This is a genomic window from Bacillus sp. AY3-1 (assembly GCF_008368785.1).
GTDB classification, from domain to species: Bacteria; Bacillota; Bacilli; order Bacillales; family Bacillaceae_G; genus Bacillus_A; species Bacillus_A wiedmannii.
In genome coordinates this window covers 1-57,671 of sequence record NZ_QORZ01000030.1, presented here as the reverse complement: position 1 = coordinate 57,671, position 57,671 = coordinate 1, and the positions used below count along the sequence as shown (strand labels likewise).

Genomic DNA, 57,671 nt, shown 5'->3' with positions numbered 1-57,671 from the left:
ATTTGTATCGAATGTTTCTCATGAAATACAGTCACCATTAACATCTATAAAAGGTTTTGCTAGAGCACTACAAGATAACAATCTTTCCGAGGAAAAACGAAAGCATTATCTTACCATTATTGAAACGGAAACGACGAGATTATCTAAACTAAGTCAAAATTTACTGAAACTAACTCTTTTAGAGGCGGAAGAGTACACACCAGAAAGAGTGGCGTATCGATTAGATCAACAGTTAAAGCAAATTGCATTAAATAGTGAACCGCTATGGGCTGAAAAAGAAATTGAATTAGAACTGGATTTAGAAAAAGTAGATGTTATTGCTGACCAAGAAAGTATGAGTCAAGTGTGGATTAATTTAATTCATAATAGTATTAAATTTACGCCAAGTGGTGGCACAATTACAATCCAGTTAAAAGAATATGAGAAAGTAGTGGAAGTGCGTATTCGCGATTCGGGAATTGGTATATCCGAAGAACAGAAACAACATATTTTTGAACGTTTTTATAAAGCGGATTCTTCACGAAATCGTACTTATGGAGGAAGTGGCTTAGGTTTGGCCATCGTAAAAAAAGTACTCGACCTTCATCAAGGAGAAATAAAAGTCGAGAGTGAGGAAGGGAAGGGTACGGAATTTATTGTGTGTATTCCGAATTATGAAGAGAAATAGTGTTAGGAGGATATCTTCTAACACTATTTTTCTTTAAAAATACATTCCCCGTTACTGCAACTATATTGATAAGCTGTTCCTTGGTCATTCATACGGTATGAATAATCTGATTCTTTATCTTTCTTAAAGTCAACATATGCTTCTGCACCGTTTGTATCATCATCGATATCAATGAATTGAACATAGCGTATAGAATAATCTTTCTTTTCGCTTAAACCTCTTTCTTGCAAGTTAGTATGGATACCGTCTACTAACTCGTCAAACAATGACCAGTTTAAATTAAGATTTTTAAATGACTCAGTATGTCTTCCTAAAATGCCGTTGTCTTGTATTATTTTCTTATTATTATCGTATGTATAAGAGTATGTAAAATAAGGTTCGTCTTTATATACTACCTCTGCATAATAGCCGATATTATAAATGGGAGTATATTTTCCGGTTATGCTTTGTATTTCTTTTTGCTTATAGCCTTGTATAGTATAGAGATAGTCGCTAGTATCTTTTTCTATTACTTTATAATGTAGTGGATTACCAAATATAAAGTACATAGCCAAAAATATGATACATAGTCCAACTGCAGTTAGTGACAAGAACCATTTTTTCTTTTCATACACATACACTCTCCTATGCTGGATTTATTTTTATTTTACATGAATTATGGCAAAAACATGAGACTTATCAATAAAAACTTTCCATAGTTACCTATAAGTAACCTACGCACATGAAAGTGCATCATTGCCTTTTTACATAAACACAGATACAATTTTAATATAATACATAACTGAGATGATTAAGGAGTGTTATACTTGGCAGAATTATTACAAGGTAAAAATGCTTTAATTACAGGAGCAGGTAGAGGAATTGGTCGCGCTGTAGCAATCGCATTAGCGAAAGAGGGCGTAAATGTAGGTCTTTTAGCTCGTTCAGAAGAAAACTTAAAAGCTGTAGCGAAAGAAGTAGAAGCAGAAGGCGTAAAAGCTGTTATTACGACTGCTGATGTATCTTCATATGAAGAGGTAACGACTGCAATTGAAACGTTAAAAAATGGTTTAGGGTCTATCGATATTTTAATTAATAACGCTGGTATTTCTAAGTTCGGTAAGTTTTTAGAATTAGACGTTGCTGATTGGGAAAAAATCATTCAAGTAAACTTAATGGGTGTATACTATGCAACTCGTGCAGCTTTACCAAGTATGATTGAACAACAATCTGGTGATATTATTAACATTTCATCTACAGCAGGACAAAAAGGTGCACCTGTAACAAGTGCATACAGTGCTTCTAAATTTGGTGTTCTTGGCTTAACAGAATCGTTAGCGATGGAAGTTCGCAAACATAACATTCGTGTAACAGCTCTAACTCCAAGTACAGTAGCAACTGACATGGCTGTAGATTTAGGATTAACTGATGGAAATCCTGATAAAGTAATGCAAGCAGAAGATATTGCAGAGTTTATCGTAGCACAGCTGAAATTAAATAAACGTACATTTATTAAATCAGCAGGACTTTGGTCTACTAATCCGTAAGGGATAAATGTATAAACAAAAGAAGGGATATTTATTCTGTAATGGAGTGGATGTCCCTTCTTTATTTTTTGTATATAAGACAGAATCTTCGTTATAATCAAAAGTGAATAGTAGAAAAGCATTGAAAAATTGAAGGGATGGTATTTTCATGAGTATGATTGAGAAATGGACGGCTGTTGATCAATATGTGAGTGATGTATTAATACCGAAAGATTCTACATTAGAAGAAGTACTTCAAGCAAACGCTGCAGCTAATTTACCAGCACATGATGTATCGCCAACGCAAGGGAAGTTTTTGCAACTATTAGTACAAATTCAAGGAGCTCGAAACATTTTGGAAATTGGTACTCTAGGCGGATATAGCACGATATGGCTTGCAAGGGGATTGCCATCTGGAGGCAGAGTTGTTACATTGGAGGCAAGTGAAAAGCATTCTGAAATTGCACGTAGCAATATTGAGCGTGCCAATTTGAATGATAGAATTGAAGTGCGAACAGGATTAGCTTTAGATTCTTTACAGCAAATCGAAAATGAGAATTATGAACCATTTGATTTTATTTTTATAGACGCCGATAAACAAAATAATCCTACTTATTTTGAATGGGCACTGAAACTATCACGCCCTGGTACTATAATTATTGGTGATAACGTAGTACGTGAAGGAGAAGTTATTGACAATACGAGTAACGATCCTCGCGTACAAGGGATACGTCGCTTCTATGAATTAATAGCTGCAGAGCCACGTGTAAGTGCTACTGCGCTTCAAACTGTCGGAAGTAAAGGATACGATGGGTTTGTAATGGGAGTCGTAAAAGAATGACGAAAGGTGGTAAAAAAATGAAAAAGATGTTTCAAAAATTATAACATGTATCGTGTACAACGCAGCTACCTCGTGGACCTCCAACATACTTGGAAATATAAGTTTATATAAAAATTGGAGGTAAGGAATAGATGAGAACTGAAAAAGAAATGTTAGACTTAATTATAAATACAGCAAAAGAGGATGAAAGAATCCGAGCTGTCATCATGAATGGGTCACGTGTAAATCCAAATGTGAAAAGAGATTGTTTTCAAGACTATGATATTATGTATGTTGTAAATGATATACAATCTTTTACGTCTAATCATAATTGGATTCATAGATTTGGAGAAATAATGATTGTACAAATGCCAGAAGAAATGTCATTAATTCCAGCGGACGAAGACGGGAAATTTCCGTATTTAATGCAGTTTATGGATGGAAATCGAATTGATTTAACGCTCGTTCCATTTGATTTGATAAATAAGTTCGTTGGACAAGATAGTTTAAGTAAACTGCTTCTGGATAAAGATAATTGTATTGTTGAATTTCCACCAGCAAGCGATAAGAATTACTTAATAAAAAAGCCTACAGAAAAAGAGTTTTTAGATTGCTGTAATGAATTTTGGTGGTGTAGTACGAATGTGGCAAAAGGACTATGGAGAGAAGAACTTTCTTATGCGAAAGGGATGCTTGATGGTCCAGTACGAGATATGTTCATCGTAATGCTAGAATGGCATATTGGTATGAAAACAGACTTTACAGGTAATGTAGGAAAGTTTGGGAAGCATTTCGAGCAATATATTGAAAAAGATATGTGGGAGCAATTTAAAAGGACCTATTCGAATGCTGAATATGAAGACATTTGGGAGTCATTTTTTGTAATGGGAGATATGTTTAGGAAAGTTGCGAACGGATTTGCTAACGCTTATGGATATCAATACCCGCAAGGTGATGATGACAGAGTGACAAGCTATTTAAAACATGTGAAAGCTTTGACGAAAGATAGTACATCGATTTATTAATAATATAAAGCAATAAGACTGTCCTAATTATGGACAGTCTTATTTTTGTTCATGAATAATAATTTCTCTAACAAAGTGCAGATGAATCACATATGAAATTTTAGGGAGGTTTTTATCATGTATTATTTTTATTCGTCAGAAATGTTTGCCCCATATGAATGGGGACTAGAACGAGATGTTTCGTACGCCTATATGCCATATAACTCATTTTATTATGGAGACTATATGAGCTCATTGCTATACACATATATCCCTCAAAACTATACAGTACAAATGAAAGCATATGAGCGTGGATCGTGGACACCATTTTCGTGGGTCGAAAAATATGCGTACGCATTTTCAGGGCCGTACAATAAAGCGGAAGTAGCTCTTACATTTGATGATGGACCAGATTTAGAATTTACGCCGAAAATTTTAGATAAGTTAAAACAACATAATGTGAAGGCGACTTTCTTCTTGCTTGGTGAAAACGCAGAAAAGTATCCGAATGTAGTAAAACGTATTGCGAATGAAGGGCATGTAATTGGTAATCATACGTACAGCCATCCAAATTTAGCGAAAGTAAATGATGCTGAGTACCGTAATCAAATTATGAAAACGGAAGAAATATTAAATCGTTTAGCTGGTTATGCACCGAAATTTATTCGTCCGCCATACGGTGAAATAATTGAAAATCAATTGAAGTGGGCAACAGAGCAAAATTTTATGATTGTACAATGGAGTGTTGATACGGTTGATTGGAAAGGAGTAAGCGCTGATACGATTACAAATAATGTGTTAGGGAATTCATTTCCTGGCAGTGTTATACTTCAGCATTCGACTCCAGGTGGACATTTGCAAGGATCTGTAGAGGCGCTAGACAAAATTATTCCGCAGTTAAAAACGAAAGGGGCACGCTTTGTAACGCTGCCAAGTATGTTCCAAACATCGAAAGAGAGAAAATAAAATGGATTTTAAATCACTCGGATTGTGTCTGTTATCTACTGATTATTAGCCCACTCGTACGGGCGCCCGACTTCAAACTCACTCATTGCATTTGTAGAAATTTGAGGTGGGATTCTTATTGCTCGCAAATAGCAAAATAAAGAATAGGACTCCCAAGTACTTTAAAATGGGAGTCCTATTTTATTTATAAACTATTATTTTCTAGTAAGTCTTTTCCTTTTTCTATAACAAATTCATAGTATGCAAGATCATATGGATAAATATCTTCAAATGTTATCGTTATTGGTTTATTGTTTAAAACAGAAATAGCCGTAAAAGATGAAATCTCTCTTTTTAATAGTTGTAGAAAAGAAGTTGCATGTATTTTCATCACATCGTTTACTTCTTCACCTGGTGCAAATGGAAGTGTATTGATGACATTGTGAAAATACATATGACAAAATTCACGATCAGTAAGATTTGAAATTTCATAATCTATTTTAAAGATTCCTTTGTATGCTAAATCGGTAGTTTGAAAGAAAAGTCCTAGTTCTTCTTCAATTTCACGAAGACCGCCAATTTGTACATCTTCATCATGCATAATATGTCCAGCTGAAGTAATATCCCATATACCCGGCGCTTCTTTTTTATTTTTAGAGCGTAATTGAAAATATAAAAACATATCTTCATCATCTTTTTCTACAAACCAACAATGAAATGTTTCGTGCCAATCACCGTCGCGATGCACTTCATCACGTAATTTCTTCCCAAGTATATTTCTTTCAGTATCAAATATTGTTAACCACTCTGTCATTTGAATTCCCCTTTCTGCCAATTATATTATACAATATTTGTATTGAATTTTGAGAAAATAAAGAAAAGAGGTAGTTATAAGTGGGGAGAGAGAGTAAGGAAATAAAATCGATTATTTCAACAGAGGAAGAGTTACGAAAAATATTGGGGCGACCAAGTGAGCGAGCTTTGAAAAAAGTTATTTCATCATTAGACCATCATTGCATAGATTTTCTGTCTAAATCTCCTTTTCTAGTATTATCTACTGCAAATAAATTAGGAGAGTGTGATGCTTCGCCGAGAGGAGACGCACCTGGATTTGTATACGTATTAAATAATAATAAAATTATCATTCCAGAAAGACCAGGAAACCGTCGTATAGATTCCATTTTGAATATTATTTCAAATTCGCACGTAGGGTTACTCTTTTTGATTCCTGGTCTTGGGGAGACACTCCGAATAAACGGCCGAGCATTCATTACAAACGATGAAGAAATTTTGCAAGAAATGCAGGCAAATGGACGCAATCCGTTACTTGGAATTGTTGTTGAAATAGAGGAATGCTATATTCATTGCGCGAAAGCTTTTATTCGTTCAAAAATGTGGGATTCAGAGTCATGGCTAAATAAAAAAGAGTTACCTTCAGCAGCAAAAATGTTGCTGGAGCATGCGAAAGTGAATGGTTCAGAAGAAGATGTTGCACGTTCTTTAGAAGAAAGTTATACGAAAAGATTGTATTAAAAAAGCTTTATTAATATATTTTTTGAGGCGGATTTCTACTTGTTTTAGAATGGAGTATTTATATATAAACCGTTGATTTACAAACTGGGAAAATTGCAAAATAGGTAAATCAAGCGGTAGTTGTAAAATGTTATTGTGAAATATAATAAAAAGTAATCTTGATAATAGTTAGTAAAAATAGGCTTGCTTTTTAAAAACTTCATAACTATAATAAATTAACAAATAGACATGAACGAAAAAGTAACGATAAGGACATGAAATCATTTTTACGGTTTACAGAGAGGGAAGCCAAGGGTGTGAGCTTCCTAACACGAGAAATGATTTTACCACCTTTGAACTTCAATAGTGAACGAGTAATCTAGTAATTATTGACGGAATCAGCCGTTATCTGAACTTGAGCAATCTAGAAGGAAATAAGTCTGGATTGGAACAAGGGTGGAACCACGAAAACACATTCGTCCCTTTCCTAGGGATGAGTGTGTTTTTTTTACTTTGAAAGGAGGTGCAGTAAAATGAAACGATTTGTACGTACGGAAATAACCACCACCTGCATGATTAAAAAGCAGAGCAAGGTGATTGATAGAGATAAATAATAAAATTGTAGGAGGAGATTAGAAGATGAATAACGTTATTAATGTTGGGGTGTTAGGATTAGGTACGGTCGGAAGTGGTGTTGTCCATATTTTGAAAGAACATTATAAAAAAATTGCACTTGATACAGGGTATGAAGTGAAGGTAAAGACAGTCGTTGTACGTGACTTAGAAAAAGAACGTGATGTTTGCATTGATGGAATCGTAGTAACAAGTCATGTCGATGAAGTTCTAAATGATCCAAATATTGATATTGTAGTAGAGGTAATGGGCGGAATTGAAGAAGCAAAGCAACATATTGTTAAGGCTTTACGAAATAAAAAACATGTCGTAACAGCAAATAAAGATTTAATGGCTGTATACGGTGCGGAACTTCTCCACCTGGCGAACGAAAATGATTGTGATCTATGTTATGAAGCAAGTGTAGCGGGCGGTATTCCGGTGTTAAGGGGATTAACAGACGGATTAGCTTCAGATCAAATTGAAAAAATAATGGGAATTGTAAATGGCACAACAAATTATATGTTAACAAAGATGAGTCAAAAGGGATGGTCGTATGAAGAGGCTTTACAGGAAGCACAAAAATTAGGTTTCGCAGAATCGGATCCAACAGCGGATGTAGATGGGTTAGATGCGGCGAGAAAGGTAGCCATTCTTGCAAACTTAGGTTTTTCGATGAATGTTTCTTTAGATGATGTGCAAGTAAGAGGGATTCGAAAGGTCGAAAAAGAAGATTTACAAATGGCTGAAAAGTTAGGATTTACTATGAAATTAATTGGTAAAGCAGAGAAACAAGGGTCAGCCATTCATTTAAGTGTAGAACCGACACTTTTACCAAGCCATCATCCATTATCGAATGTAAATAATGAATTTAATGCAGTATATGTTCACGGTCAAGCGGTAGGAGAAGTAATGTTTTACGGCCCTGGAGCTGGGAAGTTACCGACTGGTTCTGCTGTAGTAAGTGATATTATTTCAATCGTTAAAAGTATGAATCAAGTTCCGAAAAATAAAAGTGCGTTAAAAGAACCAGAACCGTATGAATTACAAGGAGATGAAGAAGTCGTTTCGAAATATTTCTTACGTATTTCATTACGAGATGAACCTGGGATGTTACAAAAAATAACAGAATGTTTCGTTAATTATTCTGTAAGTTTAAAAGAAGTTATTCAATTACCTTTAAATCGTGAACTTGCAGAAGTCGTTGTTGTGACACATCAAACTTCAAAGTATCAATTTGAACGAGTACTAGGAGCGATAGAAAATGTCGCAAGTGAAATAAACAGTTATTACATTATTGAGGAGGAAAAACAATATGTATAAAGGATTATTAAAACAGTATGCTTCTTATTTACCGGTGAATGAAAATACACCTGATGTGAGCTTAATGGAAGGAAATACACCGCTTATTCCGTTATTAAATATATCAAAACAATTAGGAATTCAGTTATACGGTAAGTATGAAGGAGCGAATCCGACAGGTTCTTTTAAAGATCGTGGTATGGTAATGGCTGTTGCGAAGGCGAAAGAAGAAGGTTCGGAGGCAATTATTTGTGCATCAACAGGTAATACTTCGGCATCGGCCGCAGCATACGCGGCACGCCTTGGAATGAAATGTATAATCGTAATCCCTGAAGGAAAGATTGCACATGGAAAATTAGCGCAAGCAGTCGCTTATGGAGCTGAAATCATTTCAATAGAAGGAAATTTTGATGATGCACTTAAGGCTGTAAGAAATATTGCTGCGGAAGAGCCGATTACATTAGTAAATTCAGTGAATCCTTATCGAATTGAAGGGCAAAAGACAGCAGCATTTGAAATTTGTGACCAGTTGCAAAGTGCACCAGATGTTTTAGCGATTCCTGTTGGGAATGCCGGAAATATTACAGCGTACTGGAAAGGTTTCTGTGAATATGAGAAAGAAAAAGGCTATAAGAAGCCAAGAATTCACGGATTTGAAGCAGAAGGAGCAGCAGCAATTGTAAAAGGACATGTCATTGAAGAACCTGAAACAATTGCAACAGCGATTCGTATTGGTAACCCCGCAAGTTGGTCATATGCAGTAGAGGCTGCTGAACAGTCTCACGGTGAAATAGATATGGTATCAGATGAAGAAATTTTACATGCGTATAGATTATTAGCAAAAACGGAAGGGGTTTTCGCTGAGCCGGGATCAAATGCTTCATTAGCAGGTGTAATTAAACATGTTCAATCTGGAAAAATTAAAAAAGGAGAGACAGTTGTTGCAGTTTTAACTGGAAACGGCTTGAAAGATCCTGATATCGCAATTTCTTCTAATACATTAGACATTGCAAGTGTTTCAAATAATATAGAACAAATTAAAGAACATATTAAAGGGGTGATTATGTCGTGATACCATTAAGTATTCGTGTTCCTGCTAGTACAGCGAATGTTGGACCTGGATTTGATTCAGTAGGAATAGCTTTGTCATTATATTTAGATGTGGTGGTAAAAGAAAAAGCTGATAAATGGCAAGTAATTCATTCCTTTGAAGAGTCAATTCCGACAGACGATAAAAATTTAATCGTTAGCACGGCATGTAAAGTGAGTCCTTCTTTATTACCCCATATAATAGAAGTTACTAGTAATATCCCGCTTACAAGAGGACTAGGAAGTAGTGCATCAGCCATTGTAGCAGGGATAGAGCTTGCGAATCAACTTGGCCATTTGAACTTAACAACTGATCAAAAAGTTCAAATTGCTACAAATTTTGAAGGACATCCAGATAATGTTGCTGCTTCTATATTAGGAGGAACTGTAATCGGAGCACTTGATGGAAAGAATGTTTCGGTTGTAAGAATTGAAAGTAAGGAATTAGGTGTAATTTCTCTTATTCCAAATGAAGAGTTAAATACAGAGGAAAGCCGATCTGTATTACCAGATGTGTTTCCATTTCATGAAGCAGTTAAGGCTAGTGCAATCAGCAACGTATTAGTAGCTGCGTTTTGTCAAAAGAAGTGGGAAGTTGTAGGTGAAATGATGGAAAGAGATCATTTTCACGAGCCGTATCGTTTAGAACTCGTACCGCTATTACCATCAATTCGTAAATGTGCAAAAGAGTTTGGCGCATACGGCACAGCGCTTAGTGGTGCAGGTCCATCCATTTTTATATTGACGCCATATGATAAACGTCAAGAAATCGCTGAGCAATTAGCGAGAGTATTTACGTCTATGAAAGTGTGTGAGCTAGAAATCGATCATAGAGGAATTACTGTAAATAAAGAAGAACATATAGAACTATAAAAAAGCTAGCATTGCTAGCTTTTTTTGTTGTAAATATCTTTTCAGTTGGCATATAAAAGAAAAGTAATAATGTATAATTTAGTAAAGCGTGTATTCATTTGGAGGTGATCGTATGAAAAAAGAGTCACCAGAAGAAAACAGGGAACGTATAAGGCAAAGTGAATTGAAAAATAATCCTACCGGTTCTTTACATGATGGATTCAACAGAGCTGAATCAGGTAGTCCAGTGGATATGACGGGTGGTATGAATTGGAAAGGTACAGCGCTAGTAATTTTAGTGCTAGTTTTAGGGTATATTATATACACTTATTTTTTTAGTTAAAAAATAAGTGTTAAAGCTTCGAATTATTTGCTTTTATATTTAGTGGGGATGAAAAAACACGGTTATTGTACTACATATACTTTAAGCAGATTATAGTTGTTCATACACACTTATTTATAATACTCAAAATAGAGCTAGCGTTATGCTAGTTCTATTTTTTTTGCCACATTCCTGTAACAAAGCCCCTGTATATTCAGTGGTGGAGGTGCAGAAGATGAAAAAAATGATAGCAATATGTCTTCTTACAACGATGTCACTTTCGACTTTAGTCGGGTGTGATGTAAAAGGTAACAAGGCTGTACAAGAGTCTAAAGTAAAGAAAGCGACGTATAAAGAGTTTACTTACGATGTAAATCCAGAGACTTTCACGTTAACTGTAGAACATGATGGTGTAAAGGAACAGGCGTCACAGCCGTTACCGAAAATGAAGGTGTCGAATGTAAAAAAAGACAAGGATCGCACATCTTGGGAATATCCAGATCAAAAAGTAAAAGTGAATCTAGAAAAGAAAAAAGATCACTTAAATATTGAAGTCGAATCGACTGGTGCAGAAAGCTTTACGTGGCCGAAAGTACAAGCTGAAAATTATACACTTCCGTTATGGGAAGGAAAACAAATTCCGAGTAATGATGAAAATTGGAAGAAGTTTTTAAAGGATGATGCATATTCATTTGCTGAATCATTTTCTATGAAGTTTTTTGCGTTAAATGGTTCGAAATATTCAATTGTATTTATTGCGAACAATATGTTTAATAATGAATTGAAATTTCATTCGGATCCGAAAATAGGATTTGATTTTATACATGAATTCCCGAGTATAAATAAAAATAAAGCATATGGATTTCAATTATATGTGACAAATAATGATGCAGTCAGTATTGCTAAACTGTATAAGGATAATATTGCTCGAAAAGGTGAATTTAAAACATTACAAGAAAAGGCTAGAAAAAATAAAGAGATTGAAAAACTTTATGGTGCTGCTCATTTTTATTTTTGGAATCAAAATGGTTTGTCTGACAGTAACGTAAATTGGCCTAAAATAAGAGAGCAATTAAATAGTCCTGTATTTAGTCATATAAAAGGGCTTATTCAAAAGAATAGTTCGGAGCCTGGAGAACTGAGTGTGTTTGAGCAAGTAAGTAAACAAGATTTCATTGATAAGTACCAAAAAAATGTTATTTTGCGTTATGTAAATGAAGTATTATCAATGAAGGAATTGTATAAAGATGATATTTTTCAAAAGGTTGATCAGAACGCTAGTGAGTTATTAAACAAAGGGGTAGATCACTTATCGAAGATGGAGTTATATAACTTAAATAAGCATGTATTAAAGTCGGCGCTCGGTGATGCGATTGAAGAAGTAAGTGAATGGGGTAACGCAGATGGAACGGATATTATAAAGGAAATGAAAGAATCAGGAATAGACAAAGCGTGGATTGGGTTACCGAACTGGGAACAAGGGTATATGCAGCCTGATTTCGTGACAGAAGCTAAGAAAATAGGATATTTAGTTGGTCCGTATGATTCTTATCATTCTATTCACGAAAAAGCTGATAAAAATTGGAATACAGCTTCTTTTCAGGATCCATCGTTATATGAAGAGGCAACTGTGACGAAGAAAAATGGAGAAAAAGTGCAAGGATTTTTAGGTAGAGGGCGAAAGTTAAATCCAACTTTATCTCTTCCTAGTGTAAAAGAGCGAATGAACGATATATTAAAAAATGGACCTAAATATAATTCATGGTTTATTGATTGTGATGCAACAGGTGAAATTTATGATGACTATTCAGCCAAACATATAACGACACAAGAACAAGATTTAAAAGCAAGATTGCAACGAATGGATTATATTGCGCAAGAAAAAGGTATGGTAGTTGGCTCAGAAGGCGGAAATGACTTTGCAAGTAGCACGATTGCATTTGCTCACGGTATTGAAACACCGGTTATTAAATGGGACGATGAAGATATGAGGAAAAATAAAACAAGTCCGTATTATGTGGGCGGATATTGGTCACCGAATCAAAATGTTCCAGAAAAATATGCAAAACAAGTACCGTTAAAAGAAGAATATAAACAAGTGTATTTAAACCCTGTATATTCAGTACCATTATATAAATTAGTATACAATGATTCTGTAATTACAACGCACCACTGGGAATGGGGAAGTTTGAAAGTAAAAGATGAGGTAGGGAACCGTATGCTATACGAATTATTGTATAATGTTCCTCCGTTGTACCATTTAGATGAAGTAGAGTGGAATAAGCATAAACAAGAAATTACGCAGCACCTGAAAGTTTGGAATGACGTTCATGAACAGGCAGTAAAAGAAGAAATGACGAACTTTGCATATTTGTCAGAAGATAAATTAGTTCAATCTGCTTCATATGGAAAAGATATTAAAATTATTGTGAATTTCTCAAATGAAGAGATAGAAATAGATAAGGTGAAACTAAAAGCAAAATCCGCTTTCATTTATAATCATGGGAAGAAAACAACGTATACACCGCTTGAGGGATAATATGAAATGTATTGTTGCATTACTAATTTTTCTCTTTATTCTTGTTGATTTTTCAGGTGAAAATTGAAGAATTCGAAACGAATAAATTTATAAATCTGTAATTTCGGATGTTGAGAAGTGCTAAATATTTGAAGTTGGAAAATAGTGACTTGCCAAAAATAAGCACGAGAGTATAATGTGAAATGGAATACATTTTGGATTCATCATGTAACCTTACAAAAATGTAAGGTGTTTGAAAGGAAATTCAATATGAAGAATACTAGACATACATTATACTAGGGAAAGAGAAAGAGAGGCGAATGAAGATGAGCTCTGAATTAGAACAAAATACGAGAAGCAATAAAAAACGTTCTAAAAGAAGGTCAATAAAATGGTTCATTTTAATTCCATTTTTCCTACTTATTTTTGGAGGAGTAGGATATGGATCATTAATATATAATAAAGCAAAAGCTGTTGTAAGTGATGCGTATGCACAAATTGATAAATCATCAAAACGTGATAAAGAAGTTGAGCCTTTAAAGGATAACATCTCTATTTTAATTATGGGTGTAGATGGTAGTGAAATGCGAAAAAGTCAATATGGTGAAGCTGTTCGCACAGATGCACTTTTATTAGCAACAATTAATAAAGATGATAAATCAGTTAAATTAGTAAGTATTCCGCGTGATTCACGTGTATATATTCCATCTAGAAAGAAATTAGATAAAATTACACACGCACACGTATTTGGTGGTGTTGAAAGTACACGAGATACAGTGGAAAGATTTTTAAATGTTCCTGTTGATTATTATGTGAAGTTTAACTTTGAATCATTCGTACAAATTGTCGATTCACTTGGTGGTATTGATATTGATGTACCTGTTACTTTCACAGAGCAAGATAGTAAAGACCAAGCGGGTATGATTCATTTAGAAAAAGGCTTCCAACATTTAAATGGAGAACAAGCACTTGCACTTGCAAGAACGCGTAAAATTGATAGTGACGCAATGCGTGGACAAAGACAACAACTTGTAATAGAAGCAATTGCAAAAAAAGCGATGTCTGTGCAATCAATTAGCAAAATGGGCTCTTTACTTGATGCGGTTGATAAAAATATGAAAACGAACTTAACTTTCGATGATATGCTTGCGATTACAAAAAATATGGCAGGATCTAATTTAGAAATGGAAAAAATGCAAATAGAAGGTACGGATAAACGTATCGGAGGTATTTATTATTACATTCCAAATGAAAAAAATGTGAAAGATATTTCGAAAAAATTAAATGATCATCTAGGTGTAACACCGAAACCAGTTCGAAACGAATAATAAAAAAAGATTGGCTTTCGCCAATCTTTTTTTATCGGAATGGATTTGTAACTTTTCTGTAACGATTTTTTATTTTAGAAAAACTATACTCATATGTATGAGAATATTGGAGAAGCAAAAAGTAAAGAAAAATAATAAAAATCTGTAATAAGGAAAGATATCATATGCAGAAATGGATAGGCATTATGGGAATCATTTTTATGTTGACTGGATGTAAAATGTCTGAAGCTCCAACAAGTTTAATGGGTGCTCCTGCCAATGAGAAATGGATTAATGAACTAAAAGAGCAAATAGATAAAGATTTGCCTGTTAATTATCGATTGCTTACTCCAATGTCTAATAAAGATAAACAGATGATTTGGTCAATGGATTTTAAACAAGATAATAAGAAAGAAGCCATCTTATTTTATAAATTACCGAATGAAGATCATAGCGTATATTTAGCTGTCTATGAAGAAGTTGGGAATGTCTGGAAATTGAAGTCCACGCACAGATTTGATGGTGGAGATGTAGATATCGTTGAAGTCGGTGATTTTACAGGGAACGGGAAGCGAGAGTTATTAATCGGAATTTCTGTAAGTCGTGAATCGTTAGAACATGTTATGTATGTTTTTTCGGAAGAAAATGAAGATATGAAGGAAATATATAATCGAAGTTATACGAAGTTATTCATAGAGGATTTAAATAAAAATGGACTGAAAGATATAAGCCTTGTTACGTATGAAAAAGATGAGAAGTTGACAGTTGAGTTCATGGAACAATTTAAAACTTTATCTGAGGCATCATTCGATCCATTTATAAATAGTATTCAAAGAATACAAATGGGCCGTGTTTCTAAATCACTAAAGGCGGTTGTAATTGATGCAGGAGTTGGCGCTCATTCAGGGATAACGTATGTAGCAAAATTTGATAAGGGTCATTATGAGGTATTACCTATAGATGGGAAAGAAGATTTGTTCAATGAATATGTTGTAGAAAGTAAAGATGTTAATGAAGACGGCATTATTGAATTTGTTCGTACAGTGCGTCCACAAGGTTGGGAAGATAAATCACATGGTGATAGTCCGCTTTTCGAACGTTACATACAGTGGAGTGAATCTGGAATTAAACCAATTGAAGAAAGATATATCGATATAGAAAAAGGATATTATGTGAAAATTCCTGAAGAGTTAATTGGAAAAATTACGATACCAGATGAGCAAAAGGAATCAAATTCTCAAAAGTTTTTGGAGACAAGTACAAAAGAATTATGGCTTGAAGTCCATATATTTAAGCGGAAAGAATGGTTCAAAATAAAAGGATATGAAGCAGCAGTTAAAACAGCTTCTCACGTATATGCTGTACCGAAACAACCACATTTTGAAAAAGTGAAAGCATATGTAAAACCGCTAGCCGATTATCAACAAGAGTAGGGAGGTGGAAATTATGCCAACAATTTTAGTTTTAGAAGATGAAATGCCTATTCGTAGTTTTATCGTCTTGAATTTGAAACGTGCTGGATTTTATGTGTTAGAAGCTAGTACGGGAGAAGAGGCGTTACAGATTTTATGTGAACATACTGTTGATGTAGCATTACTTGATGTAATGTTACCAGGAATTGATGGTTTTCAAGTTTGTAAATCCATCCGGGAAGAAAATAAAAAAATAGGTATTATTATGTTAACCGCACGCGTACAAAATGAAGATAAAGTACAAGGATTAGGAATTGGTGCAGATGATTATATCGCAAAGCCGTTTAGTCCAGTGGAATTAACTGCACGTATACAATCGTTACTAAGGAGAATAGAAGTACATGATGAAAAAGCGAATATCATCATATCTGGCCCATTTTCGTTAAATGTAATAGAGGAAAGACTATATAAAAGTGGACAATTAGTCGATTTAACCCCTACAGAGTATATGATATTACAGTATTTGATGAATCAGGCTTCAAAGCCGGTTTCACGTGATGAAATTTTAAATATGATTTGGGGAACGAATTATGTAGGTGAGACGAAAGTAGTAGATGTAAATATGAGGCGGTTACGCCAAAAAATAGAATGTAATCCATCAGAACCTGAATTTATTCTTACTGTGTGGGGAAAAGGATATGTGTGGAAGGAAAGTATAAGATGAAAAGAAAAGTGACTTTATATTTTATGACGGTCATTATACTTATGCTTGTATTATTTGAAGTCGTATTTTCAGTCTCAATTTATCGATATTATTATAATGGTATTGTGCAATATGTAGAATCTCATGCGAAGACAAGTACGCGATTTTTCTCTGAATACAATTCACTATACTTTATTCGATTGCAAGAATACAGCGGGGATATAATTGAGAGCTTTCAGTTAGAAGGAACCGAATTACAATTAATTGATCGGCATGGTACGATTATACAATCGTCAAGTGGACAAAAGGTAGAAGGTAAAGTAGTTATTCCATATTCGTTACTAGAAGGAGAGATGTATCATCAAGTGACTGCTACGAAAGACAATGTGAAACAATTGGAAGTGATTAGTCCACTTATTCATCAAGGACAAACGATCGGTGCTTTGAAATATACAACTGTTTTAACGAATGTAAATGCAAAGATTATTGAAATTATTATGTTTACTATTTCAGTTGGAATTGTCATTTCTGGTATCGTATTCTTAATCAGTAGACGATTAGCGAATTCGTTTGTTAAACCTATCGAATCTATTATTCATGCTTCTTCACAAATTGCAGAAGGTACATTAAAGAAGAAAATTAAAGAGGATTATCCAGGTGAATTAGGTGAGTTGGCACATAGTTTAAATCATATGTCTAATAAAATAGAAAAAGCGGAACAGATGAAAAATGAATTCATTGCTTCTATTTCTCATGAAATACGAACGCCTTTAACTGGAATTAAAGGTTGGAGTGAGACGTTAAAAACGGTAGATTATTTAACAGAAGAAGAGATAAAGCAAGGTATGGGAATTATATCAGGTGAGACAGACCGATTGATTCATTTAGTAGAAGAATTGCTAGATTTTTCAAGATTACAATCAAATCATTTCAATTTATATAAACAAAAGGTGCAAATATACGATATACTAGAGGAGACGATTTGGCAATTAACTCCTAACGCTGAAGAGAAACAAATTCAATTTATTAATACGATAGAAAGAATTGAATTGATGGGAGATCGAAATAGGCTAAAGCAAATTTTCTTGAATATTGTTCAAAATGCTATTAAATATTCACATGATAAAGGTACAATACACATTGAAGCGACTAACAATGAAGGACAAGCAGTAATCAAGGTGAAAGACGAAGGGATTGGAATTGCTAAAGAGCATTTACCATATATAGAACAGTCATTTTACCAGATTAATAACCATGCTACAGGTGCTGGTCTCGGTTTAGCTATCGTTAAAAAAATGGTGGAGCTTCATGGAGGTACACTTAGTATTATAAGTAAAGAAGGAATAGGAACAACCATTTTAATAAAACTCCCATTATAATACATAAAAAGTCTGTTTATATAGTGTAATAAAATAAATAGATGTATAATTATATTGGGTGATTTATATATAAGATTAATAGGGAGAGGAATTCGATAGAATGGAAAAAGCTTTTAAAATTAAACGAGTAGTAGTCGTTTTAATAGCGATTGCAGCAGTAGCTATTGGGTATTTCATGTTTCAATCCATTACTTCACCAGCAAAGGCTATTGCAAAACAAGAAAATGTAGTACAGCTTGCAAGTGAACAACCGAAAGTAGAAATGAATAAAACGGCACCAAGTCGTTTTAATGGAAAAGAAAGAAAAGTTGCTTATCTTACATTTGATGATGGCCCAGGGAAATATACGGCTGAATTGTTAAATATGTTAAAACAGCATGATGCGAAGGCGACGTTCTTTTTAATTGGAGCGAATGTAAAAGAATTTCCGGATTTAGTGAAACGTGAAAATGCAGAGGGTCATTATGTAGGTATGCATAGTATGACACATAATTTTGCAAAGTTATATAAAAATGGCGAGTATGTAAATGAAATGAAAGAAGATCAAAGCTTAATCGCAAATATTATTGGAAAATCACCTAAATTAACACGTCCACCATACGGTTCGATGCCTGGATTAAATGAAGGTCTTCGAAATAAAGTGGTAGAGGGCGGTTTTAAAGTATGGGATTGGACAATTGATTCATTAGATTGGAAATATAACAAAATGCAAGTTGATGCAGCGGCAGCACAAATTGCTCAAAATGTAATAACAAATGCAACAAAACCACAGGAAGTCATTTTAATGCATGACATTCACCCACAATCAGTTGCTGCTGTGCCAGCAATTTTAAAAGGGTTAAAAGAAAAGGGTTATGAGTTTGAAGCTTATCATGAAGAGAGTCACTTCTCAGTGAATTTCTGGCATGATAACCGTATGTAATGGAGGAATGAACGTTGAAGTATGGAAAAGTAGCAGTAGTTGGAGCACTATCAGTAGGACTATTAACAGGTTGTTTCGGTGAAAAACCAGAAGAAAATCTATACACAGCTTTTGAAACAGCAGCGACACAAGAAAAATCATTAGTTGATGAAGCGAAGAAATTAGAGAAATTAGAGAATGAAGGTCAAGAGCTATATTCTCAAATTTTACAAGAAGGTAAAGATCATAATGACGCTGTTATGAAGAAAATAGAGCAAGCTACTGCAAATGTAGATGACCGTGAAAAAGTATTGAAAAATGAGAAAGAAATGCTAGAAAAAGCTCAGAAAGAAACAAAATCTGTTCAAGGAAATATAGAGAAGCTTGAAGATAAGAAGTTACAAAAACAAGCGAAAGCAGTAGAAGAGTCGTATAAAAACCGTTATGATGCATTCCAAAAGATGAATGAAAATTATACGAAGGCGTTAGCGACTGAAAAAGAACTGTATGAAAAATTAAAAGTAAAAGAAACGAAATTAAAAGAGATTGGTGAAAAAGTTAAGGCTGTTAATGAATTAACTGTGGAAGCACAAAAATCAAAAGAGCAATTTAACAATTTTACAAAAGAGTATAATGACAGTAAATTAGCATTCTACAAAGATGCAGAGATTAAGATTAAAGATCAGAAATAAAGAAGAATCTTAAGCATAATAAAAAGCCGGAGAAACATCGTTACAAATGTTTTTTCGGCTTTTTACGTTAAATGAATAGAAAAGACTGGAATTGATATCATAAAAGAGTTATAGTGAATTATTCCAAGGGAAACATTGTAAAGTAAGGAGAATGGAAATATGTCATATGAATTTTTACTCAAATTAGGTTTAGCACTCTTTTTAGGATTATTCATCGGGATAGATAGGCAGCTAAAGAATAAACCGCTTGGTGTGAAAACAAGTATGGTTATTTCTGTAGCAAGTTGTTTAATTACGATGGTTTCAATTGAAGCCGTACATGTATATTCTGTTCCAGGGCATACAAATATGGATCCAATGCGTCTAGCTGCTCAAATTGTGAGTGGGATTGGTTTTCTTGGGGCAGGTGTTATTTTACGAAGAAGTAATGATGTTATTTCTGGATTAACGACAGCTTCTATGGTGTGGGCTGCTTCAGCTTTAGGTATAGCAATTGGGGCAGGCTTTTATTTACAAGCGACGGTTGCAATGATTTTAATTATTTTAGCAATTAACGTACTTCCACAACTTGTGAAAATTGCAGGTCCGTATTCATTAAGACAAAAAGATTTATCTATAAAAATTACTGTAAAAGAGCATCATGAGTTAGATGGTATATTTAAGCAAATTAAAAATTTAGGTATGCATGTGAAACGCGTAAAAATTAAAGATATAGATGGTGGAGCATTTCAGCAATTGGAAATGGTTATTTTAGCTCCAGAAGATTTATATACAACAGAGTTATATAGTTCCCTGAAAGAGATTGATCGTGTTGTTTCAGTTGAAGTGGAAAGTAGATAATTGTGATAAAAAAGAGTGAAGTGCATTCACTCTTTTTTTATTTGGATTTTTAAGGAAAAAAATTGATATAATGATGAATAACAAGGGGGAGAAATGATGGAAATACATATTAGAAGAGCGATAAAAGATGTATAGCAAAGGTGCATGTTGATAGCTGGAAAACAACGTATAAAGGGATATTTGCTGACGAATTTTTAGAAAATATAACATATGAGCAACGAGAAAAACAATGGGAAAACATTTTTCAACAAGAAGATACATACCAATATAGATTTGTAGCAGAGACGTCAGATGAAACAATAATCGGATTCATTGACGGGGGAGTGGAAAGAAGTGGTGCATATAATTGTGATGGGGAATTATATGCAATCTACCTTTTAGAAGAGTATCAAGGAATGAAAATAGGACAAAAGTTATTTCAAGCTTTATTATCGGAATGTATAAACAATGATATGCAATCACTTTTAGTATGGGTTGTTACGAATAACCCTTCTAAAAATTTTTATGAAAAATTTAATCCAGAAAAAATTGATACGAAATTTTTAGAGAGAGTACAGGTAGAAGAGACAGCCTATTGTTGGAGAGATATAAATAATATTATTATGTAAACTTATTCTTTGAAAGAGGTATGCCAATTAAGGTATACCTCTTTTGTTTAACTATTTTGGATGGATTACTAATGAAAAATAGTAAGTATGTAGTTTGAAATTGAGTATTTTTTTCGTGAATTTTTAACTAGATTAAAGAAAAGATAGAAAACAAGAAAAATTAAATTAGATAAAAAAATTCTGAAATATACTATTGAATTGAATATCGTTATCAATTAGAATCATAATTGATATATACTATTGAATTGAATATCGTTATCAATTAGATTGATAACGATATTCAATTGTTGTTTATTATATAAAATTTCGATAGCTTTAATATAAAGAGGAGGACACAACAGTAAGTGAAAACATAGGTAAATGTGGACATACGTATTAAAAATATAAGCTTGATGACTGCATGGAGAGAAATGTTTCAACCATCATCGCACACAAAGGTAGATTTGTTCGTTTTGGTTACGATTGGTTTAGAGAGAGTTCTTCATATGATGGGAGTCGAAGTTATCATTGTTACTAATGAAAAGTTGTCTTCACAAGAAGAATTTGTTCAGGATTTGATATCTATTATTCATGTATGTAGTTGTAGGGTATATGGATTGAGAAAATGCTGGAGGATGAAGAGCTATGAAAAAAGCATATCTAATAGAGATTAAACCGACAAATGAACAAATAACCAAGATCAATCAAACGATTGGAGTGTGCAGGTATGTTTACAATTTATATCTCTCTAAAAACAAAGAAATATATGAATCCGAGGGGGAATTTCTTAGAGGCTATGACTTTTCTAAATGGCTAAATAACATTCATACAAAAGAGTGTGACCAGTGGATTAAAGGAGTGTCGAGTAAAGCGGTAAAACAAGCCATTATGAATGGAGATAAAGCATTTAAGAATTTTTTTTACGGCTTGTCTAAGTTTCCACGCTACAAGAAAAAGAAAAATGAAAATGTAAAATGTTATTTCCCTAAGAACAACAAAACAGATTGGGCGGTTGAAAGACATAGAGTGAAAATCCCTACGATTGGATGGATGAGATTAAAAGAGTATGGGTATATCCGAAAAGATGCGGTTGTAAAAAGCGGAACGATATCAAAAAGAGCAGGAAGATATTTTGTATCTGTGCTTTGTGAATCAGAAGAAACAAAAGCGAAGCCAACACTCCATTCAACAGGTTTAGGGATTGATTTAGGGGTGAAGGATTTCGTTGTACGTAGCGATGGGAAAACTCACAAAAATATAAATAAAACAGTAAAAGTAAAAAAGATAGAAAAACGGTTAAAACGTGAACAACGTTCTTTATCACGTAAATTTGAAAATATAAAAAAGAGAGGTGAACAATCTGTTACTAATAAAAGAGCGAATATAGATAAAAATATTCTTAGAGTGCAAAAACTACATGCCAGGCTAGCAAATATTCGATTAGCGTATGTAAAGTCTGTTATAAATGATGTGGTGAAAACCAAGCCAACGTTTATTACAGTAGAAGACTTGAATGTGAGAGGTATGATGAAGAATAGACATCTATCTAAAACAATTGCTAAGCAGTGCTTTTATACATTTAAAACATGGTTATTGACGAAATGTGAGGAATATGGAATTGAACTACGTCAAGTAGACAGGTTCTATCCATCTTCAAAGCTATGTTAATGTTGTGGTCAAAAGAAAGTAGACTTAAAGCTATCCGACCGAGTATATGAATGTGACTGTGGAAATGTAATAGATAGAGATTTGAACGCGTCAATCAACCTGTTACAAGCAAAAAAATATACAATATTAACGTAAATAGATTGTATATATGTACGGTGGGCTACATCGGAATTTACGCCTGTGGAGTGTTATATCAAACTGTATTAGCGAGTTAGTAGCGAGACAGGACACATAGAAGCAGGAATACTCTAAGAATGTACATTTGTCTATGTTTTTAGTAGCAGGACCAATATGCAGCATGCGAAACAAATCGCAGAACATGCAACATTACAAAGTTTTTTAAACTGTTATTTAAGAGAAACAGGGAGTGGAGAATGGATTACAGAGGATGAAAAAATGAAAAGTATCTTCAGTAATACGTTGAATAGAGATATAGTCCCCACATATTTATATTGTCGGCTATCGGCACAAAACATTACTTTGTATGGAGAAGTTATATATAAATCAGCAACAGATCGCCATTTGTTTGGAGAACAATTTTATTATCAAATGGGAGAAAATAAGAATGTTATAAAAGCAGATTACGTTACTGTTATTACATTCTTAATAAAAGAGATGTCTATCAACTACGGAGAAGGGACGAATCCTGCTGAACTTATGCTTCGAGTTATTTGTAGTTGTCAAAATATTGAAGAATTTACAAAGGAGAGAATAGAAGATACATCTGCATTATACGGTTTCCATACATCCTTTATAGAAGCGGAGCAATCTTTATTATTTGGACATTTAACGCATCCAACCCCAAAGAGTAGACAGGGTATTTTGGAATGGAAAAGCACAATGTATTCTCCAGAATTAAAAGGAGAATGTCAGCTTCATTATTTTAGGGCACATAAAAATATAGTAAATGAAAAATCATTATTGTTAGATTCTACAACAGTAATTCTAAAAGAAGAGTTACGTAATGATGAGATGGTTTGTAAAGAATTTATATCGAAGTATTGTAATGAAGATGAATATTCATTACTTCCAATTCATCCGCTTCAGGCAGAATGGCTATTACACCAATCATACGTACAGGATTGGATAGATCAAGGAGTACTTGAATATATCGGTCCTGTCGGTAAGTATTATATGGCAACATCATCACTTAGGACGTTATATCATCCCCAATCAAAATATATGCTTAAGTTTTCATTCCCAGTAAAAGTAACAAATTCAATGCGTATTAATAAATTGAAGGAACTAGAGAGTGGTCTTGAAGGAAAGGAAATGCTAAATACAGCAATTGGTGAAGTGCTAGATAAGTTTCCAGGTTTTGATTTTATTTGTGATCCAGCATTTATTACATTAAATTACGGGGCAAAAGAATCTGGATTTGAAGTAATTATACGAGAGAACCCTTTTTATGGTGAACATGCAAATGACGCTACTTTAATTGCTGGATTAGTTCAAGATGCTATACCTGGGGAACGTACTCGTTTATCGAATATTATTCATCGACTAGCAGATTTAGAAGGTAGAAGCTGTGAAGAAGTAAGTTTAGAGTGGTTTAGACGATATATGAATATTTCTTTAAAGCCGATGGTATGGATGTACTTACGTTATGGTGTTGCATTAGAAGCGCATCAGCAAAATAGCGTTGTTCAGCTAAAGGATGGTTATCCGGTCAAATATTATTTCCGTGATAATCAAGGGTTTTATTTCTGTAATTCAATGAAAGAGATGCTTAATAATGAGTTGGCTGGCATTGGAGAACGTACTGGAAATCTATATGACGATTATATTGTAGATGAGAGATTTCGTTACTACTTAATTTTCAATCATATGTTTGGTCTCATTAACGGTTTTGGCACAGCAGGATTAATTAAGGAGGAAATTCTTCTCTCTGAATTAAGATCTGTACTTGAATCGTTCCTTCCTTATAACCGTGAACCTTCGACCTTTTTAAGAGAATTGTTGGAAGAGGATAAGTTGGCATGTAAAGCAAATTTATTAACGAGATTTTTCGATGTCGATGAGTTAAGTAATCCTTTAGAACAAGCAATTTACGTACAGGTACAGAATCCTCTCGTTAGAGAAGTGGCTGTCCGTTCATAAATAACGTTAAAATTTCACGTAATACAAATAATGGTATTTTTCATAAGGTGGAGGAGTTATGAGAGTGGACATATATCATACGAGAATATTGAAAGCGCTTGAATCAAAAGATTACATTTCAGTACGAAGAAGAGTGTTACGTCAATTAGTAGAGTCGTTAATTTATGAGGGAATTATTACGCCAATTCGCATAGAAAACGAAGAACAAATTCTTTTTCTTATACAAGGACTTGATGAGGACAACAAAAGTGTCACGTATGAATGTTACGGAAGAGAACGAATGACATTTGGACGTATCTCTATAGATTCATTAGTAATAAGAGTTCAAGAGGAAAAACAAGAAATACACTCAGTCTCTCAATTTTTGGAAGAAGTTTTTCGGATTGTTAACGTAGAACAAACGAAATTAGATTCTTTTATTCATGAATTAGAACAAACGATATTTAAAGACACGATTGCACAATATGAAAGACATAATAAGGTGAAATATACTCAAAAATCGTACGACGACTTTGAGTGCTATTTAATAGACGGTCACCCATATCATCCTAGCTATAAAGCACGAATTGGATTTCAATATCGTGACAATTTTCAATATGGATATGAATTTATGAGATCAATAAAAATTATATGGATTGCAGCGCATAAGAAATATGCGGCTGTAGGTTATGAAAATGAAGTGATTTATGACAATATTTTAAAAGGTGAGATAGGCGAGCATAAATTAGAAGCATATATGGAACGAATTTACAGTGCGGGATGCGATCCAAAGCAGTACGTGTTTATACCTGTTCATCCTTGGCAGTGGGAGAATTTCATCATTCCCAATTACGCTGATCATATACAGGATAAAAATATTATTTATTTAGGGAAATCAGAGGATGATTATTGCGCGCAACAATCGATGAGGACGTTAAGAAATGTTACGAATCCAAAGAAACCATATGTAAAGTTATCGCTGAATATACTTAACACTTCAACACTCCGTACGCTGAAACCATATTCAGTTGTGAGTGCACCAGCTATATCGAATTGGTTAAATGATGTTGTAAGTGATGATCCATATTTAAGAGATGAATCGCACATAATTTTGTTAAATGAGTTTTCGAGTGTAACGTATGATACGAATAAGAACTCTGTATATGGTTCATTAGGATGCATTTGGCGTGAAAGTGTTCATAACCATTTAGATGAGCAAGAGGATGCGGTTCCCTTTAACGGCTTATATGCAAAAGAGAAAGACGGGATACCAGTTATTGATGCATGGTTAAACAAATATGGGATAGAAAATTGGCTACGATTACTGATTCAAAAAGCGATCATACCAGTTGTACATCTTGTTGTAGAGCATGGAATCGCATTAGAATCACACGGACAAAATATGATTTTAGTTCATAAAGACGGGCTACCTGTCCGTATTGCATTAAAGGATTTCCATGAAGGACTTGAGTTTTATCGTCCATTCTTAAAAGAAATGAATAAATGTCCAGACTTTACTAAAATGCATAAAACGTATGCGAATGGAAAAATGAATGATTTCTTTGAAATGGATCGTATTGAATGTTTACAAGAGATGGTACTAGATGCACTGTTCTTATTTAATGTAGGAGAATTAGCTTTCGTATTTGCGGATGAATATGATTGTAAAGAAGAAAGTTTTTGGATAATAGTGGTCGAAGAAATTGAAAATCATTTTAGAAAATATCCACACTTGAAAGATAGATTTGAAAGTATTCAGCTATATACTCCTACATTCTATGCTGAGCAATTAACGAAGCGTCGATTATATATGGATGTGGAATCGCTTGTTCATGAAGTTCCAAATCCATTGTATAGAGCAAGACAACTTATCAAACAAAAATCAGTTGTTACAGGGGGAAATTATGCTAATCGTTAATAAACAAGAGTATAGCAAAAGTGATTTTGATTTGAGATTACAAGTTTATGAGGAAATGGAACAATTTCAAGAAGCAGAAGGAAATAGATTTGCTCTTTGTCTGAAAGATCCATTCGATATTATTACGCTTGTGTTTTTCTTAAAAGAAAAGAAATCCTCAGTATTGCTTATACATGAAGATACGCCAAAAGAAACGGCTATTGAAATGGCAAAGCGTGCAAATTGTATCGGGATTTTATATGGAGAATATAGCGATTTTACGAAATTAGAATTAGTGAAAGCTTTACTAGAAGAGCCCTCTTTATTGCAATATAGTTCTGGTACAACAGGAGAACCGAAACTGATTCGTAGAGCATGGACGGAAGTGGACACAGAAATTACTGCTTATAATGAAGCTTTAAACTGTGAAGTAGATGAAGTGCCGGTCGTTATGGCTCCTGTTTCACATTCATACGGATTAATATGTGGTACGTTATCCGCAATTACGCGGGGAAGCAAACCTATCATCATTACGAATAAAAATCCTAAATTCGCATTAAATATAGTTCGCAATACAGAAAAACATATTATATATGCAGTACCACTTATGTTACATATTATGGGGAGTTTCCCGCAAGGAACGTTTCAGTTTCATAAAATTATGACATCCGGAGCGCCTTTGCCAGAAGCATTGTTTTATAAACTAAAAGAAACGACAACATATATGATGCAGCAATACGGTTGTTCTGAAGCGGGTTGTATTAGTATATGTCATGATATGAAAAGCCATTTAGATTTAGGAAATCCGCTACCTCATGCGAGTATAAGCATAGGTTCAGATGAAAATATGCCTGAAGAAATCGTAGTGAAAATGAATGATAAGAAAATTTTCACGAAAGATTTGGGATATAAATCTGAGCGTGGCCTTCATTTTATGGGACGCATGGACGATGTGATTAACGTTTCAGGATTGAAAGTCTTTCCGATAGAGGTAGAAGAAACAATACTTCGATTAGAAGGTGTTCAAGAGGCCATTGTATATCGAGGGAAACATCCTGTCATGGGCGAAGTTGTTAAAGCGAAAGTAATCTCTCATGTTGATCCAGTGCGAATAAGAGAATGGTGTATGCAGCATTTACCATCTTATAAAGTTCCGCATGAGATTGAAAGTGTAACTGAAATTCCGAAAAATAAAACTGGAAAAGTAAGTAGAAAGTTACTAGAGATGGGAGAGGTTACAGCATGAAACGTGAAACATTAAAAAATGAAGTTTTGAAAATTATGACAGGGAAAATGGAACTCAAAAACGTTACGCATTTAGAAGAAACGATGCGCTTAAATCAAGATTTATATATAGATTCGGTAATGATGTTACAGCTCATTGTATACATAGAAATGGATTTAAAGTTATGCGTTCCGGAGGATGAGGTAGACCCAAAAGCATTTCTTACTGTAGGATCTTTGCTTGATTTTATGGAGGAGTTACAGCCGGTATAAGAAGTAAATGTGAATAATTAACCTTTAGGAAAGTGGATGAGAATATGACTTCAATTAAAGTTCACTGTTTAGTGAGTTGTTTTTGTGAAATTATAAAAAGGCGTAGCGATATAGATTTCCGTCCATTTTATTTTGGATTATGGGACGGAGATTTTGATATAACAGAAGGCGGCATTATTTCGTATCACTCCGAAAATATTAACCATGATAATTATTTATTATGGTATGAAAAATTGTACGGTATGAAAGTGAACGAATGGTATGATCATGCAAAAGGTAAAGATAGCAATGTAGAAACGTTTTTACAATTAGTAGAAAACAAGCCAGAAAATCGCTATGTCATTGTAATGGTTGATATGTCTCTATTGCCAGAGAGGGAAAATAAATTTCATCAAAAACCGTTTCCGCATTATTTAATGATATCGAAGACAGAGAAAGAAGAAGAATGGTTCATGCTAGATCCTGATTTTCGCTGGGAAGGGAATATGGAAAGAGAAAAAGTGCTTCACTCTGTTCAAGATAACCCATTTGGTGGAGGGTATTTCATTGATGTAAAAGAAATTCAGGAGCCAACAGAAGAAATGGTAGCGAGTTATTTCATAGAAACTTTCAAAAGAAATGACAATGAACTGACTATGGAATTGAAAAATTTAATTATAAAAATGGCACATGAAGAAGAAGGTTATTCGCTTTCGGGTCTTGTAGCGGCAGTGAAGCAAATACCAGTACTTGCAATTCGTAAATATAGTTATGAACATGCCTTTGCATACTTCCGTGAAACGTTGCAATATTCGGAGCAAGAGTTTGATTATTGGTGTGATCGGGTAGAGGATATTGTACAAGGATTTACAAATGTACAGTATCGAGCAATTAAAATGGCGATGACGAATAATAAAGGCATGTTATTATCAATTGTTGAAAAGTTGGATGAAATGAATGCAATTGAACTGCAAATTAAGGCTGAATTAGAGAGACAGTTTGTATCATGGAAAGAAATGAAAACAAACGAGTCTGTCTTAGCGTTTTAAAAACCTAACTGAATTTAAGATAAGGGAGTTCAAACCTATGAAATATTCATTATGTACTATTTCCTTTCGTCATCAATTAATTTCATTTACTGATATTGTTCAATTTGCATATGAAAACGGTTTTGAAGGAATTGAATTGTGGGGGACGCATGCACAAAATTTGTATATGCAAGAGTATGAAACGACAGAACGAGAATTGAATTGTTTAAAGGATAAAAGCTTGGAAATTACGATGATAAGTGATTACTTAGACATATCATTATCGGCAGATTTTGAAAAAACGATAGAGAAATGTGAACAACTTGCAATATTAGCTAATTGGTTTAAAACAAACAAAATTCGTACGTTTGCTGGACAAAAAGGTAGCGAAGATTTCTCGGAACAGGAGAGAAAAGAGTATGTGAATCGTATTCGCATGATTTGTGAAGTATTTGCTCAGCATAATATGTATGTACTTTTAGAAACACATCCAAATACGTTAACGGATACGCTGCCTTCTACTTTGGAATTATTAGGAGAAGTAGATCATCCGAATTTGAAAATAAACCTTGATTTTCTTCATATATGGGAGTCTGGTGCAGATCCAATAGACAGCTTCCATCGACTAAAGCCGTGGATACAACATTACCATTTTAAGAATATATCGTCAGCAGATTATTTGCATGTGTTTGAACCAAATAATGTATATGCAGCAGCGGGAAGTCGAATTGGTATGGTTCCATTATTTGAAGGTGTGGTAAATTATGATGAGATTATTCAGGAAGTGAGAAATACTGACCATTTTGCTTCACTCGAATGGTTTGGACATAATGCGAAAGATATATTAAAAGAAGAAATGAAAGTATTAACAAATAGAAATTTAGAAGTAGTAACTTCTTAATATAAAATGATGTAAGAGTCTCTCATTGTAGAGACTCTTTTTTAAAAAATATAAACAACCAAAAATTACCATGTATTTAAATTAAAATTTAACACAATTTATATATAAATAAGGAGGTGATTGGTAATGGCTAGAAATCGTAACTCTAATCAATTAGCATCACATGGAGCACAAGCAGCTTTAGATCAAATGAAATATGAAATTGCACAAGAATTTGGTGTACAACTTGGCGCTGATACTTCTTCACGTGCAAACGGTTCTGTAGGCGGTGAAATTACAAAACGTCTAGTAGCGATGGCAGAACAACAACTTGGTGGCGGATATACTCGCTAATTGTAGAAGGTTATAGGAGAAAGGAAGGATTCTTCCTTTCTTTTTTTTTTTCAATTAATTGGTATGAATATATTGCGAACTGGATTCAAAGAATAGGAATAATACTATATTTTCCCCAATTTCTTTTGTTGTGAATGGGAAGTAGTAAAGATGTAATAGCCCTGGTGGAATGAAAAATTACGTTCCAGCAGGGCTATTATATGGTCAGAAATATACGATGAAAGGGTTCCGAAGCCAACATGTTAAAAAAAGAAAACTGTTGTTTAATTGCGCTTGCATCAGTTCCACTTGTTATGACATTAGGGAATTCAATGCTTATTCCAATCCTACCGACTATCGAAAAGAAATTACATATTTCATCGTTTCAAGTATCCATGATTATTACAATTTACTCTATTGTAGCCATTTTACTTATACCGATTGCTGGTTATTTATCAGATAGATGGGGACGAAAGATGATAATGGTTCCGAGTTTGCTGATTGCGGCTATAGGCGGAGCGGTAACAGGTTGGGTATCATGGAAAGTTGATAATCCCTACACTTGGATACTGATTGGTAGAGCGATTCAAGGTATTGGTGCAGCTGGTGCAATGCCAGTTGTTATACCTTGTGTTGGTGATTTATATAAAGATGAAAAACAAGTTAGTACAGGTTTAGGAATCATTGAAACATCCAATACATTTGGAAAAGTGCTGAGCCCTATTTTAGGATCTGCTCTTGCTGCCATTGTATGGTTCTTACCATTTTGGGCGATTCCAGTTTTATGCGTAGTATCAATTGTTTTGTTACTTGTTCTAGTAAAGGCAAAGAAACAAGAAGGAGAAGTACCACCACTTAAAGAGTTTATAAAATCGATTATCTCTACGTTTCGAGAAAAGGGAAGATGGTTAATTGCCATTTTTGCATTAGGTGCAATTATTATGCTTATTTTATTCGGAATTCTCTTTTATTTGTCGACGATACTGGAATCAAAGTATGACATTCATGGTGTATGGAAAGGGTGTGTACTTGCTATCCCGCTACTTGTACTGTCACTTAGTTCATATATGGCCGGTAAAAAAATTGGAGATAATCAAAATGTTATGAAGAAGTGTATTTATATTGGTTTTTTAATGGCAGCTGCATCAGTCATCATTCCTTTATTTATAAAAGGGATTTATTTACTACTTCTTTGTCTCGTTATCATGGGGATAGGAATTGGTATGGCACTCCCATGTTTAGACTCCCTAATTACACAAGGAATTGAAAAGGAGCAAAGGGGAACGGTTACATCCTTTTATAGTTCCATGCGATTTATCGGTGTAGCAGCTGGCCCACCTCTATATTCTTTTTTCATGAAAGGTGCTGACCATGAGGTGTTTTATGTAACAAGTATTTTCGCTGGTATTGGTGCCGTTATAGCAATGATTTGGATTAAACCAGCAAAAGATGCAAAGAACGTAAAACAGAAACCGGAACCTACTTCATAATTTGAAAGAGAATTGCATGATGTTTTCAGTAACATGCAATTCTCTTTCATTCATTAAGAATACATAACTTGTTTTAACATATAAAGCGCGACGCCCCATATGATGAGGCCAGAAAATTTATTTAATAATACGATTGTCTTTCCGGTTGAGTCTATTCTTTTTAGAAATTTCCCCGCTAAAGCTAAGCTTATAAACCAAATCCACGAAACGATAATAGTTGCAACTGTGAAAGCCCATTTTTCACTTCCTATGTATTGAATAGAATTTGTTCCGATTACACCGATTGTATCTAAAATTGCATGTGGATTTAATAACGAAACCGATGCAGCGAAAAGGATTTGCTTTTTTAATGGCATACTGTTTTCTTTTTTTATATCGTTGGAAGGGTTACTTCTCCAAATAACAAAGCCCATATATAGGAGAAAGAAAAATCCAATTATATATAACGTGTTAGTTAGCCAAGAAAAAGTAAGGAGTACAAGGGAGACACCCTGCACTGCAATCAATATGAGTAACGTATCACATATAGAGGCAGTTAATACTACAGGGGCTGCCCTCCAAATGTTTGGTTGGCTCGCACCTTGGTTAAATACGAAAACATTTTGGACACCTAATGGAATGATAAGACCAAATGCAAGAATGATACCATGAATAATTGCTTCACTCATCATATTACCTCCTATTTTAATTCAGTATGATAGTGTATATTGTATAGAAGAAATGAAAATTTGTATCCATCCATATGGTTGGAGAGGTTACCAACCAAAAAGAATATAAGGTGATATGATGGAAAGATTTGTTTGGAAACCGAATATGTCTCTAGCGACTCCTCTGTATAAACAAATAGAAACGTATATAAAAGAAAGAATCGTTAATGGAGAATGGACTGTTGGAACGAAATTACCTTCACAAAGAGATTTGGCACATACATTCGGTGTGAACCGGAGTACAATTGTAATGGCTTTCGATGAACTAGTGGCAAAGGGATACATTGAAGGGAATGGCAGGAAAGGAACAATTGTTGTAAATAATAATGAGAATGCTTCAACGTACGCGCCCCCGCCTAATTGGCAGTCTTATGTAGAAACAGGACTTCATTATCCGAATCTGCCTGCTATTCAAGAGATTAATCAAGTTGAATTTTATCCGCATGTAATTCGTTTAGGAACAGGTGAGCTCGCGCCGAGTCTTTTACCTGAAAAAAAGATGAAAGATATTATGAATAAGCTTTTAAAGTCGAGCATGATACTTGGGTATGAAGAACCAAAAGGGAATTTCTATTTAAGGAAGAAAATTGCGGACTATTTAAAAGGACATGGTATAGATGTAACTCCTGATTCTATATTAATTGTTTCAGGAGCAATTCAAGCGTTGCAACTTATTTCTATGGGACTTCTTCCAAAAGGGGCATCCATCTTATTAGAAAAACCATCTTATTTATATTCTCTTAATGTTTTTCAATCAGCAGGAATGCGTTTAATTGGTATACCAATGGATGAGAACGGTTTACATGCATCATATATTACGAAATATAAGAAGCAATTTAATGCATCTATTTTATATACAATTCCGTCTTTTCATAATCCGACGAACTTTAGTATGAATGCGAAGAAACGAATAGAAGTGATGGAAATATGTAACGAAATTGGTTTGCCTATTATAGAAGACGCGGTGTACCAAGACTTATGGTTTGATGAGCCTGTTTCAAAGCCTTTAAAAGCATATGATAAAAACGGAATTGTACTACATATTGGGAGTATGTCTAAAGTCATTAGTCCAGGATTAAGAATTGGATGGATTGTTGGATCTGAGCCAGTCATTCAAAGATTGGCAGACATAAAAATGCAAACAGATTATGGTTCAAGTTCTATATCCCAGCAAATTGCAGCGGAATGGTTTGCAGATGGATTGTATGATGAACATTTACAGTTTGTAAGAACTAAGTTGAAAAAACGTAGAGATTTTATGTTGCAAATGTTAGAGAAATATTGTCGTGATATAGCAACATGGTATGAACCGACAGGTGGTTTTTATATTTGGTTACATATGAATGTACCCGTTTCGAACCGTAGCTTATTCGACAAAGCTTTGAAAGAAAAGATTTTATTAAATCCAGGTACTTTGTATGATAGAAGTGCAAACCAATTTTTGCGTCTATCCTATTCATACGCAACGTTAGAAGAAATTGAAATAGGTATCAAAAAACTTGCACAACTAATGAAAAAGTAAGAGGAGAAAATAATGAAACAATACGTAATTTGCCAAATTATTAATGGAGAAAAATATTTAGCTGCTTATGCGGAGTCGAAGCAGGATGCAATTGAAAAAGCAGAATTGTTAGGATTACGAACGGGAAATCGATACACAGTTATTACTGCGGAAGAAGCTGAAGGGTTAACGTATCCTTAAGCAACGAATAATTATGATGCAGCAGGAAGTAAATAAGCCTCGTAATCTATGATATTACTAGGCTTATTTTTTTTGAAAGCGTTACGTGTTCTCGTATGAAAAATAATAGTATTATGAGTCAAGTTGACGGAAATAGCGATTTGTTTTTCGGTCCTGATTTCCGTTTCTGTAGTCATCAATATATTGTCTGAAGTTCCAAGATTGTAAAAACTTATTTGCGGCGTTATAACCAGAATTGTAAAGCCACTCTTTTTCTTCCTTTGTTAACTCAAAGTTTGTACTTGTAATGGATCCTGTTGGAATTGTAATCGTTCTTGCTTTTGATTCCTTATCTAAATGACGTAAATCATGGGCTTGCATCATCGTTTTAAAAAGTCCTTTGAACATGGAGATAGGCTCGTTATAATGGGCAGGATCAGCTTGAATCTCATCTTTTACGAAATGAAATCCAAATGTTGGCCAGCGAGGAGAGGAAGGTGAGTCGAAAATCCAAATTGGGTAATTGCTTAAAATCCCTCCATCAACCATATAACAAGGTTGCTTCCATTTAGGGGTTCTCCATTTTACCGGTTCAAAGAAGAAGGGGATTGTACTACTCATTCTTACAGCTTTAGCAATAGAGAAGCGATAATTTAAAAATCCGTAATTTGGTAAGTCATCAGGAAAGATAACCATTTTACCATTACTTATATCAGAAGCAATAATTTTAAGCTTATTTAAATCAGGTAAATCTGTGAATAAGTGAACTCCTTTTTTGCGAAGTAATTCTTCAATCCATTCTTCTATAAATATATTAGAGTAAATACCAAGAGTAGTCCATGCGCTTAATCCTTTTCCGATAAAGGGGATTCTGTCAATAAAGGTTCTCTTCGTAAATTTATTATAATCGATATCAGTTATAATCGTTTTTAACTCTGAACAAGAATATCCTGCTGCTAGGAGCGCAGCGATAATGGAACCAGCTGATGTTCCAGCTACACGTTCCCATTCATAGCCTTTTTCAGCTAACGCGCAAATTGCCCCTACATGCGCAATTCCGCGTACACCGCCCCCCTCAAAAACACCATCAATCTTCATTAATCATACTTCCTTTCGAATAAAAGATTTGAAAATGGCAAAAAAGCACGTATTGTACGTGCTTTTTTACAATAGTTTTTAAATTAACTAGCAGCCTACAAAGCCGCCCCAACAGCTAGCTCCGATGATGATTAGAAGGATAAATAAAACGATTAATAAAGCGAAACCTCCATAACCACATCCACCGCAACTACCGCCGTAACCGCCGTAACCGCCGCAACTATATCCGTAACCCATGTGGAATTCCTCCTTATATTAAAAATAAAAATGAACGAGGGAAAAATGTACTGGAAGAAATAATGAACTATCGTGTTTGTAGGAACAATGTATACTATGCTTTTTTAAACTTGTTCGCGTATGTAGGAAGAGCCCGTTTTTTTGGAGGCTTGTTGTTTTTACAAAGAATGGAGTATAATTTTTGTACAATGATACAAATAAGTATGTAAATATAAGGAGAATTTATGAATAAACAAATTGAAGTATTAATTGATAAATATGGGCTGACACATTTAAAAGAGGAGCTTATTAATACTGTATTTCCTTGTGTAAAAGTTGTGCCAAAGCAGGAGGAAACAGTTGCGGTAGGTAGTTCGAAAATGGGAGGAGTTCCTGACTTGCCAGCTACATTGGAATACCCAATGCACAAAGGAAATCCATTACAATTTATCGCTCAATTTAATTTAAATGATTTACAAAATGTTGGTATGGGTCACAATCTTCCTAAGACAGGGATGTTATATTTCTTTAGCATTGAAAATTACTTTGAAGAAGATGTGAATCCAACTGAAGCGGGGCGTGTACTTTATTATGATGTTCCTGTAGAGCAATTACGAAGAGCAGATGAATTGCAAATAAATTATAACCAGTGTGCAACTACTTTTGAACTGACATATAAATTGCCAGAGCTTTTCATTGAAGATGAGGCTGATTCAGATCGTTTCTTACAATTGCTTGAAGAACTAATCCCAGACAACTATGATAACCATCAAATGTTTGGTGAACCATTCTCTGTACAAGAGGAAGTATTATATGAGACAGGAGAATATATGGGGATAGACCCGCAGCAAATGACGCTTTTATTCCAAATTGATTCAGATACTAAAAATTGTAATATGATGTGGGGAGATTTAGGAATGCTTTATTTCTGTATTGGAAATGAAGACTTGAAAAATCGACGTTTTGAAAATACATGTTGTGTATTACAAACTTGTTAATGAAGAAGGTTGTTCTTGTAAAAAGAACAACCTTTTTACAATGTTAAATATGCATAATCTCATATGACCTATACGAAAAAGTATTGTATACTCTGAAACTATACGATACTTTTTTCGTATAGTTATAGAATGTAAGGAGTGACGAGATGGGAAAGACAAGTAAGTATGTGACAGCTACCCTGCTTTGTTCAACTATAGTAATGGGAGGCTTACACGCGTCAACGGTATCTTATGCAGCTACGAATCCGACTGTAGCGACAACACAAACAGATGCAAAGCTATTAAATGATTTCAGAAAAGAATTAAAAAAACAAGTTGATAATCGAGAAGAAAATATGACAATCACTTATAAAACGAAAGATAGAAATGCCAGAAATGTTATGGATCAATTGTATGGTGAGTTTAATAAAATTGTAGATGCAGATGAGTATGTAAAATATAATGTAGCCTCTACTAAATATTCTATTAAAGGGCTACCAGGAAACTATACGTTTACACTGCAAGTGAAATACCGTGAATCAAAAGAGCAAACACAATATGTAAAATCTCAGGCAAAAGCAATTATCAGTTCAATTATAAAACCTGGAATGGATGAGCATGAAAAAGTAAAAGCTATTCATGATTACGTTGTAAAGCATGTATCTTATGATACGTCTTATGAAGCGTATACAGCATATGAAGCATTAGCGAATCGTTCTGCCGTTTGCCAAGGATATACGTTATTAACATATGAATTGCTAAAAGAAGCGGGGATCGAAAACCATATTGTAACAGGTACAGGAAATGGACAAGCTCATGCATGGAATTTAGTAAACATTGAAAACAAATGGTATCACCTTGATACGACATTCGATGATCCAGTACCAGATAAAGCTGGACGTGTAACATATTCGTATTTTAATATGTCTGACGAGCAATTAAGTAAAGATCATGAATGGGATCGTAGTAAATATCCAGCGGCATCTACAAGTTACTTTAATGAATTAACAAACAAAATAAAAGCGGGTAGTTCAAAGACTGCTGCATATGAACAAATGTTAAAAGAAACAAATTTAAAATATTTGTCTGCACAATACGGGGCAGACAATTACAGTGAATTTAAGAAAAAATTACAGCAACAATTCGCTTCTAAGCCAGAGAAGGTAGAAGTACGATATAAGCAATCCATGGATGGAACAATGCAGGATATAAAGAAAGTGTTAAATGAAATAAATTGGCCAAAAGGTGCAAAACGTGTATCTTATCAAGTAGCACCGTATAGTGCAATGGCAGATTATTCATTAGCGACAATTACATTTACGTATTAATTAATGAAGAAGAGCATCTGTAAAGGGTGCTCTTTTTATTATGTATCACTTTAAAAAACAGAATTGTGTGATGAAATTAAAAAGGAAGGATGTGGAATCTGAATGAATTTGTTCTAAAATAACATATTTACATTGATATATACTTGTTTAGTAATTGGACTTATCGTTTTGTTTTTCCTATCATTTACTTTGTTTATTAGAAGAGTATTTCAAAACAGTGTTGCAAAAAAACAACAAGTGATGCATATGAACGAGAAGCTAGACCGAATGATTGAATTGCTTGAAAAAGATAAGAAATAGAGATAGAAGATGTATGAAAAGGAGAAGAGGATGGCTAATTATATAAAAGAATTACGTGAAAAAGTAGGTCACGACTGTGTTCTCATAAACTTTGCGGGTGGTTGTGTGTTGAATGAACATGGAGAAGTATTACTGCAAAAAAGAGGTGATTTTAACGCTTGGGGATTTCCTGGCGGTGCAATGGAAATTGGAGAATCTGCCGCAGAGACTGCGATTCGAGAAATAAAAGAAGAAACAGGTTATGACATGGAAATAAATAAGCTTATCGGGGTGTATACAAAATATTTTCAAGCATATCCAAATGGAGATAATGCCTAGTCAATTTTAATATTCTTTTCATGCTCAATTGCCGGTGGAGAGCAAAAAGTAGACGGTGATGAAACGTTGGAATTGAAGTTTTTCCCGCTAAACAAAATGCCACCATTGTTTAATCAACAACATGAGGATTGTTTACAGGACTTATTAGAGAAAAGAGTAGGGGTGTATCGTTAACATAAAAAAGAAGCTAATGAGATTAGCTTCTTTTTTATGTTTTATTTATTTCCACCAATCATCAAACATTGATGCTGGAACTTGTCTTTTATGTTCGCTCACTGTGTAACGTTTTTCAATTTTTTCTGCAACGTCAGTTGGAACTGCTTTACCTTCTAAATAATCATCTAGTTGATCATACGAAATACCTAACTCCGTTTCATCAGCTTGACCTGGTTTTTCATCCAATAAATCAGCAGTTGGCATTTTTAAGTAAAGTCGCTCATCCGCACCTAATTCTTGTAAAAGAGCACGTCCTTGACGTTTCGTTAAACCCGTTAATGGTAATAGGTCTGCACCACCATCTCCGAATTTTGTAAAGAATCCTGTAACAGCTTCTGCCGCGTGATCAGTTCCGATAACAAGTAGACCTTTTTGTCCTCCAATTGCATATTGTGTAACCATACGGATACGTGCTTTCACGTTACCTTTATTGAAATCTGTTAATGATTCACCTAATAAGTTTTCGTATTGGTTTGAGAAAGAGTCAACTGTTGAAGCGATATCAAATGCAACAGATTGATCAGCTTGAATAAATTGTAATGCTAATTGTGCATCATCTTCGTCTTTTTGCACTTTATAAGGAAGACGCACGGCGATAAACGTTGCGTTACCACCTTCATTACGAATTTCCTCCACTGCAAGCTGAGCTAAACGTCCAGCTAATGTAGAGTCTTGTCCGCCACTAATGCCAAGTACAAATCCTTTTGCACCTGTTTTTTTCACATAATCTTTTAAGAAATCAACACGTTTACGGATTTCTGCTTTCGGATCAATTACAGGCTGAACATGTAATGCTTTCATAATCTGTTCTTGTAATGTCATTATGTTTCCTCCTATTCATATTAAAGCGGTAATTAAGTTTATATGTATATTGGTACATACTTCTATCCTTTATTATTTCGCAAAACTAACGAATATACAATAGGATGCGTGTATGAATATGAATGTAGTCATTATAATGAAACTCTTTCGTTTAAGCAATTTTTTTTAAACCTTTCAATAATGTAAGGTTTTTGTCATTTGAATCGATGGAAGGTATTTCCGGACTTTACTAATATAAGAACATAGTTAGTAGAAGGGCGGAGAAGGAATATGAACATTAGAGAACTCGCATATCGAAATGTAACGCGTAATAGACGAACATACTCAGCATATTTTTTAAGTAGTGCATTTGCCATTATGGCCTTTTTTGTTTATTCATTTTTTGCGTTTCATCCCGCATTAAGTGCTGGAGAATTGGGACGATACGTATTCGTAAGTATGTCTTTTGCACAGTCCATTATTTACTTATTTACGTTTTTCTTTATTTTATATTCGATGGGAATGTTTTTAAAAACGAGAAAGCGTGAATTAGGAATTTTAATGATGTTAGGTATGACGAAATATCAATTAAAGCGTCTTATCTTCCTTGAAAATATTATGATTGGGATAGGGGCTATTATTTTTGGAATACTTGCAGGAATGCTATTTTCCGGAATGTTAATATTTGTAGCTCCGATGATATTAAAATTAGATATTTCCTTAGCTTATTACATACCAATGAAAGCCATTGTTGTAACGAGCATTATGTTTTTCGTATTATTTATGATCATTTCATTGTTTAGTGCAGGAATGATTCGGAAAAATAAAATTATGAAATTGTTTAGAGGATCAGCAGAAGCGAAGCCGGAACCGAAAGCTTCCATTATTTCTTCTATATTAGCGGTCATATTGCTTAGTGCGGGATATGCGGGAGCGCTTATGTCACACGGTGCAATGGTATTTGTCATGATGATTCCTGTTACAACGGTAGTCATTATTGGTACATATTTGCTGTACAAGCAGTTGAGTGTCTTTATTATTAGACTATGTAAAAAAAGTAAACGTTTCTATTGGACACAGACAAATATTATTACGTTGTCAGATTTAGCTTACCGTATGAGAGATAACGCAAGAATGTTTTTTATTGTAACCATCATTTCAACTGTAGCATTTTCAGCAATAGGTACATTAGTTGGCTTTACATCAATGACAAAGGCGATTATGGAGAGACCAATTGCGTTTCACTATCATTCTAAGCAAGGAAATAGTAATGAATCACAGCATTTGAAGATGATTGACGAAGGATTAAAGAAACATAGTATAGCAGCTTCAAAAACTAATATTTCGACGAAGAAAACGGAGGAGCAGTCGTTAAAAAACGCCACCTTTATAAAGGAATCAGACTATAAGGAATATGCGAAGTTAACAGGAGAACCCTTTAATGCGGTATCCAAAAAAGAAGCTTTATTTTTATCAGTCGATATACCAGGCCCACCGATGAAAGAAAGAAAAGAAATTACTTTACCACATTTGAATGAATCTTTAAAAGTGAAAAAAATTAATACTTCTTCATTAAGTAAAATACTAAGAGGTAACGTTTATGTAATCTCTAAAAATCAATATGATGCATTACAAGAAGGGTTTAAAGAGGAAAAAGATTATGTGTACAAAACAGAAGGAACGAAAGATGAAATAGAGGCTGGTAAAGAGCTCACGTATCAAATGAAGCCTTATGAAGAATATGCAACGTTTAGTGCAGAAGAGTATGAACAAAACCAAAGTTTACAAATCGCAGGACCAATTCTATTTGTAGGTTTCTTTATTGGTATAGTATTTTTCGTATGTGCAGGAAGTTTCCTTTACTTCCGTTTGTTTTCTGATTTGGAGGATGATACTCGTTTGTTTGAAATGATTCGAAAAGTAGGCTTAACGAGTGGAGAGTTATCGAAAGTAGTTACAATCCGATTGGCACTTTTATTCTTCGTTCCAATAGGTGTTGCAACATTACATGGAGCAGTAGCGCTAACTGCTCTGGGACAGATGTTTGAGTACTCACTATATAAAGAAAATGCGATTGTATTAAGTATTTTCGTAGGAATTCAAGTTGGTTACTTTTTACTGATAAGATCTCGTTATTTAAAACAATTGAAAGAGAGATTACGTATTCGATAAATGTGTTTTTTTAACTTGAGTACAAAATTTTCTAAAAAGAGACAAGTATTACCAAAAAGTGATAAAATGGAAAGAGCGAGGTGGAAAAAATAATAGAAAGTAAGGGGGGAGTATTATGAAAGCAACAGGAATTATTCGAAAAGTAGACGAATTAGGACGAATTGTTATTCCTAAAGAGTTAAGAGAAGTATTAGGAATCCAAATCAAATCACCACTTGAAATTTTCGTAGAAGCAGATAAAGTCATTTTACAAAAATATCAACCTTACAATGCTTGTCAAATAACAGGTGATGTTTCAGATCAAAACATATCATTAGCAAATGGAAACATTACTGTTAGTATAGATGGAGCGAAACATTTAATAAAAGAAATAGAGAAGTTTTTAAATAAGAGTGAGGCTTAGTCTTAATTTATTTTATTTTTAAAATTTCATATCATTCTTTAAAAATTATAAAAGGACCATTAAATTGGTCCTTTTATTTTTGTTATTGGTTGTACCAATCGGATGTTTGGTGCCTAAAAATTACGAGATTAATAAAAGAGTAGTATAAAATTAGTAAGCTTTATTGAGAAATATTTTTAAGGAAGGAAAACGAAACGAATAAAACGAATGTTACATTTAAACGTTTTCAAAAGTGGTCTGAAATGAAAATAATATATTTTCAGGAGGGATTACGATGAATAGTAGTACAGCGAATAAACAAAAAGGTATACAATTGATTCCTTTTACAGTAGATAAGGTGGTTGAACAAGTAAATGAAATCCCGCCAGGTGTACAACTCATTCATGCTCCACAAGTATGGGAGAAGAGTGCGAAAGGAAAAGATATTGTTGTTGCCGTATTAGATACAGGTTGTGATGTGAATCATATTGATTTAAAGGATCGTATTATCGGTGGAAGAAATTTCACGAAAGACTACGAAGGGGATCCAAATATTTATCTTGATAATAACGGACACGGTACTCATGTAGCGGGGACAATTGCAGCGAATGAAAATGGTGTCGGTGTTTTAGGAGTCGCACCACTTGCTAAAATGTTAGTATTAAAGGTTTTAGCGGGAGATGGTTCTGGAAGTTATGAGCAAATTATTGAGGCGATTCATTATGCTGTAAATTGGAGAGGGCCTAATAAAGAAAGAGTTAGAGTCATTTCAATGTCACTTGGTGGCCCGCAAGACGTTCCAGAATTACATGAAGCAATTCAAAATGCGGTAAGGCAAGATGTTCTCGTCGTATGTGCTGCTGGGAATAATGGAGATTGTAATGATAACACGGAGGAACTGGACTTCCCAGGTGCGTACTCAGAAGTAATTGAAGTCGGTGCTGTCAATTTAGAACGGAAAATCGCATGTTTTAGTAATTCGAATCAAGAAATTGATTTAGTGGCGCCAGGTGATGAAATTTTATCTACTTATCCTGAGGGGAAATATGCGGTATTAAGTGGAACTTCTATGGCGACACCGCATGTCGCTGGAGCGCTGGCATTGCTCATTAAGCAGTGTGAGAGAGAATATGGTAGAAAGTTATCAGAGCCAGAAATATATGCACAACTTATTAAAAGAACTGTACCTTTAGGGTATGAACGTACATCTGAAGGGAATGGATTAATAGATTTATTAAAAGAATAGCAAATACTAAAAACATCTCATAATTTTATGAGATGTTTTTTTGTATGGCTTTGTCGAATATATCGTGGAATCTAGTATTTATTTCTTTTTCATGAAATGTTTATTAGGGTGGTGGTTATCCCATAGATCTGTTCATAAAATGATAAAAGGTACATAGAACTGGCATCGTAACAACGAAAACCGCTATAAGGTTAGAAGAGGTATATACTGATGATATATCAAGCTATCCAGCAGTTAATTGATCGTGCTATTGAAGTTCAATTAATTGAAAAAGAAGATGAAATATATACAAGGAATCAAATCCTTTCCTTACTTCGTTTAGATGACTTTGTAGTGAAAGCGTCAGCGCCCGCACCCGCAAAGAAAGCAATTTCGGAGTTATTGGAGAGTTAATTGAATATGCTTGTATGCATAAAGTCATTGAGGCAGTAATGGACGAGAAGGAGATTTTAGCAAGTGCAATTATGGATGTTTTTATGTCCAAACCGTCCGTTATCAATTCTCTATTTTATGAAAAATACGAACAAAATCCGAAGGCTGCGACAAATTACTTCTATGAGTTAAGTAAAAACAGCAACTATATCCAAATGAAGCAAATTGCCAAAAATATAAATTATAAAGTAAATACGGAATATGGACCCATTGATATAACGATTAACTTATCAAAACCGGAAAAAGACCCGAAACAAATTGCTAGAGAGAGTATTGGAAAGTACAAATTATCCAAAATGTTTACTCTGTATTGAGAATGAAGGATATAGAGGCAGAATTGGACATCCAGCACGCTCGAATCATCGTATGATTCGTATGAATCTTACAGATGAAAGCTGGTTTCTACAGTATTCTCCGTATATATATTTCAATGAACACTGTATTGTATTGTCTTCAGAACACCGTGATATGAAAATTGACCGTCAAACATTTTTACGTTTGTTAAAATTTGTAGAAAAATTCCCGCATTATTTCCTTGGTTCTAATGCAGATTTACCTATTGTAGGAGGATCGATTCTAACACATGACCATTATCAAGGTGGAAACTATGAATTTGTTATGGCAAATGCATCAAACGACCTAATTTTTGAACTAACTAACTTTCCAGAAATGCAATGTTCTATTATTAAATGGCCTATGTCAGTTATTCGCTTAAGAAGTAAAGACATAGAACAAATAGTAAATGCAGGGGAGTACATATTAGAGAGGTGGAAGGGATATAGTGATCCATCTGTTAATATATTTGCATTTACGAATGATATTCCACATAATACAATAACTCCGATTGCTCGTTACCGGAATAGTATGTACGAATTGGATCTTGTTTTGCGGAACAATCGTACAAGTGAAGAACATTCGTTAGGTATTTTCCACCCTCATGCGGAAATACAGCATATTAAAAAGGAAAATATCGGTCTAATTGAAGTAATGGGGTTAGCAGTACTTCCTGCGCGTTTAAAAACAGAACTTCAGGAAGTGGAAAAATTCTTACTTAACATTCCAAGTGATATTCCAACGCTTCATATACGATGGGCTGAACAATTAAAAATCAAATATTACCATCGGATACATGAACAAAATGTACAGGAGATAGTAAGAGCAGAATTAGGACAGAAATTTATACAGGCGCTTGAAGATGCTGGCGTTTTTAAACGAGATGACGAAGGGATATCGGCATTTAAACGTTTTATTCAGAGGTTAAATAAGGAATGAACTTAGTAGTGATGGTGATTACAAAATGACCTAATTATATGATAAGGGAGGTAATAATATGGAGGAGTGTGAGCATAAGCAACTACAGGAATTGAAACAGATAGGCGGCCCTATATTAATGATGTGTATAAAATGTAATCAAATAATTAAAGTGTCCAAAGGATCCAGTACAAAAATAAAGTGAAAAAGAATGAAGCGTATATATTTCTAGTGTGTGATGAACAAAGTTCCTTCTGATTAAAGTTGCATTTTATTAAAAGAATAGAACCATACTAAAAAACATCTCATATGAATATGAGATGTTTTTAGTATGGTTCTGTCGCATGTAATACGACGTCTAATAAACCAGGGAATCTAGCATGTAAGTCATCTTCACGAATTGAAATGAAACGCTGTGTTCCTTCAATGCGTGTATACATAACACCGGATTCACGTAAAACCTTGAAATGGTGAGATAAAGTTGATTTCGCAATTGGAATGTTTAACGCACCACAAGATTGTTCATTTTTCTCTAATAGCATTGTTACAATTTGTAAACGAATTTGATCGCTAAGTGCGTATAAGACTGAAGAGAATTGAATTTCTTCTCGGTTTGGATGATAAAGAGTACGCATTTTTTTCACCTACTTGTATCAGTTAATATAGTTTGCACTATAACATATAAAGTGGTATATTTCTATTGTTCTAATATTTTCGAACAATAGAAATATAGGGGGAGAAAAAATGAAATATACCAAATTGCAAAAGGCAGGACTACATATTTCGAAGTTAGGGCTAGGAACAAATGCTGTAGGGGGGCATAATTTATATGCTAATGTGAACGAAGAAGAAGGAAAACGATTAATAGAAGAAGCTATCCAGCGAGGGGTTACATTTTTTGATACAGCGGATTCATACGGTCTCGGTAGATCAGAGGAATTGGTAGGAGAAGTATTGAAAGGAAAACGTCAAGAAGTTGTACTTGCTACAAAAGGTGGAATACAGCCGTTATTAAATGGAAAAGTTTATATTAATAATGAACGAAGCTATTTAAGAAATGCTGTGGAAAATAGCTTAAGAAGATTACAAACTGATTATATTGATTTATATTATTTACATTTTACAAATCCAGAAACAAGTTACATAGATTCAATTGGAGAGCTTGCTCGTCTAAAAGAAGAAGGTAAAATTCGTGCAATTGGAATATCTAACGTAAACGTAGAGCAATTAAAAGCAGCGAATCAGCACGAACAAATAGATGTTGTACAATCACCGTATAATATGTTGGATCGTACTGCTGGAGAAGAACTTTTGCCGTATTGTATAGAATCAGGTATTTCATTTATACCATACGGGCCTCTTGCTTTTGGGATACTAGGTGGAAAATATACAGAAGATTTTAAATTAAACGAAGGCGATTGGCGTCAAAGTGTAAATCTATTTGAAGAAAATACATATAAGAGTAACTTTAAAAAAGTTGAGAAGTTAAAAGGTTTAGCTAAAGAAATGAATCTTGAAGTATCACATTTAGCTTTAGCATGGCTATTAAATAAAAAAGGCATTGATACTGTTATTCCTGGTGGGAAACGAGCGGAGCAAATAAGAGAAAGTGTAAGAGCGGTGGAAGTTTCATTGAATGAAAAGGTTATGGAAGAAATTAAATCTATTTTAGAAGATTAGTTGAGAAGAGGGGGACTTCCCTCTTTTTATATAAAAGGAGAAGGTTTAAATGAAAAGAGTACTAGCTGTATTCTTTACGATCATGTTTATGATAGGTACAGATACTTTCTTAATTTCACCACTTTTACCGACATTACAGAAGGTGTATCATGTTTCAACTGAGCTGTCAGGGTGGATGGTGAGTTCATATGCTTTAGGATACGCTGGATTTGCGCTTATTGCTGGTCCTATATCAGATGGCTTAAACAGAAAAAAAGTGATGGTAATAGGAATGAGTTTTTTTGCGTTAAGTACGTTTTTATGTGGAATGGCACCGAGTTTTCTATGGATGCTAGCATTTAGATTTTTAGCAGGTGTAAGTGCAGCCTTTGTATCTCCACAAGTGTGGGCATCTATTCCGCTCCTTATAGAGAAGGAGCAAATTGTAAAGGCAATTGGAATTGTAACAGCAGGGTTAGCAATCTCTCAAATTTTAGGGTTGCCAGTTGGATCGTATTTGGCAATGATACACTATACAACACCATTCTTCGTCATTGGTATATTATCAACACTACTTGTAATTCTTATCTATATAGTATTACCAGAAATACAACCGGTTCATATAGGTGGAAGTAAAACAAACATCTTAAAGCGCTATAAACAATTACTTACAGATTCAAAGGTTTCGATTTCTTATTTTGCATATTTTGTTTTTCAAACTGGTAATTTTGCTGCATTTTCATTTTTTGGTGTATGGCTGTCCATTCAATTTGGCTTACAAGTTCATAAAGTAGGTACAACTATGCTTATATTAGGATTAGGGAATTTAGCTGGTAATATTTTTGGCCCTAGAATCACAAATAAAATTGGTTATAACCTTTCTTTCTATGGTGGAATTATATTTACAGCAGTGCTATATGTATTACTTCCTCATGTAAAGAACATTATATTGGTGGAGTTATTGTTCTTTGTTTTGTTTTTTGTGACAGGAATTTTGTTTGTATTAATGATGAGGCACTTACAAAACATATCTAGTGTAGCAAGAGGAACAGGAGCCGCGCTTGCTAATGCTTCTATGTATATTGGTCAAATGATTGGAGCGGCAATAGCAGGACTGCTATTTGCAGCATCTCACAATTTTATACTTATAGGTAGTTTTACTGCGTTACTATATATAGGAGCTTTATTTTTGTTTAGAAAAAGTGAAAAGCTTAATGAAGATAGTGAAACAGGAATTGTATCATAAAGCCTGTACAAATAAAAAAGAGCTATATCTCCTCTTTTGAGGTGACATCAAATAAAGCGAGTGCAAGAAGTGCAGTTAGTCTATCAATGAAAATAGCAGTTAGAAACCACATATGAAATCAATATTAGAAGAGTAATAATACAAAGGGATCTTTGAGTGCAGAGATTAAAGAAAATAGACAAATAGTATAAAGGTATCGTAATAAAGTTATGAGGAATCCAAAAATAAAAAATCCCTACAGAGATAGGGATTCATATATCGGCATATAGTTCCTTGGAAAAGGATATACTTAGTTTAGCATATAGGACTACTTATATTTGTGAAATAGATGTGAAATAGCTGTGAAAAAATTCTAAATAAAAAGCACTGTTTTAGCTAATGTAACTAAAACAGTGCTTTTCTCTTTGATTGAACTGTTGCTGCATTTTCATCATGTATGCCTGCATCTTTAATAATTCGTTGTTTTGCTTTATTTAATAGATGGTCTACTGCTTCACCAAAATAATTAGCTTCGCTTTTTGTGCGGGCTTCTCGTAAACATTTATAGTTTTCTAGCAGTTCCTCTTTTTCAGTGTTTGTTAAGAAATCTTCTATTTTCTTTTTTGTCATACGAAACACCCTTTCTTCTGACAAACGACGCAATAGAAAATATTTATTGTTTATTATAGCAATAATTTTTAAAGAAAGTATATACTAACGTCGTAATAATTTGTCAATTTCTTGAATCTTCTCATCAGCTTTCCCAATTTGTTTATTTTTAGCCTGCTCACCACCAAGCGCTTGGTGCAGTAAGAAAGTCTGACCGGAAATAGCAGTCACAATGGATACTTTAATAATTTCTTTTATTAAGGTAACATCGAATAAAACGAGTCCAAGAAGTGCAGCTAGACTACCAGTGAAAATATCAGTCAAAAACCCAAAGTGAAAAAAAGTTTTCAAACGGCGTGGAAGCAATAACTTACCTTGGTTATTGATTAGATGGGAAACGAAACCGGTAATGCCACCAACGAGTATAGCGGTTAGCCATTGATACATTTCCATCGAATCCACTCCTTTTAGTGAATAAGATTCGATTCTTTTATATTGATTCCTTTTAATATTTCATAGAAGCATATTGAGAAAGTTTGTTTGGGTTTATTACGTATTCAATTTAATTATAACAGAAAAATCTGATATCTTTTAGTCTATTATATGAAGCGGTTATTCCTTAATATGAATGTAGAAAGGGGTGCGTGAGATGAATATAGATTATCGAATAAGAAGTATGGATGGTTATACAAAAAATATAGGGGAATTAGTAAGCATGCTGGAGCATACGAGGGCTGTAACATTACAGGAAATAAACGATCTATCAGTTGAGCAAGTAGATTTCATTATGACGAGTGGAGGGAATTCCATCGGAGCGTTACTAAAGCATATAGCAGCTATAGAAAAAGCCCATCAACTTATTTCATTTCAAGAGCGCGACTTTACAAAAGAAGAATTAGAAATATGGGAAGACGCACTGTATTTAGGGAAAGCGGGGAGAACAATCCGTGGTAATGAAATACAGTATTATATACAAATTCTACAAAGTGTTCGAGAAGAATCTCTGAAGTATTTGAATGAACAAGATGATGAATGGCTTATGTCAGAAAGAAAGTGGCCTAACGGTGTAGCGTATAACCAGCACTATCTGTGGTTTCATGTGCTAGAAGATGAGATTAGTCATCGTGGACAAATTAGAATGATGAAAAATAAAATGTTTGAAAATTGCGTTAAATAAGGTAGCTTTTTAAATAAATATTCCATATAATGAGAGTAATTAAAATGAGAACGGGGTGATGTATTATGGTGAAAATAACGTATATGAATCATAAACCAAATACAAAGGTGGATGGAAAGGGCGAGACTGTATAAGTGAGCGCACGATCCTTCCGCTTAGCTTAAACTAGGGAGGATATCAATTTGAATCAAAATATTTTAGAATCATTCGGCTGGGATTCTTTTTTTGAAGAACAAGCTGTAGAGAACTTTGAAGTAGGGCGTATTTTACTAGAGCATAAACATATATATCGAATTATTTGTAATGATGGTGAATATATGGCAGAGCTGTCTGGAAAGTTTCGGCATGAAGCAGTAACGAAGGGAGATTATCCAGCGGTTGGTGATTGGGTGTATATAAAGAAAATAGAGAATGAAAAGAAAGCAATTATTCATCGTATTTTTCAAAGAAGAAGCTCTTTTTCTAGACAAGAGGCTGGTAATCGAACGGAAGAACAAGTAATAGCAGCAAATGTAGATTATCTATTTTTAGTAAATGCACTTAACCATGATTTTAACGTAAGAAGAATAGAACGTTATTTACTATTAGCGTATGAAAGTGGTGCAATGCCTGTTATTGTTTTAACAAAGAGTAGCTTATGTGAAGACGTGGAACAGAAAATTGTTGAAACGGAAGCTGTGGCAATTGGTGTTCCGATCTTCGTCGTTGATAGTTTAAAGCATACTGGTATTGAATCGCTGCAGCAATTTGTTTCTTCAGGAAAAACAATTGCTTTAGTCGGGTCATCGGGGGTTGGAAAATCCACTTTGTTAAATGCACTCATAGGACTTGAAGTAGCAAAAACGGGAGATATTCGTGAGGAAGATAGTAAAGGAAGGCATACGACAACTCATCGTGAATTGTTCCGATTACCGAGTGGTGGTTTAGTTATTGATACTCCGGGTATGAGGGAGCTACAGCTTTGGGAAGGAAGCGATGCAATTCAAACAACATTTTCTGATATTGAAGAATTAGCAAAAACGTGCCGTTTTAGGGATTGTAAACATGAAAATGAGCCAGGGTGCGCAGTGCATAGTGCAATTGATAACGGAATTATTACGATAAATCGTTTGCAAAGCTATAAAAAATTACAAAGAGAACTGGCGTATTTTATGAGAAAACAAGATGCTATTCTTGCGAGAGCAGAGCGTGATAAGTGGAAAAAGATTTCTAAACAGCATAAAAAAATATGAAAAGCCAAAGGGTGGTTCCCTTTGGCTTTTTTTGTATTTGTAAATTTTATAATAATGTTATTCAAATATATAGACAAAGGGAATTTAATTGTTTAAACTTTACAAAGTATTCATCGTAATAGATTATGAAAATAATAATTTAGGGATGGGAAATGTTTACAACTCGCTAGATTTAACTATTGAAATTGAAAAGCAGGAGGTTTGTAATGGGTAGACTATTAAATTGGTTTCGTGATATGAAAGTAGCAAAAAAACTACTAATTTCGTTTTTTGTCATTTTAATTGCGGCTGTCTCTATTATTGGAGGCATGTCTTATCAAACAGCTAAAAAGAACTTTGAATCACAAATTACGAGCAGTGCTCACGACAATATAAAAATATTAGATAATTTAATCAATCAAATGATTGAGGCGAAATTTAATGATGTAAATAATTTTGCACGGGTGATTCAAGGTAATATGTATCAAGGGGATAATCAAGATGAATTAAGAAAAATGTTATCTCAATATATTAATTTGAATAAAGATGTTGAACAAGTATACTTTGCTGGGAATGATAAGAAATTTGTGCAAGAACCAAATATACAAATGGCAGCAGACTATGATCCAACAGAACGTTCTTGGTATAAAGATGCAGTGGCAAAACAAGGGGGTATTGTCGTTACTGAGCCATATAAGGCGCAAGGAAATGGACATATTGTCGTAACGATTGCAAAACAAGCAGAAGATAAAAACGGTGTTGTAGCAATAGATTTAAGTTTAGATAATTTATTAAAAACAACAAAGTTAATCAATATCGGTAAAAAGGGATATGCTTTCATTTTAGATGGAAAACAAAAAATAATTGCACATCCTCAAGAAAAATCAGGAGAAAAAGCAGCTGATTCTTGGGCGAAGAAAATTTATGAAGATAACCATGGTGCTTTTTCATATATGTATGATGGCAGCGAAAAACAAATGGTATTTGCTACAAATGTAAAAACAGGTTGGAAAATCGGTGGAACGATGTACTCAAATGAAATAATTGAAGCTGCGCAGCCTGTATTTTATAATATGTTAATTGTTATGTTCATTTCATTAGTTATAGGCGGAGCACTTATTTATTTTGTGACACTTTCTATAACGAAGCCATTAAAAAGATTAGTTGCTACTTCTAAAGAAATAAGTGAGGGAGATTTAACGCAAACAATCGAGATTCATTCTAATGATGAAATTGGCCAACTTGCAAAAGGATTCAATGAGATGACAGATGCATTGCGAACGTTAATTGGAAGAATTAATACGTCGGCTGGACATGTTGCAGCAGCATCAGAAGAGCTAACGGCAAGTGTAAGACAAGCGAGTGAAGCAACTGAGCAAATTACAATGGCAATGGATGAAATATCGAGCGGGGCAACAACGCAAACAACGAGCGTAGAAAATGGTGCAATGTTATTATTTGATGTAACAGAAGGAATTCAGCATGTAGCAAAAAGTTCATCATCAATTAATACGGCTTCTGCTCATACTCGTGAAAAAGCAGAAGATGGCGGGAAACTAGTAGGAAAAACAGTAAATCAAATGCAGTCTATTGCGAAATCTGTTTCACAATCAGATGAAGTTATTCAGTTACTAAATAATAAATCAAAACAAATTGGTGACATACTAGAAGTAATTCAAAATATTGCAGATCAAACGAATCTTCTAGCTTTGAATGCGGCAATTGAAGCTGCAAGAGCAGGAGAGCATGGAAGAGGATTTGCAATCGTTGCAGATGAAGTACGTAAATTGGCGGAGAAGTCTAGTGTATCTTCTAGTGAAATTAGTAAATTAATATGTGAAATACAAGATGACATGAGTAAGACGGTAAAATCTATGGGGCATGTAAATGAAGAAGTTCAATCTGGACTTGTTATTGCGAATGAAACGAAGCAAAACTTTACTGAGATTTTACTATCTACAAATGAAATTGCAGATCAAATTAAAACGATGGTTGAAACGGCTAATGGGATGTCAAAAGGTGCAAATGAAGTGTCTATTTCAGTAGGTCAAATTGCAATGACAGCACAGAACAATGCGACGAGTACTCAAAACGTTGCAGCATCAGCAGAAGAACAACTAGCGTCCATTGAGGAGATTAGTTCGGCGGCTGGTACATTATCTCAAATGGCTGAAGAGTTACAAGGGTTAATTGAAAGATTTAAAGTTTAACAGAGGACAGACTATCTCCAAAATAGCAGTATGCTATTGGAGTAGTCTGTTTTTATTATGTAAAATGAAATGAGATTGAGAGTATCTTTATAATATTTAAAGGTATATTTTGTATGATATTTGTCGAAAAATAGAGGTATTTGTTTGCTTTGTGTATAATTATAATCGTATAAAATGCAAATAAAGGAGATTACTATGGGAGTTTATTGGGGTACCAAAAGACATTCTTGGCTTAGTTATGTCTCATTTTGGTTAAGTATTTCATTTTTTATTGTCTTTCTAATTGAAGTGTTTATTTTAAAAACACTTTCGAATAGTTCGGTACAAATTGTTAAATATTTTTATTTTATACTTGTACCAGTAAACATCTTTCTTAGTTTAAAGTTACTCTTTAAGAAGAATGAAAAGAAAGCATTACCTATTTTTAGTTTCATTGTATCATTATTATTTACAATTTTAATACTAGTATTAGCGTTAGCAGCTACGGGGAAATTCTTTTAAGGGGAGTGATAAAAGTCACTCTTCTTTTTTGTTATTGTAAGGAAATACTAAGCGGAGGATGACAAAGAGTGCATTTACTTATGTTTGATATACTTGGAAAGCGTTGGAAGCATATTAAGAAATACAATGAGAGACAATTCATATAGTAATGAAGAAAATCAGTTATTTTATATGCAGTTATGGAGCAAATGAATACAGTAAGAACGGTGATATATGGTACAATACATATGGATAGTGATAGAGATAAAGGGTATATAAAATACTCATCGTTTTTTAGTAAGAGAGGGGTTATCTTATGCTATACGAGGATTTGATGACATTATTTCAAGCAGCTCCGAAAGAAGAAGGTAGAGGCGGCTGGAAATATATAATCCAGGAACGAAATGATAAATATGAAATTGTTGATGAAATATTGAAAAATCAAATGAGTGTTGAATTGTATTTTAATGAATATGATGAGGTGAAAATCACTTTATATAAAGATGGAATGCCTATTTCTACTATGCAAAGAATTGCGATTTCAAAAGTTGAATTAGACGAAGAGGAAGAAGGGATTCAATTCGTTTTAGAACGCATGCCTAGTCGGATGATTCGCTTACAATTAAAGCCATATTTAGCACTCGAAATGGGGCCGTACTGGGAAGTATGCGATGATTGTGAATGAACATAAAAGAAGCATCCAATAAAATGGATGCTTCTTTTATGTTTTTTGAAGTTTTTTAAAAGCAATAATTGGCAGTAAAATGATGCTGATCCATCCAATTATAGGATATAGAATGTGGAGTAATTCACTGTAACCAATGTAACTAAAGCAATAACTAATTAGTAAAATGAAGAAAATAATATTGTTACTTTTCCATCCAGTCATGGATTGCATTTGTTTTGTCATTCCGAACACATTACCAACTAAAGTTGTGAACACTTCACCGAAAATGATAAGAACAAAGAAAAAGTGAAAAGTTGCATTGAATTTTCTTATGACTTCAGCCATTGGGATATTATATTGATAAAATTGATCGACTGATAAGATAGCTAAATGGCTACATAATAAAATTAAAGAAAGTCCTGCACCGCCTAAAATACCGCCCCATAAAATGGCCTTTCGATCCTTTACTTCACTGGCTAACGGGACGAGAACGCTTTGGGCGAGAGAAAGATTTAAGGCGACATATGTAATAGGACTAGTAATCCACTTCATATTCCAGCTTTCTGCAGGAATAGTGTCACTAATAGGAGTTGTACCGTGAAAAAAAGTTGTAATAGCAAGTCCGATAATAAAAATCATCATAATAGGTACGACAAGTGTATTAACTTCAAAAACCCCTTGTAACCCGCGACTACCTATAATGAGACAGGCGATCAATATAATGAAAATACCAAGTTGTCTTGGTAAACGAAGTTGCTCTTCAAATACCGCCCCAGCTCCTGATAACATAACGCTCGTTACACCAAATAATACGAGTAATAATAGTGTATTTACAACATTGCCAACTACATCTCCAAATAAATATTTGTTAAATTCTTGCGCTGAAAATGCACCAATTTGTGATGAAAGTAACATCATCTTTGTGCCAAGCCAAATAAAAAAAAATCCACTTACACATATGCCAATTGTTCCATATAATCCGTTCACTGTAAAAAATTCAACAATTTCTCGTCCAGTAGCAAATCCAGCTCCAACGACTGTTCCAATATAAGTAGCAGCGACTTTCTTTGCTACTTGCCATTGTTGATTGTCCATGTTATCCCTCTTTCTACTACGATGAGCTTGATTTACTATTATGCATATGTATGAGCTTGGACAATTAGACTTATGAAGTGTTTGAAAACATACATGAATTAAAAGATATTAGGGAAGTATTAAAGGTGTTAAAACTTTGTTACATATGAGCTAAGCATTCGAAAGAATAGGAAATGTATGGTAACATGTAACTATGTTATTAAAAGATAAACATTATGAAATGATAAGAGGAGTGGATTGTATGAGTACGAAAACAAATGTTGTTGAAGTATTAAACAAGCAGGTAGCAAACTGGAATGTGTTATATGTGAAACTACATAATTATCACTGGTATGTGACAGGACCACACTTCTTTACGTTACATGAGAAATTTGAAGAGTTTTACAATGAAGCTGGAACAAATATTGATGAATTAGCAGAACGTATTTTAGCGTTGGAAGGTAAACCGCTAGCGACAATGAAAGAATATCTTGCAACATCTAGTGTGAATGAAGGGACAAGCAAGGAATCTGCAGAAGAAATGGTGCAAACATTAGTGAATGATTACTCTGCACTTATTCAAGAATTAAAAGAAGGTATGGAAGTTGCTGGCGAGGCTGGCGATGAAACATCAGCAGACATGTTGTTAGCGATTCATACAACATTAGAACAACATGTATGGATGCTAAGTGCGTTCTTAAAATAAATATAAGTATATTAAGAAAAAAGTCGTTGAAAAATTCGTTCAATGGCTTTTTTTGTCATTTTTCAGTTTTCTTTTATGCTATAATATAGTAAAAAGGAGGCGATGCAATGTTTCGCTTTTTCAGAACTGGAAAAGAAGAGCGTGAAATTACGAAAGATGAATTAGAACAAGCGATGGCTAAGTTTCTAGAAACGAATGCTAATATCGTTTATACAGTATTAGTAAATGATGATTATACAGTAAATTATGATTTGTTAAAGCCGTATTTACTTGCATTTCCAACAAATAGTTTTCTTATTACGAAGGAAACGCTTGAGGTATTTGAACATACAGAAGAAAATTTAAACCTAGTTAAAGAAATTGATATCGTACAAAAAGCAGTAGATCAGTACGTAACAGAAAAAGAAATGTTTCCACTTGTTGAAGGTAGTGAAGAGCGTCTTATATGCGGGATAAAATTAGGACCATATTTGAAGCGTATATTAAAAAGAGACCTATATATTTCAGAAAAACATTATTTAGTTTCAAGTAAACCGGACAGAAAAAAACAAAAGAGTGGGTAGATGTATTGAGAACAACAATAAATATATTGTTGTCTTTTTTTTGTTTTAAAAATATTGATTTTTCTGTTTATTGAACTTTACAATAAACTTATTGGACGAAGAGAAGTAATGATTAAGTATTGTTAGCGTGAGTTATATACAGTGATTACAGAATGGTATGAAGGTTTGAGAAATAAATATTATAAAAGATTACGGGGGAATGGGTGTATGAAAAATAGTATGACTTACATTCAATTATTAAATGAAACGTTACATTGTTACGCAAATAAAGGGAGTTTGGAAGCGTACACTTATATAATGGAGCATGCTAAAGGTGTAGTGGGGAATAAAGCGCAAATATATAATTTTAAATATGCGCTAGCGAGTGCAGCGGGGCTTGAAGAAGAAGCGTTACAGATAATGAAGGAAGCTATTATAGACAATGGATTTTGGTACGGAAATGAGTATTTAATTTCGGACGATGATTTAACACCACTACATAAATTTGAAGAGTTTCATAAAATAGTTCAATTATGTAAAGAAAGAGAAGAATTAGCAAAGAAAACAGAACGAGCAGACGTGAAATATTTAGACAGCAATAAAGAAGGAAAACTATTTATTGCAATGCACGGGGATCAAGAAAATATAGAAATAATAGAACCATATTGGAAATCTGTTTTGACACAAGATTATACGTTAGCTTTACCACAATCTTCGCAAATTCAGTTTTCAGATGGATTTGTTTGGGACGATATACATAGAGGGAAAGAGGAGTTAAAAGAGCATTACATTACGTTTATAGAAAATCATACAGTAGAAAGTGTAATAATTGGTGGTTTTTCTGCTGGCGCAAGAGTAGCTTTGTATACAATTTTACAAAAAGATATAGAGGTAGATGGTTTTATTTTTGTGGCGCCGTGGCTTCCAGAGATTGAAGAATGCAATGAGTTGTTGGGAGTGCTACAGGATCAAAATATAAAGGGTAACTAACTGTTACGATTTATTTAACCAATTATAACGAAAGTTAATTAAATATATCAGTAAGCCCTGCTAGTCAAGTGATTGGCTAGTAGTGAGGGTTAACTGCGGGCAATCCCTAAAGCTGATTGAACTACAACGTGGCCAGAAATGGTGAGCGTGAATGTTGCGAAAGCAGAAAAAATCAA

At 34.0% G+C, this 57,671-nt stretch carries 53 protein-coding genes, 7 pseudogenes and 1 other annotated feature (1 of these 61 running past the window's edge); of the genes and pseudogenes, 50 read left to right on the top strand and 10 right to left on the bottom strand.

Features of this window, described 5'->3' with window-relative positions:
- A protein-coding gene (gene hitS, locus DN389_RS25660; protein ID WP_098802517.1) for an envelope stress sensor histidine kinase HitS crosses the window boundary here: on the top strand, positions 1–667 show its 3' portion. The gene continues 407 nt to the left of window position 1, outside the view; only the last 667 of its 1,074 coding nucleotides appear in the window; the start codon falls outside the window, past its left edge; the stop codon is at positions 665–667.
- Positions 668–690: 23 nt separating this feature from the next.
- Here hitS and DN389_RS25655 read toward each other — a convergent pair whose 3' ends face one another.
- On the bottom strand, positions 691–1,281 hold the full coding sequence (locus DN389_RS25655; RefSeq protein ID WP_098190229.1) for a DUF3139 domain-containing protein: 591 nt from the start codon (positions 1,279–1,281) through the stop codon (positions 691–693).
- A gap of 192 nt (positions 1,282–1,473) precedes the next feature.
- Here DN389_RS25655 and DN389_RS25650 point away from each other — a divergent pair, with 192 nt between their 5' ends.
- The 4 genes from DN389_RS25650 to DN389_RS25635 all read left to right on the top strand — a co-directional run bounded on the left by DN389_RS25650 (position 1,474) and on the right by DN389_RS25635 (position 4,962).
- Positions 1,474–2,193, top strand: a complete 720-nt coding sequence (locus DN389_RS25650; protein ID WP_142343625.1) for a 3-ketoacyl-ACP reductase — start codon at positions 1,474–1,476, stop codon at positions 2,191–2,193.
- 148 nt (positions 2,194–2,341) lie between these two features.
- Complete coding sequence (locus tag DN389_RS25645) at positions 2,342–3,013, top strand: O-methyltransferase (protein ID WP_088121903.1); 672 nt, start codon at positions 2,342–2,344, stop codon at positions 3,011–3,013.
- 131 nt (positions 3,014–3,144) lie between these two features.
- Positions 3,145–4,017, top strand: a complete 873-nt coding sequence (locus DN389_RS25640) for an aminoglycoside 6-adenylyltransferase (protein ID WP_149237737.1) — start codon at positions 3,145–3,147, stop codon at positions 4,015–4,017.
- A gap of 117 nt (positions 4,018–4,134) precedes the next feature.
- Positions 4,135–4,962, top strand: a complete 828-nt coding sequence (locus tag DN389_RS25635) for a peptidoglycan-N-acetylglucosamine deacetylase (RefSeq protein WP_149237736.1) — start codon at positions 4,135–4,137, stop codon at positions 4,960–4,962.
- 184 nt (positions 4,963–5,146) lie between these two features.
- On the opposite strand, the gene DN389_RS25630 is transcribed toward DN389_RS25635, so the two are convergent.
- Positions 5,147–5,755, bottom strand: coding sequence for an NUDIX hydrolase (locus DN389_RS25630; RefSeq protein ID WP_060490046.1), 609 nt, complete (start codon positions 5,753–5,755; stop codon positions 5,147–5,149).
- A gap of 80 nt (positions 5,756–5,835) precedes the next feature.
- Here DN389_RS25630 and DN389_RS25625 point away from each other — a divergent pair, with 80 nt between their 5' ends.
- The 24 genes and pseudogenes from DN389_RS25625 to DN389_RS25505 all read left to right on the top strand — a co-directional run bounded on the left by DN389_RS25625 (position 5,836) and on the right by DN389_RS25505 (position 31,820).
- Positions 5,836–6,474, top strand: a complete 639-nt coding sequence (locus tag DN389_RS25625; RefSeq protein WP_046959169.1) for a pyridoxamine 5'-phosphate oxidase family protein — start codon at positions 5,836–5,838, stop codon at positions 6,472–6,474.
- Positions 6,475–6,708: 234 nt separating this feature from the next.
- Positions 6,709–6,940, top strand: a binding site (T-box leader).
- Positions 6,941–7,092: 152 nt separating this feature from the next.
- Positions 7,093–8,388: a homoserine dehydrogenase gene (locus DN389_RS25620; RefSeq protein ID WP_001066909.1), complete on the top strand. Its 1,296-nt coding sequence runs from the start codon at positions 7,093–7,095 to the stop codon at positions 8,386–8,388.
- Positions 8,381–9,439, top strand: a complete 1,059-nt coding sequence (thrC, locus tag DN389_RS25615; protein ID WP_000276442.1) for a threonine synthase — start codon at positions 8,381–8,383, stop codon at positions 9,437–9,439. The genes DN389_RS25620 and thrC overlap by 8 nt, the downstream gene beginning before the upstream one ends.
- Positions 9,436–10,329 (top strand): homoserine kinase, encoded by an 894-nt coding sequence (gene thrB / locus DN389_RS25610; protein ID WP_088121906.1) that lies wholly within the window; start codon positions 9,436–9,438, stop codon positions 10,327–10,329. Before thrC ends, thrB begins: the two co-directional genes overlap by 4 nt.
- A gap of 112 nt (positions 10,330–10,441) precedes the next feature.
- Positions 10,442–10,651 carry a DUF6366 family protein gene (locus DN389_RS25605; RefSeq protein ID WP_046959171.1) on the top strand — a complete coding sequence of 70 codons (210 nt, stop codon included), beginning with the start codon at positions 10,442–10,444 and terminating at the stop codon, positions 10,649–10,651.
- Positions 10,652–10,865: 214 nt separating this feature from the next.
- Complete coding sequence (locus DN389_RS25600) at positions 10,866–13,169, top strand: glycoside hydrolase (protein ID WP_098190226.1); 2,304 nt, start codon at positions 10,866–10,868, stop codon at positions 13,167–13,169.
- A 305-nt stretch (positions 13,170–13,474) separates the two neighbouring features.
- Positions 13,475–14,476: an LCP family protein gene (locus DN389_RS25595; RefSeq protein WP_046959173.1), complete on the top strand. Its 1,002-nt coding sequence runs from the start codon at positions 13,475–13,477 to the stop codon at positions 14,474–14,476.
- A gap of 164 nt (positions 14,477–14,640) precedes the next feature.
- Positions 14,641–15,888 carry a hypothetical protein gene (locus DN389_RS25585; protein ID WP_088121908.1) on the top strand — a complete coding sequence of 416 codons (1,248 nt, stop codon included), beginning with the start codon at positions 14,641–14,643 and terminating at the stop codon, positions 15,886–15,888.
- Between the two features lie 13 nt (positions 15,889–15,901).
- Positions 15,902–16,591: a response regulator transcription factor gene (locus DN389_RS25580; RefSeq protein ID WP_060490050.1), complete on the top strand. Its 690-nt coding sequence runs from the start codon at positions 15,902–15,904 to the stop codon at positions 16,589–16,591.
- On the top strand, positions 16,588–17,949 hold the full coding sequence (locus DN389_RS25575; protein ID WP_149237735.1) for a sensor histidine kinase: 1,362 nt from the start codon (positions 16,588–16,590) through the stop codon (positions 17,947–17,949). The genes DN389_RS25580 and DN389_RS25575 overlap by 4 nt, the downstream gene beginning before the upstream one ends.
- Positions 17,950–18,049: 100 nt before the next feature.
- Entirely contained in the window at positions 18,050–18,871 is an 822-nt protein-coding gene (locus DN389_RS25570; protein WP_149237734.1) for a peptidoglycan-N-acetylglucosamine deacetylase, read from the top strand.
- Between the two features lie 14 nt (positions 18,872–18,885).
- Positions 18,886–19,542: a YkyA family protein gene (locus tag DN389_RS25565; protein WP_000873559.1), complete on the top strand. Its 657-nt coding sequence runs from the start codon at positions 18,886–18,888 to the stop codon at positions 19,540–19,542.
- Between the two features lie 159 nt (positions 19,543–19,701).
- Complete coding sequence (locus DN389_RS25560) at positions 19,702–20,382, top strand: MgtC/SapB family protein (RefSeq protein ID WP_000119501.1); 681 nt, start codon at positions 19,702–19,704, stop codon at positions 20,380–20,382.
- A gap of 96 nt (positions 20,383–20,478) precedes the next feature.
- Positions 20,479–20,990: pseudogene (locus tag DN389_RS25555) on the top strand (GNAT family N-acetyltransferase).
- A gap of 388 nt (positions 20,991–21,378) precedes the next feature.
- A pseudogene (locus DN389_RS28985) lies at positions 21,379–21,643 on the top strand (IS607 family transposase); the annotation flags it as partial.
- Positions 21,615–22,772: pseudogene (locus tag DN389_RS25550) on the top strand (RNA-guided endonuclease InsQ/TnpB family protein). The pseudogenes DN389_RS28985 and DN389_RS25550, both read left to right, overlap by 29 nt.
- Positions 22,773–22,928: 156 nt before the next feature.
- Entirely contained in the window at positions 22,929–24,737 is a 1,809-nt protein-coding gene (locus DN389_RS25540; protein ID WP_098190223.1) for an IucA/IucC family protein, read from the top strand.
- A 58-nt stretch (positions 24,738–24,795) separates the two neighbouring features.
- A complete protein-coding gene (locus tag DN389_RS25535; RefSeq protein ID WP_142399367.1) occupies positions 24,796–26,634 on the top strand; it encodes an IucA/IucC family protein in 1,839 nt (612 codons plus the stop codon).
- Positions 26,621–27,859, top strand: coding sequence for a 3,4-dihydroxybenzoic acid-AMP ligase AsbC (asbC, locus tag DN389_RS25530; RefSeq protein ID WP_098190222.1), 1,239 nt, complete (start codon positions 26,621–26,623; stop codon positions 27,857–27,859). Before DN389_RS25535 ends, asbC begins: the two co-directional genes overlap by 14 nt.
- Positions 27,856–28,110 carry a petrobactin biosynthesis protein AsbD gene (gene asbD, locus DN389_RS25525; protein ID WP_000818072.1) on the top strand — a complete coding sequence of 85 codons (255 nt, stop codon included), beginning with the start codon at positions 27,856–27,858 and terminating at the stop codon, positions 28,108–28,110. The genes asbC and asbD overlap by 4 nt, the downstream gene beginning before the upstream one ends.
- A gap of 44 nt (positions 28,111–28,154) precedes the next feature.
- Positions 28,155–29,138: a petrobactin biosynthesis protein AsbE gene (gene asbE, locus DN389_RS25520; RefSeq protein WP_142343623.1), complete on the top strand. Its 984-nt coding sequence runs from the start codon at positions 28,155–28,157 to the stop codon at positions 29,136–29,138.
- A 37-nt stretch (positions 29,139–29,175) separates the two neighbouring features.
- Positions 29,176–30,018 carry a petrobactin biosynthesis 3-dehydroshikimate dehydratase AsbF gene (gene asbF / locus DN389_RS25515; RefSeq protein WP_088093108.1) on the top strand — a complete coding sequence of 281 codons (843 nt, stop codon included), beginning with the start codon at positions 29,176–29,178 and terminating at the stop codon, positions 30,016–30,018.
- A gap of 126 nt (positions 30,019–30,144) precedes the next feature.
- Positions 30,145–30,351 (top strand): alpha/beta-type small acid-soluble spore protein, encoded by a 207-nt coding sequence (locus DN389_RS25510; protein WP_000113545.1) that lies wholly within the window; start codon positions 30,145–30,147, stop codon positions 30,349–30,351.
- A 239-nt stretch (positions 30,352–30,590) separates the two neighbouring features.
- Positions 30,591–31,820: a bacillibactin exporter BcbE gene (locus DN389_RS25505; protein ID WP_097858789.1), complete on the top strand. Its 1,230-nt coding sequence runs from the start codon at positions 30,591–30,593 to the stop codon at positions 31,818–31,820.
- A 53-nt stretch (positions 31,821–31,873) separates the two neighbouring features.
- On the opposite strand, the gene DN389_RS25500 is transcribed toward DN389_RS25505, so the two are convergent.
- A complete protein-coding gene (locus DN389_RS25500) occupies positions 31,874–32,488 on the bottom strand; it encodes a LysE/ArgO family amino acid transporter (protein ID WP_098190220.1) in 615 nt (204 codons plus the stop codon).
- A gap of 118 nt (positions 32,489–32,606) precedes the next feature.
- Here DN389_RS25500 and DN389_RS25495 point away from each other — a divergent pair, with 118 nt between their 5' ends.
- Positions 32,607–34,049, top strand: a complete 1,443-nt coding sequence (locus DN389_RS25495; RefSeq protein WP_097858790.1) for an aminotransferase-like domain-containing protein — start codon at positions 32,607–32,609, stop codon at positions 34,047–34,049.
- Between the two features lie 12 nt (positions 34,050–34,061).
- The gene (locus DN389_RS25490) at positions 34,062–34,229 is read left to right on the top strand and encodes a DUF3933 family protein (RefSeq protein ID WP_000816376.1); all 168 of its coding nucleotides are present in this window, start codon (positions 34,062–34,064) and stop codon (positions 34,227–34,229) included.
- Between the two features lie 111 nt (positions 34,230–34,340).
- Here DN389_RS25490 and DN389_RS25485 read toward each other — a convergent pair whose 3' ends face one another.
- Together DN389_RS25485 and DN389_RS25480 are read right to left on the bottom strand one after the other, a co-directional pair.
- The gene (locus tag DN389_RS25485; protein WP_000686805.1) at positions 34,341–35,306 is read right to left on the bottom strand and encodes a patatin-like phospholipase family protein; all 966 of its coding nucleotides are present in this window, start codon (positions 35,304–35,306) and stop codon (positions 34,341–34,343) included.
- An 87-nt stretch (positions 35,307–35,393) separates the two neighbouring features.
- Positions 35,394–35,543 (bottom strand): YjcZ family sporulation protein, encoded by a 150-nt coding sequence (locus tag DN389_RS25480; RefSeq protein ID WP_046197626.1) that lies wholly within the window; start codon positions 35,541–35,543, stop codon positions 35,394–35,396.
- 224 nt (positions 35,544–35,767) lie between these two features.
- Here DN389_RS25480 and DN389_RS25475 point away from each other — a divergent pair, with 224 nt between their 5' ends.
- The 4 genes and pseudogenes from DN389_RS25475 (at position 35,768) to DN389_RS25460 (ending at position 38,619) form a co-directional block, all read left to right on the top strand.
- Positions 35,768–36,520 carry a YwqG family protein gene (locus tag DN389_RS25475; protein WP_149237733.1) on the top strand — a complete coding sequence of 251 codons (753 nt, stop codon included), beginning with the start codon at positions 35,768–35,770 and terminating at the stop codon, positions 36,518–36,520.
- A 146-nt stretch (positions 36,521–36,666) separates the two neighbouring features.
- Entirely contained in the window at positions 36,667–37,827 is a 1,161-nt protein-coding gene (locus tag DN389_RS25470; RefSeq protein ID WP_046954988.1) for a transglutaminase domain-containing protein, read from the top strand.
- A 123-nt stretch (positions 37,828–37,950) separates the two neighbouring features.
- Entirely contained in the window at positions 37,951–38,127 is a 177-nt protein-coding gene (locus DN389_RS25465; protein WP_254981108.1) for a DUF4083 domain-containing protein, read from the top strand.
- Positions 38,128–38,157: 30 nt separating this feature from the next.
- Positions 38,158–38,619: pseudogene (locus DN389_RS25460) on the top strand (NUDIX hydrolase).
- A gap of 45 nt (positions 38,620–38,664) precedes the next feature.
- On the opposite strand, the gene nadE reads toward DN389_RS25460, so the two are convergent.
- On the bottom strand, positions 38,665–39,483 hold the full coding sequence (nadE, locus tag DN389_RS25455) for an ammonia-dependent NAD(+) synthetase (protein ID WP_087982839.1): 819 nt from the start codon (positions 39,481–39,483) through the stop codon (positions 38,665–38,667).
- A gap of 270 nt (positions 39,484–39,753) precedes the next feature.
- Between nadE and DN389_RS25450 the strand changes: the two genes are divergently transcribed.
- The 4 genes and pseudogenes from DN389_RS25450 to galT all read left to right on the top strand — a co-directional run bounded on the left by DN389_RS25450 (position 39,754) and on the right by galT (position 44,966).
- Positions 39,754–41,634 carry an ABC transporter permease gene (locus DN389_RS25450; protein WP_149237732.1) on the top strand — a complete coding sequence of 627 codons (1,881 nt, stop codon included), beginning with the start codon at positions 39,754–39,756 and terminating at the stop codon, positions 41,632–41,634.
- A gap of 115 nt (positions 41,635–41,749) precedes the next feature.
- Positions 41,750–42,037 (top strand): AbrB/MazE/SpoVT family DNA-binding domain-containing protein, encoded by a 288-nt coding sequence (locus DN389_RS25445; protein WP_000648282.1) that lies wholly within the window; start codon positions 41,750–41,752, stop codon positions 42,035–42,037.
- A 274-nt stretch (positions 42,038–42,311) separates the two neighbouring features.
- Positions 42,312–43,262: a serine protease gene (locus tag DN389_RS25440; protein WP_046954984.1), complete on the top strand. Its 951-nt coding sequence runs from the start codon at positions 42,312–42,314 to the stop codon at positions 43,260–43,262.
- A 210-nt stretch (positions 43,263–43,472) separates the two neighbouring features.
- Positions 43,473–44,966, top strand: a pseudogene (galT, locus tag DN389_RS25435) (UDP-glucose--hexose-1-phosphate uridylyltransferase).
- Between the two features lie 305 nt (positions 44,967–45,271).
- Here galT and DN389_RS25430 read toward each other — a convergent pair.
- Entirely contained in the window at positions 45,272–45,580 is a 309-nt protein-coding gene (locus DN389_RS25430) for an ArsR/SmtB family transcription factor (RefSeq protein ID WP_064474209.1), read from the bottom strand.
- A gap of 109 nt (positions 45,581–45,689) precedes the next feature.
- Here DN389_RS25430 and DN389_RS25425 point away from each other — a divergent pair, with 109 nt between their 5' ends.
- The 3 genes and pseudogenes from DN389_RS25425 (at position 45,690) to DN389_RS29265 (ending at position 48,189) form a co-directional block, all read left to right on the top strand.
- Entirely contained in the window at positions 45,690–46,625 is a 936-nt protein-coding gene (locus DN389_RS25425; protein ID WP_149237731.1) for an aldo/keto reductase, read from the top strand.
- 49 nt (positions 46,626–46,674) lie between these two features.
- Positions 46,675–47,850, top strand: a complete 1,176-nt coding sequence (locus tag DN389_RS25420) for an MFS transporter (RefSeq protein ID WP_149237730.1) — start codon at positions 46,675–46,677, stop codon at positions 47,848–47,850.
- Positions 47,851–48,002: 152 nt separating this feature from the next.
- A pseudogene (locus DN389_RS29265) lies at positions 48,003–48,189 on the top strand (hypothetical protein).
- A 45-nt stretch (positions 48,190–48,234) separates the two neighbouring features.
- Here DN389_RS29265 and DN389_RS25410 read toward each other — a convergent pair.
- Both DN389_RS25410 and DN389_RS25405 read right to left on the bottom strand, forming a co-directional pair.
- A complete protein-coding gene (locus DN389_RS25410) occupies positions 48,235–48,459 on the bottom strand; it encodes a hypothetical protein (protein ID WP_000162604.1) in 225 nt (74 codons plus the stop codon).
- Positions 48,460–48,543: 84 nt separating this feature from the next.
- A complete protein-coding gene (locus DN389_RS25405) occupies positions 48,544–48,891 on the bottom strand; it encodes a DUF4257 domain-containing protein (protein WP_060490074.1) in 348 nt (115 codons plus the stop codon).
- 196 nt (positions 48,892–49,087) lie between these two features.
- Here DN389_RS25405 and DN389_RS25400 point away from each other — a divergent pair, with 196 nt between their 5' ends.
- From DN389_RS25400 to DN389_RS25380, 5 genes are all read left to right on the top strand, one after another.
- Positions 49,088–49,615 (top strand): DinB family protein, encoded by a 528-nt coding sequence (locus DN389_RS25400; RefSeq protein WP_088121923.1) that lies wholly within the window; start codon positions 49,088–49,090, stop codon positions 49,613–49,615.
- Positions 49,616–49,797: 182 nt separating this feature from the next.
- Positions 49,798–50,847, top strand: coding sequence for a ribosome small subunit-dependent GTPase A (gene rsgA, locus DN389_RS25395; RefSeq protein ID WP_088063100.1), 1,050 nt, complete (start codon positions 49,798–49,800; stop codon positions 50,845–50,847).
- A gap of 206 nt (positions 50,848–51,053) precedes the next feature.
- Positions 51,054–53,036, top strand: coding sequence for a HAMP domain-containing methyl-accepting chemotaxis protein (locus tag DN389_RS25390; protein ID WP_098190214.1), 1,983 nt, complete (start codon positions 51,054–51,056; stop codon positions 53,034–53,036).
- A 195-nt stretch (positions 53,037–53,231) separates the two neighbouring features.
- Positions 53,232–53,537: a hypothetical protein gene (locus DN389_RS25385; protein WP_060490078.1), complete on the top strand. Its 306-nt coding sequence runs from the start codon at positions 53,232–53,234 to the stop codon at positions 53,535–53,537.
- Between the two features lie 295 nt (positions 53,538–53,832).
- The gene (locus tag DN389_RS25380) at positions 53,833–54,201 is read left to right on the top strand and encodes a DUF3979 family protein (RefSeq protein ID WP_060490079.1); all 369 of its coding nucleotides are present in this window, start codon (positions 53,833–53,835) and stop codon (positions 54,199–54,201) included.
- Positions 54,202–54,237: 36 nt separating this feature from the next.
- On the opposite strand, the gene DN389_RS25375 is transcribed toward DN389_RS25380, so the two are convergent.
- Positions 54,238–55,278: a YkvI family membrane protein gene (locus tag DN389_RS25375; protein ID WP_149237729.1), complete on the bottom strand. Its 1,041-nt coding sequence runs from the start codon at positions 55,276–55,278 to the stop codon at positions 54,238–54,240.
- Positions 55,279–55,519: 241 nt separating this feature from the next.
- Here DN389_RS25375 and DN389_RS25370 point away from each other — a divergent pair, with 241 nt between their 5' ends.
- The 3 genes and pseudogenes from DN389_RS25370 to DN389_RS25360 form a co-directional block, all read left to right on the top strand.
- Positions 55,520–55,963 (top strand): Dps family protein, encoded by a 444-nt coding sequence (locus tag DN389_RS25370; RefSeq protein WP_000105194.1) that lies wholly within the window; start codon positions 55,520–55,522, stop codon positions 55,961–55,963.
- Positions 55,964–56,070: 107 nt separating this feature from the next.
- Positions 56,071–56,526, top strand: a complete 456-nt coding sequence (locus DN389_RS25365) for a DUF3939 domain-containing protein (protein ID WP_000488201.1) — start codon at positions 56,071–56,073, stop codon at positions 56,524–56,526.
- Positions 56,527–56,733: 207 nt separating this feature from the next.
- Positions 56,734–57,489: pseudogene (locus DN389_RS25360) on the top strand (alpha/beta hydrolase); the annotation flags it as partial.
- Between the last annotated feature and the right edge of the window lie 182 nt (positions 57,490–57,671).

Excerpts from the sequence above, each read along its gene's own strand:
- DN389_RS25645 (WP_088121903.1), top strand. The coding sequence starts at position 2,342 with ATGAGTATGATTGAGAAATGGACGGCTGTTGATCAATATGTGAGTGAT.
- DN389_RS25490 (WP_000816376.1), top strand. The coding sequence starts at position 34,062 with ATGAAACAATACGTAATTTGCCAAATTATTAATGGAGAAAAATATTTA.
- DN389_RS25400 (WP_088121923.1), top strand. The coding sequence starts at position 49,088 with ATGAATATAGATTATCGAATAAGAAGTATGGATGGTTATACAAAAAAT.
- DN389_RS25505 (WP_097858789.1), top strand. The coding sequence starts at position 30,591 with ATGTTAAAAAAAGAAAACTGTTGTTTAATTGCGCTTGCATCAGTTCCA.
- DN389_RS25445 (WP_000648282.1), top strand. The coding sequence starts at position 41,750 with ATGAAAGCAACAGGAATTATTCGAAAAGTAGACGAATTAGGACGAATT.
- DN389_RS25390 (WP_098190214.1), top strand. The coding sequence starts at position 51,054 with ATGGGTAGACTATTAAATTGGTTTCGTGATATGAAAGTAGCAAAAAAA.
- DN389_RS25375 (WP_149237729.1), bottom strand. The coding sequence starts at position 55,278 with ATGGACAATCAACAATGGCAAGTAGCAAAGAAAGTCGCTGCTACTTAT.
- DN389_RS25430 (WP_064474209.1), bottom strand. The coding sequence starts at position 45,580 with ATGCGTACTCTTTATCATCCAAACCGAGAAGAAATTCAATTCTCTTCA.
- asbF (WP_088093108.1), top strand. The coding sequence starts at position 29,176 with ATGAAATATTCATTATGTACTATTTCCTTTCGTCATCAATTAATTTCA.
- DN389_RS25500 (WP_098190220.1), bottom strand. The coding sequence starts at position 32,488 with ATGAGTGAAGCAATTATTCATGGTATCATTCTTGCATTTGGTCTTATC.
- DN389_RS25440 (WP_046954984.1), top strand. The coding sequence starts at position 42,312 with ATGAATAGTAGTACAGCGAATAAACAAAAAGGTATACAATTGATTCCT.
- asbD (WP_000818072.1), top strand. The coding sequence starts at position 27,856 with ATGAAACGTGAAACATTAAAAAATGAAGTTTTGAAAATTATGACAGGG.
- DN389_RS25535 (WP_142399367.1), top strand. The coding sequence starts at position 24,796 with ATGAGAGTGGACATATATCATACGAGAATATTGAAAGCGCTTGAATCA.
- DN389_RS25560 (WP_000119501.1), top strand. The coding sequence starts at position 19,702 with ATGTCATATGAATTTTTACTCAAATTAGGTTTAGCACTCTTTTTAGGA.
- asbE (WP_142343623.1), top strand. The coding sequence starts at position 28,155 with ATGACTTCAATTAAAGTTCACTGTTTAGTGAGTTGTTTTTGTGAAATT.
- DN389_RS25405 (WP_060490074.1), bottom strand. The coding sequence starts at position 48,891 with ATGGAAATGTATCAATGGCTAACCGCTATACTCGTTGGTGGCATTACC.
- DN389_RS25640 (WP_149237737.1), top strand. The coding sequence starts at position 3,145 with ATGAGAACTGAAAAAGAAATGTTAGACTTAATTATAAATACAGCAAAA.
- DN389_RS25600 (WP_098190226.1), top strand. The coding sequence starts at position 10,866 with ATGAAAAAAATGATAGCAATATGTCTTCTTACAACGATGTCACTTTCG.
- asbC (WP_098190222.1), top strand. The coding sequence starts at position 26,621 with ATGCTAATCGTTAATAAACAAGAGTATAGCAAAAGTGATTTTGATTTG.
- DN389_RS25365 (WP_000488201.1), top strand. The coding sequence starts at position 56,071 with ATGTTTCGCTTTTTCAGAACTGGAAAAGAAGAGCGTGAAATTACGAAA.
- DN389_RS25370 (WP_000105194.1), top strand. The coding sequence starts at position 55,520 with ATGAGTACGAAAACAAATGTTGTTGAAGTATTAAACAAGCAGGTAGCA.
- DN389_RS25585 (WP_088121908.1), top strand. The coding sequence starts at position 14,641 with ATGCAGAAATGGATAGGCATTATGGGAATCATTTTTATGTTGACTGGA.
- DN389_RS25605 (WP_046959171.1), top strand. The coding sequence starts at position 10,442 with ATGAAAAAAGAGTCACCAGAAGAAAACAGGGAACGTATAAGGCAAAGT.
- DN389_RS25575 (WP_149237735.1), top strand. The coding sequence starts at position 16,588 with ATGAAAAGAAAAGTGACTTTATATTTTATGACGGTCATTATACTTATG.
- DN389_RS25510 (WP_000113545.1), top strand. The coding sequence starts at position 30,145 with ATGGCTAGAAATCGTAACTCTAATCAATTAGCATCACATGGAGCACAA.
- DN389_RS25620 (WP_001066909.1), top strand. The coding sequence starts at position 7,093 with ATGAATAACGTTATTAATGTTGGGGTGTTAGGATTAGGTACGGTCGGA.
- DN389_RS25475 (WP_149237733.1), top strand. The coding sequence starts at position 35,768 with ATGAATAAACAAATTGAAGTATTAATTGATAAATATGGGCTGACACAT.
- DN389_RS25385 (WP_060490078.1), top strand. The coding sequence starts at position 53,232 with ATGGGAGTTTATTGGGGTACCAAAAGACATTCTTGGCTTAGTTATGTC.
- DN389_RS25630 (WP_060490046.1), bottom strand. The coding sequence starts at position 5,755 with ATGACAGAGTGGTTAACAATATTTGATACTGAAAGAAATATACTTGGG.
- DN389_RS25410 (WP_000162604.1), bottom strand. The coding sequence starts at position 48,459 with ATGACAAAAAAGAAAATAGAAGATTTCTTAACAAACACTGAAAAAGAG.
- DN389_RS25595 (WP_046959173.1), top strand. The coding sequence starts at position 13,475 with ATGAGCTCTGAATTAGAACAAAATACGAGAAGCAATAAAAAACGTTCT.
- DN389_RS25580 (WP_060490050.1), top strand. The coding sequence starts at position 15,902 with ATGCCAACAATTTTAGTTTTAGAAGATGAAATGCCTATTCGTAGTTTT.
- DN389_RS25635 (WP_149237736.1), top strand. The coding sequence starts at position 4,135 with ATGTATTATTTTTATTCGTCAGAAATGTTTGCCCCATATGAATGGGGA.
- DN389_RS25420 (WP_149237730.1), top strand. The coding sequence starts at position 46,675 with ATGAAAAGAGTACTAGCTGTATTCTTTACGATCATGTTTATGATAGGT.
- nadE (WP_087982839.1), bottom strand. The coding sequence starts at position 39,483 with ATGACATTACAAGAACAGATTATGAAAGCATTACATGTTCAGCCTGTA.
- DN389_RS25450 (WP_149237732.1), top strand. The coding sequence starts at position 39,754 with ATGAACATTAGAGAACTCGCATATCGAAATGTAACGCGTAATAGACGA.
- DN389_RS25380 (WP_060490079.1), top strand. The coding sequence starts at position 53,833 with ATGCTATACGAGGATTTGATGACATTATTTCAAGCAGCTCCGAAAGAA.
- thrC (WP_000276442.1), top strand. The coding sequence starts at position 8,381 with ATGTATAAAGGATTATTAAAACAGTATGCTTCTTATTTACCGGTGAAT.
- DN389_RS25470 (WP_046954988.1), top strand. The coding sequence starts at position 36,667 with ATGGGAAAGACAAGTAAGTATGTGACAGCTACCCTGCTTTGTTCAACT.
- DN389_RS25480 (WP_046197626.1), bottom strand. The coding sequence starts at position 35,543 with ATGGGTTACGGATATAGTTGCGGCGGTTACGGCGGTTACGGCGGTAGT.
- DN389_RS25425 (WP_149237731.1), top strand. The coding sequence starts at position 45,690 with ATGAAATATACCAAATTGCAAAAGGCAGGACTACATATTTCGAAGTTA.
- DN389_RS25485 (WP_000686805.1), bottom strand. The coding sequence starts at position 35,306 with ATGAAGATTGATGGTGTTTTTGAGGGGGGCGGTGTACGCGGAATTGCG.
- DN389_RS25570 (WP_149237734.1), top strand. The coding sequence starts at position 18,050 with ATGGAAAAAGCTTTTAAAATTAAACGAGTAGTAGTCGTTTTAATAGCG.
- DN389_RS25540 (WP_098190223.1), top strand. The coding sequence starts at position 22,929 with ATGCAGCATGCGAAACAAATCGCAGAACATGCAACATTACAAAGTTTT.
- DN389_RS25495 (WP_097858790.1), top strand. The coding sequence starts at position 32,607 with ATGGAAAGATTTGTTTGGAAACCGAATATGTCTCTAGCGACTCCTCTG.